46 protein-coding genes and 3 pseudogenes (2 of these 49 only partly in view) are annotated in these 57,671 nt (G+C 72.4%); 17 read left to right on the top strand and 32 right to left on the bottom strand.

All coding sequences use genetic code 11. The annotated features are described in order from the left end of the window. On the bottom strand, nt 1-346 hold the 5' portion of the coding sequence (locus O7629_RS24160; RefSeq protein WP_278172007.1) for a peptide deformylase. Its footprint begins 215 nt before the window's first position; 346 of the gene's 561 nt are visible here — the first part of the coding sequence; its start codon is at nt 344-346; its stop codon lies off the left edge, out of view. Beyond that, a complete protein-coding gene (locus O7629_RS24165) occupies nt 343-855 on the bottom strand; it encodes an ACT domain-containing protein (protein ID WP_278172008.1) in 513 nt (170 codons plus the stop codon). Before O7629_RS24165 ends, O7629_RS24160 begins: the two co-directional genes overlap by 4 nt. Before the next feature lie 115 nt (nt 856-970). Between O7629_RS24165 and O7629_RS24170 the strand changes: the two genes are divergently transcribed. Further along, nucleotides 971-1,867 (top strand): A/G-specific adenine glycosylase, encoded by an 897-nt coding sequence (locus O7629_RS24170; protein ID WP_278172010.1) that lies wholly within the window; start codon nt 971-973, stop codon nt 1,865-1,867. Between the two features lie 128 nt (nt 1,868-1,995). On the opposite strand, the gene O7629_RS24175 is transcribed toward O7629_RS24170, so the two are convergent. From O7629_RS24175 to O7629_RS24220, 10 genes and pseudogenes are all read right to left on the bottom strand, one after another. Further along, nucleotides 1,996-4,527 (bottom strand): ATP-dependent Clp protease ATP-binding subunit, encoded by a 2,532-nt coding sequence (locus O7629_RS24175; RefSeq protein ID WP_278172012.1) that lies wholly within the window; start codon nt 4,525-4,527, stop codon nt 1,996-1,998. A 518-nt stretch (nt 4,528-5,045) separates the two neighbouring features. Beyond that, a complete protein-coding gene (locus O7629_RS24180; protein WP_123603817.1) occupies nt 5,046-5,396 on the bottom strand; it encodes an Lsr2 family protein in 351 nt (116 codons plus the stop codon). Nucleotides 5,397-5,504: 108 nt separating this feature from the next. Then, entirely contained in the window at nt 5,505-6,959 is a 1,455-nt protein-coding gene (gene lysS, locus O7629_RS24185; protein ID WP_278174663.1) for a lysine--tRNA ligase, read from the bottom strand. A 170-nt stretch (nt 6,960-7,129) separates the two neighbouring features. Next, complete coding sequence (locus O7629_RS24190; RefSeq protein ID WP_278172014.1) at nt 7,130-7,888, bottom strand: type III pantothenate kinase; 759 nt, start codon at nt 7,886-7,888, stop codon at nt 7,130-7,132. An 82-nt stretch (nt 7,889-7,970) separates the two neighbouring features. Next, nucleotides 7,971-8,852, bottom strand: a pseudogene (nadC, locus tag O7629_RS24195) (carboxylating nicotinate-nucleotide diphosphorylase); the annotation flags it as partial. Next, nucleotides 8,837-10,531 (bottom strand): L-aspartate oxidase, encoded by a 1,695-nt coding sequence (locus O7629_RS24200; protein WP_278172015.1) that lies wholly within the window; start codon nt 10,529-10,531, stop codon nt 8,837-8,839. The pseudogene nadC and the gene O7629_RS24200, both read right to left, overlap by 16 nt. A 106-nt stretch (nt 10,532-10,637) precedes the next feature. Beyond that, nucleotides 10,638-11,543, bottom strand: coding sequence for a septum formation family protein (locus tag O7629_RS24205; protein WP_278172017.1), 906 nt, complete (start codon nt 11,541-11,543; stop codon nt 10,638-10,640). A 179-nt stretch (nt 11,544-11,722) separates the two neighbouring features. Continuing rightward, nucleotides 11,723-12,169: an aspartate 1-decarboxylase gene (panD, locus tag O7629_RS24210; RefSeq protein WP_278172019.1), complete on the bottom strand. Its 447-nt coding sequence runs from the start codon at nt 12,167-12,169 to the stop codon at nt 11,723-11,725. Further along, a complete protein-coding gene (panC, locus tag O7629_RS24215) occupies nt 12,169-13,074 on the bottom strand; it encodes a pantoate--beta-alanine ligase (RefSeq protein WP_278172021.1) in 906 nt (301 codons plus the stop codon). Before panC ends, panD begins: the two co-directional genes overlap by 1 nt. Nucleotides 13,075-13,097: 23 nt before the next feature. Continuing rightward, complete coding sequence (locus tag O7629_RS24220) at nt 13,098-14,054, bottom strand: Rossmann-like and DUF2520 domain-containing protein (RefSeq protein ID WP_278172022.1); 957 nt, start codon at nt 14,052-14,054, stop codon at nt 13,098-13,100. 116 nt (nt 14,055-14,170) lie between these two features. Between O7629_RS24220 and O7629_RS24225 the strand changes: the two genes are divergently transcribed. Together O7629_RS24225 and O7629_RS24230 are read left to right on the top strand one after the other, a co-directional pair. Beyond that, a complete protein-coding gene (locus tag O7629_RS24225) occupies nt 14,171-15,202 on the top strand; it encodes an SAM-dependent methyltransferase (protein ID WP_278174664.1) in 1,032 nt (343 codons plus the stop codon). A gap of 80 nt (nt 15,203-15,282) precedes the next feature. After that, on the top strand, nt 15,283-16,464 hold the full coding sequence (locus tag O7629_RS24230; protein WP_278172024.1) for an NADH-quinone oxidoreductase subunit D: 1,182 nt from the start codon (nt 15,283-15,285) through the stop codon (nt 16,462-16,464). Between the two features lie 7 nt (nt 16,465-16,471). Here O7629_RS24230 and O7629_RS24235 read toward each other — a convergent pair whose 3' ends face one another. The 4 genes and pseudogenes from O7629_RS24235 to O7629_RS24250 form a co-directional block, all read right to left on the bottom strand. Further along, nucleotides 16,472-18,175 (bottom strand): hypothetical protein, encoded by a 1,704-nt coding sequence (locus O7629_RS24235; protein ID WP_278172026.1) that lies wholly within the window; start codon nt 18,173-18,175, stop codon nt 16,472-16,474. A 113-nt stretch (nt 18,176-18,288) separates the two neighbouring features. Then, nucleotides 18,289-19,354 (bottom strand): annotated as a pseudogene (locus tag O7629_RS24240) (glycine betaine ABC transporter substrate-binding protein); the annotation flags it as partial. 177 nt (nt 19,355-19,531) lie between these two features. Continuing rightward, entirely contained in the window at nt 19,532-20,272 is a 741-nt protein-coding gene (locus O7629_RS24245; RefSeq protein ID WP_278172028.1) for an ABC transporter permease, read from the bottom strand. Next, nucleotides 20,269-20,961, bottom strand: a complete 693-nt coding sequence (locus tag O7629_RS24250) for an ABC transporter permease (RefSeq protein ID WP_278172029.1) — start codon at nt 20,959-20,961, stop codon at nt 20,269-20,271. Before O7629_RS24250 ends, O7629_RS24245 begins: the two co-directional genes overlap by 4 nt. Before the next feature lie 2 nt (nt 20,962-20,963). Here O7629_RS24250 and O7629_RS24255 point away from each other — a divergent pair, with 2 nt between their 5' ends. Further along, a complete protein-coding gene (locus tag O7629_RS24255; RefSeq protein WP_278172030.1) occupies nt 20,964-21,953 on the top strand; it encodes an ATP-binding cassette domain-containing protein in 990 nt (329 codons plus the stop codon). A 6-nt stretch (nt 21,954-21,959) separates the two neighbouring features. Here O7629_RS24255 and O7629_RS24260 read toward each other — a convergent pair whose 3' ends face one another. From O7629_RS24260 to folP, 6 genes are all read right to left on the bottom strand, one after another. Continuing rightward, the gene (locus O7629_RS24260) at nt 21,960-22,280 is read right to left on the bottom strand and encodes a hypothetical protein (protein ID WP_278172031.1); all 321 of its coding nucleotides are present in this window, start codon (nt 22,278-22,280) and stop codon (nt 21,960-21,962) included. A 72-nt stretch (nt 22,281-22,352) separates the two neighbouring features. Further along, entirely contained in the window at nt 22,353-23,900 is a 1,548-nt protein-coding gene (locus O7629_RS24265; RefSeq protein WP_278172033.1) for an ABC transporter permease, read from the bottom strand. Nucleotides 23,901-24,109: 209 nt separating this feature from the next. Beyond that, the gene (locus O7629_RS24270) at nt 24,110-24,577 is read right to left on the bottom strand and encodes a DUF3180 domain-containing protein (protein WP_278172035.1); all 468 of its coding nucleotides are present in this window, start codon (nt 24,575-24,577) and stop codon (nt 24,110-24,112) included. Nucleotides 24,578-24,668: 91 nt separating this feature from the next. Beyond that, nucleotides 24,669-25,196, bottom strand: coding sequence for a 2-amino-4-hydroxy-6-hydroxymethyldihydropteridine diphosphokinase (gene folK, locus O7629_RS24275; RefSeq protein WP_278172037.1), 528 nt, complete (start codon nt 25,194-25,196; stop codon nt 24,669-24,671). 13 nt (nt 25,197-25,209) lie between these two features. Beyond that, entirely contained in the window at nt 25,210-25,632 is a 423-nt protein-coding gene (folB, locus tag O7629_RS24280) for a dihydroneopterin aldolase (protein ID WP_278172038.1), read from the bottom strand. After that, nucleotides 25,629-26,501, bottom strand: coding sequence for a dihydropteroate synthase (gene folP / locus O7629_RS24285; RefSeq protein ID WP_278172039.1), 873 nt, complete (start codon nt 26,499-26,501; stop codon nt 25,629-25,631). The genes folB and folP overlap by 4 nt, the downstream gene beginning before the upstream one ends. A gap of 370 nt (nt 26,502-26,871) precedes the next feature. On the opposite strand from folP, the gene O7629_RS24290 reads away from it, so the two are divergent. The 7 genes from O7629_RS24290 (at nt 26,872) to O7629_RS24320 (ending at nt 35,449) form a co-directional block, all read left to right on the top strand. Beyond that, a complete protein-coding gene (locus O7629_RS24290) occupies nt 26,872-27,159 on the top strand; it encodes a hypothetical protein (RefSeq protein ID WP_233606437.1) in 288 nt (95 codons plus the stop codon). Between the two features lie 15 nt (nt 27,160-27,174). Further along, nucleotides 27,175-27,537: a hypothetical protein gene (locus O7629_RS24295; protein ID WP_278172040.1), complete on the top strand. Its 363-nt coding sequence runs from the start codon at nt 27,175-27,177 to the stop codon at nt 27,535-27,537. 64 nt (nt 27,538-27,601) lie between these two features. Further along, complete coding sequence (locus O7629_RS24300) at nt 27,602-31,219, top strand: ATP-binding protein (RefSeq protein ID WP_278172041.1); 3,618 nt, start codon at nt 27,602-27,604, stop codon at nt 31,217-31,219. Nucleotide 31,220: 1 nt separating this feature from the next. After that, nucleotides 31,221-33,149, top strand: a complete 1,929-nt coding sequence (locus tag O7629_RS24305) for an MFS transporter (RefSeq protein WP_278172042.1) — start codon at nt 31,221-31,223, stop codon at nt 33,147-33,149. A 6-nt stretch (nt 33,150-33,155) separates the two neighbouring features. Next, nucleotides 33,156-33,704 carry a hypothetical protein gene (locus O7629_RS24310; RefSeq protein ID WP_278172043.1) on the top strand — a complete coding sequence of 183 codons (549 nt, stop codon included), beginning with the start codon at nt 33,156-33,158 and terminating at the stop codon, nt 33,702-33,704. Continuing rightward, entirely contained in the window at nt 33,701-34,828 is a 1,128-nt protein-coding gene (locus O7629_RS24315) for a M23 family metallopeptidase (protein WP_278172045.1), read from the top strand. The genes O7629_RS24310 and O7629_RS24315 overlap by 4 nt, the downstream gene beginning before the upstream one ends. Before the next feature lie 33 nt (nt 34,829-34,861). Continuing rightward, entirely contained in the window at nt 34,862-35,449 is a 588-nt protein-coding gene (locus O7629_RS24320) for a hypothetical protein (RefSeq protein ID WP_278174665.1), read from the top strand. A gap of 40 nt (nt 35,450-35,489) precedes the next feature. On the opposite strand, the gene O7629_RS24325 is transcribed toward O7629_RS24320, so the two are convergent. Continuing rightward, the gene (locus tag O7629_RS24325; protein ID WP_278172047.1) at nt 35,490-36,038 is read right to left on the bottom strand and encodes a hypothetical protein; all 549 of its coding nucleotides are present in this window, start codon (nt 36,036-36,038) and stop codon (nt 35,490-35,492) included. A 214-nt stretch (nt 36,039-36,252) separates the two neighbouring features. On the opposite strand from O7629_RS24325, the gene O7629_RS24330 reads away from it, so the two are divergent. Beyond that, nucleotides 36,253-39,060, top strand: coding sequence for an FtsK/SpoIIIE domain-containing protein (locus O7629_RS24330; RefSeq protein WP_278172048.1), 2,808 nt, complete (start codon nt 36,253-36,255; stop codon nt 39,058-39,060). Beyond that, nucleotides 39,057-39,749 (top strand): hypothetical protein, encoded by a 693-nt coding sequence (locus O7629_RS24335; protein WP_278172049.1) that lies wholly within the window; start codon nt 39,057-39,059, stop codon nt 39,747-39,749. The genes O7629_RS24330 and O7629_RS24335 overlap by 4 nt, the downstream gene beginning before the upstream one ends. 68 nt (nt 39,750-39,817) lie before the next feature. Here the strand turns inward: O7629_RS24335 and folE are convergent, their stop codons facing one another. The 4 genes from folE to O7629_RS24355 form a co-directional block, all read right to left on the bottom strand. Continuing rightward, the gene (gene folE, locus O7629_RS24340; protein WP_278174666.1) at nt 39,818-40,501 is read right to left on the bottom strand and encodes a GTP cyclohydrolase I FolE; all 684 of its coding nucleotides are present in this window, start codon (nt 40,499-40,501) and stop codon (nt 39,818-39,820) included. Further along, nucleotides 40,498-42,513, bottom strand: a complete 2,016-nt coding sequence (gene ftsH / locus O7629_RS24345; RefSeq protein WP_278172051.1) for an ATP-dependent zinc metalloprotease FtsH — start codon at nt 42,511-42,513, stop codon at nt 40,498-40,500. The genes folE and ftsH overlap by 4 nt, the downstream gene beginning before the upstream one ends. A gap of 284 nt (nt 42,514-42,797) precedes the next feature. Beyond that, a complete protein-coding gene (hpt, locus tag O7629_RS24350) occupies nt 42,798-43,373 on the bottom strand; it encodes a hypoxanthine phosphoribosyltransferase (RefSeq protein ID WP_278172053.1) in 576 nt (191 codons plus the stop codon). A 93-nt stretch (nt 43,374-43,466) separates the two neighbouring features. After that, complete coding sequence (locus O7629_RS24355) at nt 43,467-43,595, bottom strand: hypothetical protein (RefSeq protein WP_278172054.1); 129 nt, start codon at nt 43,593-43,595, stop codon at nt 43,467-43,469. Nucleotides 43,596-43,794: 199 nt separating this feature from the next. On the opposite strand from O7629_RS24355, the gene O7629_RS24360 reads away from it, so the two are divergent. Beyond that, complete coding sequence (locus O7629_RS24360) at nt 43,795-44,757, top strand: helix-turn-helix domain-containing protein (RefSeq protein ID WP_278172055.1); 963 nt, start codon at nt 43,795-43,797, stop codon at nt 44,755-44,757. Nucleotides 44,758-44,760: 3 nt separating this feature from the next. Here O7629_RS24360 and tilS read toward each other — a convergent pair. From tilS to dacB, 3 genes and pseudogenes are all read right to left on the bottom strand, one after another. Then, nucleotides 44,761-45,732, bottom strand: a pseudogene (tilS, locus tag O7629_RS24365) (tRNA lysidine(34) synthetase TilS); the annotation flags it as partial. A gap of 7 nt (nt 45,733-45,739) precedes the next feature. Next, a complete protein-coding gene (locus tag O7629_RS24370) occupies nt 45,740-46,813 on the bottom strand; it encodes a zinc-dependent metalloprotease (RefSeq protein ID WP_278172057.1) in 1,074 nt (357 codons plus the stop codon). Between the two features lie 51 nt (nt 46,814-46,864). Then, nucleotides 46,865-48,463, bottom strand: a complete 1,599-nt coding sequence (gene dacB, locus O7629_RS24375) for a D-alanyl-D-alanine carboxypeptidase/D-alanyl-D-alanine-endopeptidase (protein ID WP_278172059.1) — start codon at nt 48,461-48,463, stop codon at nt 46,865-46,867. 748 nt (nt 48,464-49,211) lie between these two features. On the opposite strand from dacB, the gene O7629_RS24380 reads away from it, so the two are divergent. Then, nucleotides 49,212-49,718 carry an inorganic diphosphatase gene (locus tag O7629_RS24380; RefSeq protein WP_123603846.1) on the top strand — a complete coding sequence of 169 codons (507 nt, stop codon included), beginning with the start codon at nt 49,212-49,214 and terminating at the stop codon, nt 49,716-49,718. Nucleotides 49,719-49,739: 21 nt separating this feature from the next. On the opposite strand, the gene eccD is transcribed toward O7629_RS24380, so the two are convergent. Then, the gene (gene eccD, locus O7629_RS24385; protein WP_278172061.1) at nt 49,740-51,089 is read right to left on the bottom strand and encodes a type VII secretion integral membrane protein EccD; all 1,350 of its coding nucleotides are present in this window, start codon (nt 51,087-51,089) and stop codon (nt 49,740-49,742) included. A gap of 103 nt (nt 51,090-51,192) precedes the next feature. Between eccD and eccCb the strand changes: the two genes are divergently transcribed. Both eccCb and mycP read left to right on the top strand, forming a co-directional pair. Then, nucleotides 51,193-55,290 carry a type VII secretion protein EccCb gene (eccCb, locus tag O7629_RS24390; RefSeq protein ID WP_278174667.1) on the top strand — a complete coding sequence of 1,366 codons (4,098 nt, stop codon included), beginning with the start codon at nt 51,193-51,195 and terminating at the stop codon, nt 55,288-55,290. A gap of 42 nt (nt 55,291-55,332) precedes the next feature. Continuing rightward, on the top strand, nt 55,333-56,727 hold the full coding sequence (gene mycP / locus O7629_RS24395) for a type VII secretion-associated serine protease mycosin (RefSeq protein ID WP_278172062.1): 1,395 nt from the start codon (nt 55,333-55,335) through the stop codon (nt 56,725-56,727). On the opposite strand, the gene O7629_RS24400 is transcribed toward mycP, so the two are convergent. Beyond that, nucleotides 56,648-57,671: the 3' portion of a MarP family serine protease gene (locus O7629_RS24400; protein ID WP_278172063.1), read on the bottom strand. Its footprint extends 155 nt past the window's final position; the window shows 1,024 of its 1,179 coding nt (coding positions 156-1,179); the start codon falls outside the window, past its right edge; its stop codon occupies nt 56,648-56,650. The genes mycP and O7629_RS24400 overlap by 80 nt on opposite strands.

Consider the following 57,671-nt stretch of genomic DNA (forward strand, 5'->3'; position numbering starts at 1 on the left):
AGCCCTCCCGGCCCGGCCGCCACCGGGTGGCCTCGAGCAGCCGGGCATTGCACAGGACGAACGTGCCGTGCCCGGTGACCGTCTTCGGGTGCCCGGTCACGTCGACGGCGAAAACCTGCGCGCTGATCCCGATCTGCGGTGCGGCCAGGCCGACACAGCCGGGCGAGACCCGCATCGTGGCGACCAGGTCGGCGGCGACCTGGACCGTCCCGGCAGCGCACGGGTCCACCGGCTCACCGGCCCGGCTGAGCACCTGGTCGGGCGCGGCGACCACCGGAACCACCCGCCCCGGTACGCCGAGCACCGTCTCGGTCCAGTCGGCCAGGGTACGGCTGACCGTGCTCACAGCACGTCCGAATCGACCGGCCGGAGGGTCACCTCGACGTCGAGCGCCCGAGCCGTCTCGGACAGCCGCCGGCCGACCTCGGCCGCCGTACCTGTGGGCAGCTCGACCTCGGCGACCAGCACGTAGAGCGGGCCGGTCAGCCGGGTGGTCAGGTCGGTGACGTTGCCGCCCGCCTCGGCGACCACCCGGGTCACCGCCGCGACGATGCCCAGCCGGTCGGCGCCGTGCACGCTGAGCAGGTGCGGTTCGCCGCCCGCCGGCTGCTGACCGTCCGCCGGAACCGGCCGTACGGTGGCCAGCAGTTGGCCGTCGGCGGTGAGCGGCCGCAGTGCCTGTTGCACCGCGGCCTCGGCCGGACCGGCGCAGACCAGGGTCATCGCGAAGTGGCCGCGCAGCCGGGTCATCGTCGAGTCGGTCAGGTTGGCACCGAGACCGGCCAGCACCTCCGCGACGTCCGCGACGATGCCGGGCCGGTCGCGCCCGATCACGGTGATCGCGAGTTCGTTCATGCCAGCAGTCTGCCCGACCGGGTGCCGGCCCGACCGGGCGGCCCGGTACCCGGGTCCCGTCCGGGGACGGCCTGGGGCGGGGCCGGCAACGTGGCATGGCAGGATCGGCGGCGCCATGCGTGACATGAGTTTCGCCGACACGGCGATCGAGTGGTTCGACGACAACGCCCGTGACCTGCCCTGGCGGGAGCCGGGGGTCGGTGCCTGGGCGATCCTGGTAAGCGAGGTGATGCTGCAGCAGACTCCGGTGGTCCGGGTGCTGCCGGCGTGGCGCGCCTGGCTGGACCGGTGGCCGGACCCGCCAGCGCTGGCCGCTGACTCGCCGGCCGAGGCGATCCGGATGTGGAACCGGCTCGGCTACCCGCGTCGCGCGCTGCGGCTGCACGAGTGCGCCACGGTGCTGACCGAGCGGTACGACGGCAAGGTGCCGACCGGTCTGGACGAGTTGCTGGCCCTGCCGGGAGTCGGCAGCTACACCGCTCGGGCGGTCGCCGCGTTCGCCTACGGGCAGCGGCATCCGGTGGTGGACACCAACGTCCGGCGGTTCGTGGCACGGGCGGTCGACGGGGCGGCTGACGCCGGGCCGGCGACCCGCCCGGCCGATCTCGTTGCCACCGCCGCGTTGCTGCCGGCCGAGCCGGCTCGGGCGGCCCGGGCCAGCGCCGCGTTCATGGAGCTGGGTGCGGTGGTCTGCGTGGCTCGGACACCGCGTTGCGGGGTGTGCCCGATGGCCGGCCGCTGCGCGTGGCGGGCGGGCGGCCGGCCGGCACCGAGCGGGCCGAGCCGCCGACCGCAGCGGTACGCCGGCACCGATCGGCAGGTCCGTGGCCTGCTGCTGGCGGTGCTGCGAGAGGCGACCGGGCCGGTGCCGCAGCAGCGGCTGGACGTGGTGTGGGGCGACGATCTGCAGCGCCGTCGGGCCCTGGCCAGCCTGATCGAGGACGGTCTGGTGGAGCCGGTGGCCCGCGACGGCGCGCCGCCGACCGGGTACACGCTGGCCGGTCAGGGCTGACGGCCTCCGGGCTGACGGCGGCCCGGCCGGGGTGACGGCTTTCCGGGGCTGACGACTGACCAGCAAACGCAGTGCGGCACCGGCGGCTCGCGCCGCCGGTGCCGCACTGTTCAGTCGACTGCCGGTCTTTACTCGTCCGCGCCGGCCGCCGTGGCACCGCCGAGGTCGGCGGGAACCGCGTCCGGTACGGCGACCGGCCGGTCGGCGCCCTGGAAGACGAGCTTGGACTTGTCGATGTCGTCCGGGTCACCCTCGCAGTCGATGACCACGATCTGACCCGGCTTGAGCTCGTTGAACAGGATCCGCTCCGACAGGTTGTCCTCGATGTCGCGCTGGATGGTCCGGCGCAGCGGCCGGGCCCCCAGCACCGGGTCGAAGCCCTTGTTCGCCAGGTACTTCTTGGCGTTGTCGGTGAGCTCCATGCTCATGTCCTTGTTCCGCAGCTGGGTCTCGATCCGGGAGATCATGATGTCCACGATCGACAGGATCTCGGTCGGGTTCAGCTGGTGGAACACGATGGTGTCGTCGATCCGGTTGAGGAACTCCGGCCGGAAGTGCTGCTTCAGCTCGTCGTTGACCTTCTGCTTCATCCGGTCGTAGTTGGAGTCGTTGTCCTCCGACGCCTGGAAGCCCAGCGACACCGCCTTGGCCACGTCCCGGGTGCCCAGGTTCGTGGTCAGGATGATCACGGTGTTCTTGAAGTCGACGATCCGACCCTGACCGTCGGTGAGCCGCCCGTCCTCCAGGATCTGCAGCAACGTGTTGAACACGTCCGGGTGGGCCTTCTCGATCTCGTCGAACAGCACCACCGAGAACGGCCGACGCCGGACCTTCTCGGTCAGCTGGCCGCCCTCGTCGTAGCCGACGTACCCGGGCGGGGCACCGACCAGGCGGGACACCGTGTACCGGTCGTGGAACTCGGACATGTCCAGCTGGATCAGCGCGTCCTCGCTGCCGAACAGGAACTCGGCGAGCGCCTTGGACAGCTCGGTCTTACCGACACCCGACGGACCGGCGAAGATGAACGAGCCGGATGGCCGCTTCGGGTCCTTCAGACCGGCCCGGGTCCGCCGGATCGCCTTCGACACCGCCCGGACCGCGTCCTCCTGGCCGACGACCCGCTTGTGCAGCTCGTCCTCCATGCGCAGCAGCCGGGAGGTCTCCTCCTCGGTCAACTTGTAGACCGGGATACCGGTCCAGTTGCCGAGCACCTCGGCGATCTGCTCGTCGTCGACCTCGCTGACCACGTCGAGGTCGCCCGCCTTCCACTCCTTCTCCCGCTGCGCCTTCTGACCGAGCAGCTGCTTCTCCTTGTCCCGCAGCTGCGCGGCCCGCTCGAAGTCCTGCGCGTCGATCGCGGACTCCTTGTCGCGGCGCACCTGGGCGATCCGCTCGTCGAAGTCACGCAGGTCCGGCGGCGCGGTCATCCGGCGGATCCGCATCCGGGCACCGGCCTCGTCGATCAGGTCGATCGCCTTGTCCGGCAGGAACCGGTCGGAGATGTACCGGTCGGCCAGCGTCGCGGCGGCGACCAGGGCGGCGTCGGTGATGCTCACCCGGTGGTGCGCCTCGTAGCGGTCCCGCAGGCCCTTGAGGATCTCGATGGTGTGGGCCAGCGACGGCTCACCCACCTGGATCGGCTGGAACCGGCGCTCCAGCGCGGCGTCCTTCTCCAGGTGCTTGCGGTACTCGTCGAGGGTGGTCGCCCCGATGGTCTGCAGCTCACCGCGGGCCAGCATCGGCTTGAGGATGCTCGCCGCGTCGATCGCGCCCTCGGCCGCGCCAGCGCCGACCAGGGTGTGAATCTCGTCGATGAACAGGATGATGTCGCCCCGGGTGCGGATCTCCTTGAGCACCTTCTTCAGGCGCTCCTCGAAGTCACCGCGGTAGCGGGAGCCAGCGACCAGCGCACCGAGGTCGAGGGTGTAGAGCTGCTTGTCCTTCAGCGTCTCGGGCACCTCGCCCTTGATGATCTTCTGGGACAGGCCCTCCACCACGGCCGTCTTGCCGACACCGGGCTCACCGATCAGCACCGGGTTGTTCTTGGTGCGGCGGGAGAGCACCTGCATCACCCGCTCGATCTCCTTCTCCCGGCCGATCACCGGGTCGAGCTTGCCCTCCCGGGCCGCCTGGGTCAGGTTACGACCGAACTGGTCCAGCACCAGGCTGGTCGACGGGGCGGCCTCGCCCGCCGCCGCGCCCGCCGCCGCCGGCTCCTTGCCCTGGTAGCCCGACAGCAGCTGGATCACCTGCTGGCGGACCCGGTTGAGGTCGGCGCCGAGCTTGACCAGCACCTGGGCCGCGACGCCCTCGCCCTCACGGATCAGCCCGAGCAGGATGTGCTCCGTGCCGATGTAGTTGTGGCCGAGCTGCAGCGCCTCCCGCAGCGACAGCTCCAACACCTTCTTGGCCCGCGGCGTGAACGGGATGTGCCCGCTCGGCGCCTGCTGGCCCTGGCCGATGATCTCCTCGACCTGTTGACGCACACCTTCCAGCGAGATGCCCAGGCTCTCCAGGGCCTTCGCCGCCACGCCCTCACCCTCGTGGATGAGGCCGAGCAGGATGTGCTCCGTGCCGATGTAGTTGTGGTTGAGCATCCGGGCTTCTTCCTGAGCCAGGACGACAACCCGTCGCGCTCGGTCGGTGAACCGCTCGAACATGCCCTCGTGCTCCTCACGTGCCGTGCGCCAGTGGTCTTGGCGGGCCAGCGCACGAGCCTCCAGGCGGAAGCTCGTGCCATCACTCTATCGCCGTGGGCCGACTCCGCTCCTGCCGTGTCGGGCCGGAGCAGGGGCGATCCGCAACGTTTACCCCAACTGTGCCGGGTCGCTGGCTGTTCCCCGAGGCTTCGGCGCTACGCGGTGAGCGAAATCCGCTCGGTCCGGTGACCGGGCGCGGCGTCGGCTCACCGGGTCGCGCCGTCCGTACCGCCACCGCCCGACCGGTTGTCCACAGGCCTGTGGACAACCGGTGCACAGGCTGTGGACAACCTGCCACGCTCTGGCCAGAGCAGTAGAGCCGGCCCGGCACCGCGCAGCCCAGCCGATCCCCGCAGGATCATGCCGCAACCGCCAAACCCCCAAAAAGGGACACGAGGTACGGATGAGACATCCGTACCTCGTGTCACTGGCTCCGACCGGCCGACGAGGGCTGGTCGGTAGCGGTACACCTGGGACGATCAGCGACCGGCTTTGGCGTGGTACTCGTCCACGATCTCCTGCGGGATGCGCCCGCGGTCGGAGATCTCCTTGCCTTCCTTCTTCGCCCAGGCCCGGATCGCCCGGTTCTGCTCACGGTCGGCGGCGGCACCGCCCCGACCCCGCGCGGCCCGACCACCTACGACCACGCCACCGCGGCCGATCTTGGTACCAGCAGCCACGTACGGAGCGAAAACCTGCCGCAATTTGTCCGCGTTCTTCTCCGAGAGGTCGATCTCGTACTGGACGCCGTCGAGGGCGAACTTGACGGTCTCGTCGGCGTCGCCGCCGTCCAGATCGTCGACCAGCTTGTGAATGATCTGCTTGGCCACAGGCCGTTGTCCTTCCGAGCACGTTCTCCCGCAATCAAGAGCACAATAGCCCGAAAGATGCGCCAGCCGTCAATAGGACGCGCAAACTCCCCGAAAAAATTTGGCCGACTACTCCGGACGGACCAGAGGGAAGAGGATGGTTTCGCGAATACCCAGGCCGGTCAGGGCCATGAGCAACCGGTCGATTCCCATTCCCATGCCCCCGGCCGGCGGCATTCCGTACTCCATGGCCCGGAGGAAGTCCTCGTCGAGGCGCATCGCCTCCGGGTCACCGCCGGCGGCCAGCCGCGCCTGAGCCACCAGCCGCTCCCGCTGCACCACCGGGTCGACCAGCTCGCTGTACGCGGTCGCCAGCTCGACCCCGCGCACGTAGAGGTCCCACTTCTCGGCCAGCCCCGGCTCGGCGCGGTGCGCCCGGGTCAGCGGGCTGGTCTCCACCGGGTAGTCCCGCACGAAGGTCGGCTGGAGCAGAGTCGGCACGACCAATTCCTCGAAGAGTTCCTCCGCCAGCTTGCCCGGACCCCACTTCGGGTCCACAGCGACATCGAACTTCTCGGCGTAACGCAGCAACTGCGCTCGGTCGGTCCGTACAGTGACTTCCTCACCGAGAGCTTCTGACAACACTCCGTACAGAGTCACCGTACGCCACTGGCCGCCAAGGTCGAACTCCGACCCGTCGGCGTGGGTCACCACATGTGACCCACTGATCGCGCTAGCGCACTCCTGTACCAGATCCTGGGTCAGCCGCGCCATGGTGTCGTAGTCCCCGTACGCCTCGTAGGTCTCCAACATGGCGAACTCGGGCGAGTGCGAGGAGTCAACCCCCTCATTGCGGAAGTTCCGGTTGATTTCGAACACCCGGTCGATGCCGCCGACCACACAGCGCTTGAGGAATAGCTCGGGAGCGATTCGCAGATACAGATCAACATCAAGAGCGTTGCTGTGCGTGACGAACGGCCGGGCCGCCGCGCCGCCGTGGAGCACCTGCAGCATCGGCGTCTCCACCTCGGTGAAGCCCCGCTGGTGGAACGAGTCGCGCAGGGTACGCAGCACAGTCGCCCGGGTCCGCACGGTCCGGCGCGCCTCCGGGCGGACGATCAGGTCGACGTACCGCTGCCGGACCCGGGCCTCCTCGCTCAACGGCTTGTGCGCCACCGGCAGCGGACGCAGCGCCTTGGCGGTGATCTGCCACGAATCGGCGAGCACCGAGAGCTCACCCCGGCGGCTGGTGATCACCTCGCCGGCCACCCCCACGTGATCGCCGATGTCGACCAGCCGCTTCCAGTCCTCCAGCCGCTCGGCACCGACCCGGTCCCGGGACAGCATCACCTGCAACTCGGTCCCGTCACCCTCACGCAGAGTGGCGAAACAGAGCTTGCCGGTGTTCCGGACGAAGATCACCCGGCCGGTGACCGCCGCCTGCTCGCCGGTGGCGGTGTCGGTCGGCAGGTCGCCGAAGCGCTCCCGCAACTGCGCCAGCGAGGTGGTCCGGGGGAACCCGACCGGATAGGGCTCCGCGCCCTGGGCCAGCAGCCGGTCCCGCTTCTCCCGGCGCACCCGCATCTGCTCGGGCAGATCCGCTGCGGAATCGTCGGGTACGGTCACGTGCTCGGTCACGGTGGGCATCCTCAACACAGGGGGTACGGACAACGGTGCGACCTCGTGGTCACGGTCCGGCCACGAGCGTACTCAACCAGGCTTCTGTGACGCAGCTGACAAGGCCGCGGCGGGGATCAGGTGTTCCGCTCGTACACCATCCGCAGGCCGATAAGGGTGATCATCGGTTCGTGGTGGGTGATGGTGCGACACTCACCGATCACCACCGGGGCCAGTCCGCCCGTCGCGATAACCGCGCTGAGCTGCCCCAACTCCGCCGCCATCCGCTCCACGATGCGGTCCACCTGGCCGGCGAAACCGAAGTACATGCCGGACTGCAGGCACTCGACGGTGTTCTTACCAATCACCGACCGGGGCCGGGTCGGCTCGACCTTACGCAGCTGGGCGGCGCGGGCCGACAACGCGTCGAAGGATATCTCGATGCCAGGAGCGAACGCCCCGCCGAGGAACTCACCCCGGGCGCTGATCACGTCGAAGTTGGTGGTGGTGCCGAAGTCGACGACGATCGACGGGCCACCATACAAGGTGTGCGCGGCGAGCGTGTTGACCACCCGGTCAGAGCCGACCTCCTTGGGGTTGTCGATCGCCAACTGCACCCCGGTCCGCACCCCCGGCTCCACGATCACGCTGGGAATGTCGCCGTAGTAACGGCCGAGCATCGTCCGCAACGAACGCAACGCCGCCGGTACGGTCGAGCAGGCGGCCACCCCGGTGAGCTCCACCGAGTCCCCGGCGAGCAGCCCGCGGAACATCAGGCCGAGCTCGTCTGCGGTCGACCGGGCGTCGGTCTTGATTCGCCACGAGTGCACCAGCTTGTCCCCGTTGAACGTGGCCAGCACCGTGTTGGTGTTACCGATGTCGATGCACAGCAGCATGTCGTCCCCTCGACGGTCAACCGGCAGTCCGGCCGGCATCGGCCGACACGCCCGTACCGGCCGACGCGCCAGCACCGGCCGGTCGCAGATCCAACGCGATGTCCATGATCGGCGAGGAGTGGGTCAACGCCCCGACCGACAGGTAGTCCACCCCGGTTCGCGCGTACCGGACCGCGTTGGCCAGGGTCAACCCGCCGGTGGCCTCCACCTCGACCCGGTCACCCACCTCGGCGACGACCGCGCTCAGCAGCTCCGGCGGCATGTTGTCGCAGAGCAGGAACGACGCCCCGGCCTCGACCGCCTCGACCGCCTCGGCCAATGTGGTCACCTCGACCTCCACCGGTACGCCGGGAAAGGCCTCGCGCACCCGGCGGTACGCGGCGCCCACCCCGCCAGCGGCCAGCTTGTGGTTGTCCTTGACCATCGCCACGTCGTACAGACCCATCCGCTTGTTGCCGCCGCCGCCGACCCGGACCGCGTACTTCTCCAGCAGCCGCAGCCCGGGGGTGGTCTTGCGGGTGTCCAGCACGGTCGCCTTCGATCCGGCGAGGGCGTCCGCCCAGGCCCGGGTGTGGGTGGCCACCCCGGAGAGCCGGCTGATCAGGTTGAGCGCGGTCCGCTCGCCGGTGAGCAGGGTGCGGACCGGGCCGGTCAGCGTGGCCAGCACCGTACCGGCCGGTACCCGGTCACCGTCGCAGCGGTGCAGCCGCACCTCGACCGGCGTACCTGCCGACGGCACCGCGTCGAACACGGCGGCGACCAGCGGCAGGCCGGCCACCACCCCGGCGGAGCGGGCCACCAGTTCGGCCGTGCCGAACTGCCCCGCGTCGATGGTGGCCGCCGACGTCACGTCCAGCCGGTCCGGGCCGAGATCCTCGGCCAACGCGGTGGCCACCACCCGGTGGACCACGTCCGGGTCCAGACCGCAGGCCCGCGACGCGGCGACGGTCACCTCGCTACGCATGACGGCTCCCAGGTGAGAGTGGGCTGCCCGACCGGGCCGAGCGCGCTGACCAGATGCCCCAGCCAGCTCTCGGCCGCCGACGGGAAATCGTCACGCCAGTGACAACCCCGGGTCTCCTGCCGGGCGTACGCCGCCGCCACCAACGCGGTGGCGACGGTGACCAGGTTAGTCGCCTCCCATCCGGCAGTGCCCGGCGTGCCCCGGCCACCGGCGAGCCGGCGCAGCTCGGCGGCGGTGCCGTCGAGCGTCGCGGCGGAACGCAGCACTCCGGCGCCCCGGCTCATCGCCCGCTGCAGCGGCTGCTGGGCCTGCGCCGGCAGCAACCAGCCGTCGGCCCGGTCAGCCGCCCGGCCGGTGCCGGCCGGCTCCAGCTGCGGCGGCAGGTCGCGGGTGATCTCCCGGGCGATCCGCCGGGCGAATACCAGTCCCTCCAGCAGCGAATTGCTGGCCAGCCGGTTGGCGCCGTGCACCCCGGTGCAGGCCACCTCGCCGCAGGCGTACAGGCCGGGGATGGTGGTGCGGCCGTGCAGATCGGTGCGGACGCCGCCGGACGCGTAGTGGGCGGCCGGTGCCACCGGGATCAGCTCCTCGGCGGGGTCGATCCCGATGGCCCGGCAGGACGCCACGATCGTCGGGAAGCGCCGGGCCAGGAACTCGCCGCCCAGATGCCGGGCGTCGAGCTGCACATGGTCGACGTCGACCGCCGACATCACCCGGTGGATGCCCTTGGCGACCACGTCGCGTGGTGCCAGCTCGGCGAGCTCGTGCTGGCCGAGCATGAACCGCTTGCCGTCGGGGTCGAGCAGCAGCGCGCCCTCGCCACGCAGCGCCTCGGACACCAGCGGCTGCTGGCCGCTGCCGCCGACGGCACCCGGCACCACCAGGGCCGTCGGATGGAACTGGACGAACTCCAGGTCGGCCACTGCCGCGCCGGCCCGCAGCGCCAGCGCCACCCCGTCGCCGGTGGAGACCGCCGGATTGGTGGTGGTGGCGAAGATCTGCCCCATCCCGCCGGTGGCCAGCACCACGGCGCGGGCCAGGATCGCGCCCACCCCGTCCGGGGAGCCCTCGCCGAGCACGTGCAAAGTGACCCCGCAGGCCCGGGCCGGCTCCCCGTCGGCGGCCGGCGCGGCGCGCAGCAGGTCGACCACCAGGGCGTGCTCGACCAGCCGGATCCACGGGTCCCGACGGACCGCGGCGTGCAATGCCCGCTGCACCTCGGCGCCGGTGGCGTCGCCGCCGGCATGCACGATCCGGTTGGCCCGGTGACCGCCCTCCCGGGTGAGCAGCAGCACACCGTCGGCGTCCCGGTCGAACTCGGCGCCGACCCGGATCAGCTCCCGGATCCTGGCCGGTCCCTCCTCGACCAGCACCCGGACCGCGTCCGGGTCGCAGAGCCCCACCCCGGCCGTCTCGGTGTCCTGCGCGTGCGCGGCCGGGGTGTCCAGCGGGTCCAGCACAGCGGCGATCCCGCCCTGCGCCCACCGGGTCGACCCGTCGTCGATGTTGACCTTCGTCACGACGGTGACGTGCAGCCCGGCTTCCCGCAGATAGAGCGCGGCGGTCAGACCGGCGATACCGGAGCCGACGACCACCACGTCGGTGGTCTCCGCCCAGCCGGGGTCCGGCGCGGCGAGCCGGCCGGGCAGCTCGGGCAGGTCCGGGATACGCAGTCGCATGGGCAGAGTCAACCGCGTCTGCCCCGGTGCCGGGCCGCCGGGGCGGACGGATGTGTGCCGGTGCACCCGGCCGGGCGCCCGGCGGCGGCCGTCACGAGGCCGGCCACTACTCGTACTGGATGGGCAGGCCCTCGGTGCCGGCGTCCTTGAGTGACCGCTCGACGTTGCGTTCGTCGAGCCACAGGTAGCAGCGGACGCCCCGGTTGCCGGCCGCCCACTCGGCGGCACCGCCCGGCAGCGAGATCACCCCGGTACGGAACTGCAGGTTGCCGTCGAGCGGTACGTCCGCGTACCGGCCGATCACCTTGCGGCACTCGGTGTGGAACTGGGCCCAGTCCCGGTCCCGGGTCGGATACTCGATGTCCGGTGCCTGCCAGACCCCGGCGAACTCCGCGTTGTGCGGTTCGTCGCACTCCGCAGCCGGCATGGTGTCGATCGCGCCGTTGTCGTCGTTGCGGACCGCGTAGCAGGTCAGATGCAGCGGCGACGGCTCGGCCAGCGCGTCCCGCAGGCTCGCGGTGCGCGACGCCGTACCGCCGTTGTCCTCGACGTTGGTCACCTCGGTGACGTCGCAGCGGAACCAGCGGGCGCCGCCTTCCCAGGCTGCCGGGGACGGCACCGCCACCCCCACCCAGAGCCGGCCGAGCCGCCAGTCGGCACCGACGTACTCGCTGGTCGCGGAGTCGCACTCGGCGTACGCGACGCGGATTTCGGGCGAACCCTGCGCCGGCGGTGCGGTCGCCTCCGCCGCCTCGGCGCCGAACGTGCCGACGTGGACCGTCTCCACCCGGTGCGGGGCCGCGCAGTCGACCGGGCTGTACGACGACAGGTAGGCGGTCTCGGCGAAGTCCCCCGCGTGGCAGACCTCGGCCGGCGGCACGAACGGGCTCGGCTCGGGGATCGGCTGCCAGCTGTTGGTCAGCTCACCGTCCACCCCGGCGGGCAGGCCACACCCGGTCAGGCCGAGCGCAAGCGCTCCACCGACCGCGACAGCGGCGGTCCATCGGCGCATCGAGTCCCTCCCACGGGCTGGCTGGCAGGCGGTCCGGACCGCCGAGCATACGACACCTTCGGGTGACCGTACGGTCACCGCCCGGCTTCCGGTCGACGGCTGCCCACCCGGCCGGGGCGTCGGTCCGCCCCGCCGTGGCGGCAGTACCACGCTAAGGCCTACCGGCAACCATCACCACGCTAAGGCCTGCCGGCGACCACCGGCCAGCCGACGGCGGTGTCGCCGCGGACCGGGTCGCCGACCACCCCGGCGGGTGCCCCGGCGGGGTCGGCGTCGAGCTGGATCACCCGGTTGGCGGCGTCGACGTGCACCACCCGGGGCTGGTATGCGCGGGCCTCGGCGTCGGTGAACTGCCCGTACGCGATCAGGATCACCAGATCGCCGGGGTGCACCAGGTGGGCTGCGGCCCCGTTGATGCCGATCACCCCGCTGCCCCGGGCCCCCTCGATGACGTACGTCTCCAGCCGGGCACCGTTTGTCACGTCGACGATCGCCACCTGCTCGCCGGGCAACAGGTCGGCGGCGTCCAGCAGGTCGGCGTCGACGGTGACCGAACCGACGTAGTGCAGATCGGCCTGGGTCACCGTGGCCCGGTGGATCTTGGACTTGAGCATGGTGCGCAGCATCAGGATCCTTCCGATCGGGAGCCGGTCAGCTCCACCGGGGCGTTGTCGATCAACCGGGTGTCACCGACCCGGGCGGCGATCAGCAGCCGGGCCGGGCCGGGCACCGCCGGCCCCAACTCGGGGTCGGTCAGCGCCAGGTAGTCGAGCTCGGCGGCACCGCCGGTGTGCCGGTCGAAGACGGCCCGGCCGGCGGCCAGCACCTCGTCGGAGGAGCCGCCCGCCGCGGCCGCTGCCGCGCCGGCCCGTAGCGCGCCGGCCAGCCCCAGCGCCACCTGCCGCTGCCGGGGCGACAGGTAACGGTTGCGGCTGGACCTGGCCAGCCCGTCCGGCTCACGGACGGTCGGCACGCCGACGATGGTCACCGGCAGATCGAGGTCGCGCACCATCCGCCGGACCAGGGTCAGCTGCTGGTAGTCCTTCTCCCCGAAGAAGGCCAGGTCGGGTCGGGTGATCTGGAGCAGCTTCAGCACCACGGTGAGCACCCCGTGGAAGAAGCCCGGGCGGCTCGCCCCCTCCAGGATCTCCCCCACCGGCCCGGGGTTGACCCGAACCTGCGGCGCACCGTCCGGGTAGACCTCGGCCCGGCCCGGCGCGAAGACCGCCCGGACCCCGGCCCGCCGGCACACCTCCAGGTCGTCGTCGATGGTGCGCGGGTACCGGTCGAAGTCCTCGGTCGGCCCGAACTGCAGCGGGTTGACGAAGATCGTGGCGATCACGTGGTCGGCGCGGGCGGCCGCCGCACGCAGCAGGGCGGCGTGCCCGTCGTGCAGGGCGCCCATCGTCATCACCACCGCCACCGAGCCGGACCAGCCGGCGCGCAGCGCGGCGAGTTCGGCGCGGGTCCAGACGACCTGCAGCCCGGCCGGCGCGGTCGGAGTGGTCGGCGCGGTCGAGGCCTGGCTCATCGCACTCATCGGACCCGCCGCACTCATCGGACCCACACCCGACGTCGGCCCGACGTGGCGGCCGGCTCCCGGCCGGCCAGCACGTCGAGCAGCGGCACCGCGGCGGCGGCCGGCAGCCGGCCGGCGGCGATCGCCCGGTCCGCGGTACGCCGGGCCAACGCCAGATAGCTGGGCAGGCTCTCTGCGGCGGTGTCGGCCAGCCGGTCCAGGTGCCGGGCCACGGTGCCGGCGTCGCCGCGCGACACCGGCCCGGTCAGCGCGGCGTCGCCGTGCGCCAGGGCGTTGTCCAGGGCGGCGCGCAGCAGCGGCGCGAGCACCCGGGCAGGGTCGGTGACCCCAGCGTCGCGCAGCCGGTCGCTGGCCTCGTTGACCAGGGTGACCAGATGGTTCGCGCCGTGTGCCAGGGCGGCGTGGTAGAGCGCCCGGTCCGTCTCGGCGACCCACTCGACGGTGCCGCCCAGCGCCGCCACCAGGCGGGTGGCCAACGGCCGCAGCGGCCGGTCGGCGGTCACCCCGTAGCTGATCCCGGGCAGCCGGTCCAGGTCACCGCGCTCGCCGGTGAAGGTCATCGCCGGGTGCAGCGCCAGCGGGGCGGCGCCGACCGCCGCGGCCGGGGCCAGCACGGCGAGACCGTGCGACCCCGAGGTGTGTGCCACGACCTGGCCGGGCCGCAGCGCGCCGGCCGTCACCAGGTCGGTCACCACGGTCGGCAGCACGTCGTCGGGCACCGCGAGGATCAGCAGCTCGGCGGCGTCGGCGACGTCGGCCACCGGCCAAGGCTCGACGCCGGGCAGCAGCCGACGGATCCGGTCCCGGCTGGCCGGGCTGGCGCCGGAGACCGCGGTGATTCGATGGCCGGCGGCGGTCAGGGCGGCGGCGAGCACCGCGCCTACCCGGCCGGCGCCCACGACCCCGACAGCGGGGTCGGTAACCCGGGCGGCGGGAACGTCCGCCGCCGTCGGGCGCGCCGATGCGCTCATGATGTGATCCAGTCCTCGAAACGGGGGTACCGGTCGATGCCAGTATGCGCCGGGGCAACGGGCCGGAAACAACGTTGTGTGAAAACCTTCACCCGCTGATCTAGGGTGGCCCGGTGCTGACCTGGCGGGACGCCATCTCCACCGCGCTGTACGGGCCGGAGGGCTTCTATGTGACCGGCGGCACCCCGGTGCCCGCCGCGCACTTTTCGACCAGCGCGCAGACCGGTACGCCGTTCGCCCGGGCGGTGCTGCGGCTGCTGGGCCAGGTCGACCGTCTGCTCGGCCACCCGGACCCGGTCGACCTGGTCGACGTCGGAGCCGGCGGCGGTGAGCTGCTCGGCGCCGTACACCGGCTGCTCACCGACCCGCCGGGCGCCTTCGCCGACCCGCCCGGAACGCTCGCCGACCGGATCCGGTTGACCGGCGTCGACCCGGCACCCCGGCCGGCCGGCCTGCCCGAACCGGTCCAATGGCGGGCCGCACCGCCGACGCGAACCACCGGGCTGCTCGTCGCCACCGAGTGGCTGGACAACGTACCGCTCGATCTGGCCGTCCGCGACGGTGACCGGCTCCGCTGTCTGCTGGTCGACCCGGCAACCGGCCGGCAGCATCCCGGCGGGGAACTCAGCGCCGCCGACTCCGCCTGGCTGGACCGCTGGTGGCCGCCGCTGCCGGACGGGGCGCAGGCCGAGATCGGTCGCCCCCGCGACGAGGCCTGGGCCGCGGCGGTACGGACCCTGCACCGGGGCGTCGCCGTGGCGGTCGACTACGGCCACCGGTACGCCGACCGCCCGGTCGCCGGCACCCTGACCGGTTTCCGGGCCGGCCGTACGGTGGCCCCGGTCCCCGACGGCTCCTGCGACCTCACCGCCCACGTGGCGATCGACGCGGTCGCCGCCGCCGGATCGGCCGCCGCTGGCGGGGCCGGCCACCTGCTGTGCCGGCAACGGGACGCGCTGCACCGACTCGGGGTGCACGGCCGCCGACCGCCACTGGCCCTGGCCGGCACCGACCCGCGTGGCTATTTGGCCGCGCTGGCTGCCGCCGGCACCGCCGCCGAACTCACCGACCCGGACGGGCTGGGCGGGCACTGGTGGCTGGTCCAACCGGTCGGGCTGGCCGTCGATGTCGAATCCCTGCTGGTGTGAAACCCGAATCCCCTGCTGGGTCTGAAACCCGGATCCCCGCCGACCATCTGGCGGGGAGTCGGCGTGCGACGATGGCCGGCATGGACACCGACACCGGTTCGCCGCCCCCGGCCGGGTCGGCCGACGGACTCCGCCAGCTGACCGTCGGCACCGGCGCCGGGCTGGACACCGCCGACATGGTGCTCAACATCGGCCCGCAGCACCCGTCCACGCACGGCGTACTCCGGCTCAAGCTGGTCCTCGACGGCGAGCGGGTGGTCTCCTGCGAGCCGGTGATCGGCTACATGCACCGTGGCGCCGAGAAACTGTTCGAGGTCCGCGACTACCGGCAGATCATCATGCTGGCCAACCGGCACGACTGGCTGTCCGCGTTCGCCAACGAACTGGGTGTGGCGCTCGCCGTCGAACGGATGATGGGCATCGAGGTGCCGGAGCGGGCCACCTGGCTGCGGACCGCGCTGGCCGAACTGAACCGGGTGCTCAACCACCTGATGTTCCTCGGCTCGTATCCACTGGAGATCGGCGCGCTCACCCCGGTGTTCTACTCGTTCCGGGAGCGGGAGACGCTGCAGGCCGTGCTGGAGGAGGTCTCCGGCGGCCGGATGCACTACATGTTCAACCGGGTGGGCGGTCTCAAGGAGGAGGTGCCGGCCGGCTGGACCCGCCGGGCCCGGGAGGCGATCGGCCAGGTCGAGGCCCGGATGCCCGACCTGGACCGGCTGATCCGGCGCAATGAGATCTTCCTCGCCCGTACGGTCGGGGTCGGGGTGCTCGACGCGGCGACGGCCGCGGCGTTCGGCGCCTCCGGACCGGTCGCCCGGGCCAGTGGGCTGGACCTGGACCTGCGTCGCGACGAGCCGTACCTCGCCTACGGCGAGCTGGACGTGCCGGTGGTCACCCGCCGTGCCGGCGACTGCCACGCCCGGTTCGAGGTGCTGCTCGACCAGGTGTACGCCTCACTCGACCTGGCCCGCCGCTGTCTGGACCGGGTCGACCAGCTGACCGGGCCGGTCAACGTACGGCTGCCGAAGGTGGTCAAGGCACCCGAGGGCCACACCTACGCGTGGACCGAGAACCCGCTCGGGGTCAACGGCTACTACCTCGTCTCCCGGGGGGAAAAGACCCCGTGGCGGCTCAAGCTGCGGACTGCCTCCTACGCCAACGTGCAGGCGTTGGCGACGCTGATCCCCGGCAGCCTGGTGCCGGATCTGGTGGCGATCCTCGGTTCGATGTTCTTCGTGGTCGGCGACATCGACAAGTGACGCTGGCCTACCGCCAGCGGCGGTCGTCGGGGAAGTCGACGTCGTCACGGTAGCGGCCGCGGCCGTCGTCGTCACGGTACCGCCGCCCACCGTCGTCCGGATCCCGGTAGCGCCGGCCCGGGGCACCGTCGTCGTAGTCGCGGTACCGGCGGCCCGGCTCGTCGTCGTAGTCGCGGTACCGGCGCCCGGCGGTGCCCTCCTCCGCGTACCGGCGGGGCGGTTCGTCGTCGCGGTAGCGCCGGCCGGACGCGTCGTCGCGGTAGCGCCGGCCCGGGTCCGCCGGTTCCTCGTCCCGGTACCGGCGGGGCGGGTCGTCGTCCCGGTACCGGCGGGGCGGGTCGTCGTCGCGGAACCGCCGACCGACGTCGTCCTCCTCGTCCCGGTACCGGCGACTGCGCCGGACCGGCTCGTCGTCGAGTGGATCGCGGGCCGGCGACGACCAGGCCGGGGGCGACTCGGCGCCGCTGCCGGCCGGCAACGCCGGCAGCGCCGCACGCCGGCCGGTCCCGCTGATCCCCGGGCCGTCCGGCGGCGGGTCGGCCATCCGCTGGTCCCACCGGGCGTCCCGCCACGGCGGCTCGTCCGCGACCCGGTCACCGCCCGGCCCCGGCAGGTCGCCCCGGTCCTGCGGGTACCGGCCGTTACGGGCACCGGCTCCGGACCGGGCCGGCGGGTAGTCGTCGCGGGCCGGCGGGTAGTCGTCGTCACGGGCCGGCGGCCACCGCTCGGCCGGCGACCCGGTGCTGAAGCCGTCGGCCCGCCCGACGTCCCACCGGTCGACGGGTCGGTCGCCGTACCGTTGCTCGGCGCTGTCGTCCCGGTCGCCGCTCCACGACCAGCGCTCCTCCGGCTGGTCGCGCAGCCGACGTTCGGTCCACGACTCCTCGTCCGGCTCGGCGGAACGCCGCCCACGGGCCGCCGGTGCGGACCACTCACCGTCGATGGACTCGCCGCCCCGGCCGCCGTACCGGGTCCCGCCGTACACCGTGCCGGCGGGTTCGTCGTCGGCCCGTGGGTCGACAACCTGCCGGGTGCTCACCTGGACGGTCTCCGGCTGCCGAACGACGCCGTTCGGCCCCTGCTGGCGGGGCAGTACGGTGCCGCTGACCGCCGGGACCGAGGCCCGACCGGCCTGGCCGCCGGAGCCGTACTGGCCGCTGGAGCCGTACTGGCCGCCGTTGTACTGGCCGCCGTAGCCGGCAGCCCCGGTCGGGCCGGAGGCCGGCACCGCCGCCGGTACGGCGGACGCCGGAGCAGCCTGATCGAACCGGTCGTAGCCGGCGCGGTCACCGCCCAGCTGTTCCCGGGCCGGTTCACTGCGGGCGATCTCGGCACGGACCACGTCCAGTTGGCCGCGAAGAGCCTCGACGTCGTCCTGAACCACCTGCATTTTCTCGCCGAAGGCGCGGTGCGTCGCCCGGACGGCGGTGGAAATGTCGTTGCGCACGTCCTCGCGGAGCACGTCCATTTCCTCGACGAGCGCATCCTCCATGTCGGCGCGCATAGTTTCGACGCCGCCACGCAATGTGATTGACAATCCGATCAACACCACGGACGCGATAGCGATCACCATCGCCAGTCGCAACGAGCCGTCGCCGTCGCCGAGCAGCAGCAAAAGCGCAGCCAGCGGCGCCAGGCCCAGGCCACCCCAGGTAAGCCACTTGAGCGGAACCGTGCGGCGCGGCTCCTCTTCGGCCTCGGGAGCGGACATGGCTGTGGAGCCTACCGACATCTACAGATCAACGGAACGGGTACCGCCTGCTGTCCGAGAAGGTAGGCTCCACAGCCCGGGTGGCCGGCGACAGTCCGCGCCAGCCACGGAAATCAGCCGGTCGCCAACGCTCCGTCCGACGAGAACACCAAGCCGACACTGATCTCGCCGGTGGTCAACGCGGTCTTGGTCTGCGGCCCACCGGCGTCGAGGGAGCTGAACTCCCCGGCCCGGAAGTCGTACACCTCGACCAGCCCTTCCTGGCACTTGGGACGCTGCGGGCACTCCGGCGGACCGCCCAGGACGGTCGCCGTACCGGAGCATTTCTCCGCCAGGTCGGAAAGCGTACGAACGCCGTACTCGTCGGCGAAGGCACTGGTCACCGCGAACGCGTTCTGGTCCTGCGCCGCGGACGGTTCGCCGAAGACGATGCCGACCTGCTCGCCGACCTCGCGGAGCCCGGTCATCGTCTCGTCCAGGTCCGGCGACGAGATCGCCGGCGCGTTCTCCCCCGCGACCTTGTTGTTGATGAAGTCCGCCATGGTTGCCGCGTACTCCGGCACCACCTGGATCTCCCCGGTCTCCAGCGCCGGCTCGTACAGCTCACGGTTGCCGATCTGCTGCACGGTGACGTCGTAGCCCGCCGCCGTCAGCACGATCCGGTACAACTCGCCCAGGGTCTCGCTCTCACTGAAGTTGGCCGCGCCGACGATCAGCTCACCGCCCGGCCCGGTCTCGATACCGTCGGTCAGGCCCTCGGCGGCGGCGAACTCCTCGGCCGCGGCCTGCGGCGTCTGCCGGTCGACGTCGACCGCCCGGTTGAGCCCGATCAGCTTCTCGGTGTCCAACGCGGCCGACACCCTGTTCAGGGCGGCGATGACCTGCGGCGATGCCGCGTCGGCGTTGACCGCCGGCACGATGTTGTCGGTGTTCTGCAGGTTCTTGTCGTCGGTCAGCACCACCAGCTGGTCTCCGGCTACCGGTGCGCAGCCGGCACCGGACGCGCCGGCATCCGGCGCCTCGGTGCCGGATGACCCCGCCTCGCCACATGCGGCGAGGAAACCCGCCGCGGTGAGCGCGCCGACCGCGCTCAGGGCGATACGTGTCCGTGCATGCATGTTTGCCCGCCTCCTGTGTCCCGGCGCGACCCCATCGGGCCGGCCGCGTGTCCGACGGGCGCGGCACATGCCCGCGCGAGCGTGCTGCGGGCAGCACGGCAGCCGCGACGGGGCCCCGGCCCGTGCCGGCATGCCGTCACCCGTTCCCTCTACCGAACATCCTCACCGTAGGGTCCGACAACAGATGAAGATCGGTTGTCACCGGATCGTCATCCGGCCCAAACGGAAAGCGACGCGCTCAACCCGAGCCGACCGCGCTGGCCTGCTCGTTCGCCCGCCGGCCGGTCCGGCGCAGCGGACGCGGAGTGAACGCCCGTTCGAGCACCGCCAGCAGCCCTTCGGTGATCAGCGCCAGGGTCGCCACCAACAGACCGCCAGCGAGGATCTGGCCACCGCCGATCGAGATGCCCAACCCGAAGCCCGCGCTGATGATCTGCCCGAGACCTCCGCCGTTGACGAACGCCGCCAACGCCGCCGTCGCCACCACCTGCACCGCCGCGGTCCGGAACCCGGCCGCCAGGTACGGCACCGCGAGCGGCAACTCGACCCGGCGCAGCACCTGCCAGCCGGACAGCCCCATCCCCCGAGCCGCCTCCCGCACCTGCGGATCGACCTGCCGGATCCCGGTGAACGCGTTGGCCAGCAGCGGCGGTACGGCGAACACCGCCAACGCCAGGATCACCGGCGGCTTGCCGAAGCCCAGGAAGGTCAACGGCAGAATGGACAGCAGGGCGATGGTCGGCACCGCCAGGGTCAGGTTCGACACCAGCACCACCAGGCCGCCGCCCCGGCCGGTGTGCCCGAGCCACAGTCCGACCGGCCAGGCCACCAGGCAGCCGACCGCGACCGCGGCGGCCGAGATGGTCAGGTGCTCACCGAGGCGGTCCAGCACCCCACCCGGGTTGGTCCAGTTGAGCGGGTCGTTGAGCCAGGTCACCGCCTGCTCGACCGGGTTCGCCGCCACCGTCCGCCGGCTCACGGTGCGACCCGCCGGGCCCAGGGCGTCAGCAGCCGACCGGCACCCGCCAGGAGCAGGTCGAGCAGCAGGGCCAGCGCCACGCTCAGCAGCGTACCGGTGAGGATCTGGGCCTTGTAGAAGTTGTTCCGGAAGCCGCTGAAGATCAGGTCACCGAGGCCGCCGTAGCCGATCAGCGAGCCGATGGTGACCAGCGCGACCGTGGAGACCGTGGCCAGCCGCAAGCCGGTCATGATGCCGGGCAGTGCCAACGGCAGTTCGATGCGCAGCAGCCGACCGAACCGGCCGTACCCCATCCCGTCGGCCGCCTCGATGGTCGCCGCCGGCACCTGACTCAGCCCGGCCAGCGAGTTGCGCACGACCAGCAGCAACGCGTACAGCACCAGGGCGATCAGCACCGACGCGGGATTTGTCGCGCCCACGTAGGGTGCGACGAAGGCGAGCAACGCCAGCGACGGGATGGTGTAGAGCACACCGGTGAGGGCGAGGATCGGACCGGTCAGCGACCGGAACCAGTACGCGACCACCGCCAGCGGCACCGCCAGCAGCGCGGCGATCAGCACCGCCTGTACCGTCAGGGTGACGTGTTCGGTCAACGCGGCGACGATCGTCGACCAGTTGTCCCGGACGTACTGACCGGAGAACCACGGGTTACCCGGGTCAGCCCGGTCGGCGAGCAGGTGGAAGGACACAGGTGGACGGTACCGTGCGGGACACCGACGCCGACGGCGCGGCAGCGATCACCCTGACCGGCATCGGCAAGCAGTTCCCGGACGGGACGCGCGCCGTACAGAGCCTCTCCCTGGAGATCCCCGCCGGCCAGTTGGTGGTGCTGATCGGCCCGTCCGGCTGCGGCAAGTCCACCGTGCTCCGGATGATCAACAGGCTGATCGAGCCGACCACCGGGCGGATCATGCTCGGCGACGAGGACGTCACCCAGGTCGACCCGGTACTGCTGCGCCGCCGGATCGGGTACGTGATCCAACACGTGGGGCTCTTCCCGCACCAGACGATCCGGGCCAACGTCGGCACGGTCCCCCGGCTGCTCGGCTGGCAGCGGGACCGGATCCGGCGCCGCGCCGACGAACTGCTCGACCTGGTCGGGCTGGAACCGGGCCGGTACGGCAAGCGCTACCCGCACGAGCTGTCCGGCGGGCAACGCCAGCGGGTCGGCGTCGCCCGGGCGTTGGCCGCCGACCCGGTCGTCCTGCTGATGGACGAGCCGTTCTCCGCGGTCGACCCGATCGCCCGCGGCCGGCTGCAGGAAGAGTTCCTCCGGCTGCAGGCCGAGGTACGCAAGACGATCGTGCTGGTCACCCACGACCTGGACGAGGCGGTACGGCTGGGCGACCGGATCGCCGTACTGTCCGAAGGCGGCCGGCTGGAGCAGTACGCCGCACCGGCCGAACTGCTCGGCGGGCCGGCGACCCCGTTCGTGACCGAGTTCGTCGGCGCCGACCGGGCGATCCGCCGGCTCGCGGTCACCCCGGTGAGCCGCGAACTGCTCGACGACGACCCGGCGGCCCCGGACCCGGCCGGGCTGCCCACCCTCACTTTGGGTACCTCGCTCTACGACGCGCTGGCCCGGTTGCTGGTCACCGGCGCGGAGCACGCCCGGGTGGTCGACGACGCCGACCACCCGGTCGGCGTGGTGAGCCGACGCCGGATCCTCGACGCCAGCTGACCTGCGTCAGCGCCGCTGCCCCGGCCGCAGCAGGTAGTCGATGAACGCCGCCCGTAGCAACGGCTCCGACTCGCCGTACTCGTGGCCGGTGAACTCCCGCCACAGCGCCACCGCGTCCTCGACGGTCGGGCCGATCGAGTTCGGCGCGCCGTCCAGCTCACTGGCGTCGTCGGCCCGGGACAGCCGCTGGGTTATCGACCAGAAGAAGCCCAGGTCCTTACGCTGCCGGGCCAGCTCGAACGCCTGCTCCCGCAACTGCTCGGTGGAGAGCCGATCGAGCTCCTCGAAGGTCGGCGTGGCGCGGTTCGCGGCCGGCGATTCGGTCATGTCCGCGAGCCTAACCCGCCGGCCCGTCGCTGGCTCGGCAGCTAGCCTGCTCGGCGGCTAGCTGCCGGCGGGTCAGCGACTGTCGGTGCCCCAATGGTCGTCGGCGCCCCAGCTGTCGCTGGTGTCCCAGCGGTCCCGGGCCGGCGCCGGCTGGGCGGGCAAGGAGGCAGACCAGGACTGCTGGCCGCCGGTGGGCGGGTCGGACGGCCAGCCGGAGCCGGCCCGGGCCGGCTCCGACCAGTCCGCCGGCTGACCGTCGTAGTAGACCGGCTCGGGTTCACCAGTCGACTCGCCCGCGGTCTGCTCGGCTTCGTCGGCGTCGTCGACCGACGTCGACCGTGGCCGACCGAACGTCTCCACCAGACGGGTCACCGCCAGCCCGACCACCACCGCGACGGCACCGGTGGCGTACAGCGCGATGTCGAGGTCGCGCAGCTCGGCGTACCTGATGAAGAGGGTCAGGCCGATCACCGCCAACACGGACCCGAAGACACCGCCCCGGCGGCCGAAGACGCTGGTCCCGCCGAGCAGCGCCGCGCCGATCGCCACCGCCGTCCACTCCAGCCCCACCGACGGGCTGACCGGGCCGTTGCCGACGGCGGCCAGCAGCACCCCGCCGACCACCGCGAAGACCATCGACAGGATCAGCGCACCGCTGGTGACCAGTGCGGCGACGCCGCCCCGCCGATCAGCCGGATCGGCGACCGGGCGGAACCGCCCGACCCCCCGCCGAATCGACTTGATCGTGCCGAGGGATCCACCGAGCAACGCCAGCACGACGAAGCCGCCGAAGAGCATGAACGCCTGGCCGGTCGGGTCGAAGGCACCCTGCAGGTCGACCGGGCCGGACCGCTGCTGGATGAAGACGACCGCCACGCAGGCGGCGACCAGACTGCCCGCCCAGCCGGGCACCTGCAGGCCGGTGACCAGCAGCGCCGTCCCCGCGCCGAGCACCACCGCCCAGATGATGCCGGTGACCAGCACCGGCACCACGCCGTTGTCGCCGTTCTCGGCGAAGTGCAGCGCGGCGGCCACCGCCACCGGTCCGATGGCCAGGTTCGGCGCCCCGGCGCGCAGCGTGATCCCGGCGGCGAGCGCGAACAGGCCGAGCCCGGTCGCGTAGACCAGCAGCGGATCGCGGGTGCCGGCGCTGGTGAGGCCCGGGTCGACCTGGTAGAGGAGATAGCCGATCCCACCGACCGCCAGCAGCAGGATCAGTTCCCAGACGAGGTGCACGCCGAGTCGGTCCCGGCCGCGTTCGCCGTGGTAGGGGTCGTCGAAGACGTCGTCGAGCGCGGTGGACGTCCGGCGACGGCGGCTGTGCCGGGTAGCCGCCCGGGTGGTAGAGGAGCCACGGGTGGGCCGGTCCGCGGCAGCGGGCGAGTTCCCGGTCGCGGCGGAGTCCGCGGTGGTGGAGCCTCCGGTGATGGAGAAGTCCGCAACGGTGGAGAAGGAGCTCGTCGAGTAGCTGGCCGGGCCGCGACGACCGGGCTCGGCCGCCGGATACCGCGCGTCGCCGTAGCGGGTGTCGCCGTGGCGGGTGTCGCCGGGCTGACGGTGGCCGGTCGGATCCGAGGTGCTCGCGTTCCGCCGGCGATAAGGCGAATCGTCGTACGCCATACCGCGTCTCCTCTGGTCGCTCAGTCGACCAGCGTGTGGCGTCCGCGCGGTGGCCCGGGCAGCCGTACCGGTCGCAGGCACCGTACCCGCGACCGGGTCCGGCCGTCACCCCCCGTATCCGGCCGAGCTGCCCGGAACCGGGTCGATGCCGGGTCGGCACCGGCCCGGCGGACCGGCCTGACAGACCGGTCAGTCAGGCGGCGGAAGGGTCAGTCGGCCGGCTGGTCCGGGATGTCGGAGTCCTCCGGGCGGTCCGGGACCCGGCAGGCCCGCTCCAACCAGAGCGCCGCCGCCACCAGCGCGACCGCGGCGACCAAACCGCTGCCGGCGGCCGGCAGGTCGTTGCTCGCCGCCCGGGTCGGCTGAATGAACAGCCACAGCACCAGACCGGCGTAAAAGCCGGCGAAGATCGCCCCGGCGAGGGACGACGCCTTGGCCAGCACCACGAAGCGGGCGGCGAGCAGCGGGTTGACCGGATCGTGCCCGGGCTGGCGGTCGACCCGGGCCCGGGTGTTCAGCGCCGCGTACCCTTCGAACACGGCCAATGCCGCCAGCGTCACGGAGGGTAGCCAGGGTAGGACCGGCATCCGTACGTACCAGCTGCTGATCACCAGCCAGCCGACCGCCGCGGCGGCCAGCGCCGCCACCACCAGGGTGGACAGCCTGGTAGGCCCCATCCGCGGCTCGTCAGGCTCCCGTCCACGCGGGCTGACTCCCGGTCCGGTCACGGCAGCATCAGCCCCGGCAAGGTGATCGACAGACGCACGTTCACTGGGTCGACTCTAGCGGCAGATCCGGTCGCGGGCGCAGTTCGAGCAGGTCCCCGGCGACCGGATCGTGGTTGAGCAGGTCGGTCAGCCAGCCGTGGCCGGGCAGTTGGCCGTACGGCTGGATGTCGATCCACGGTCGCAGCACGAACGCCCGCAGCCGCGCCCGGGGGTGGGGCAGCACCAGCTCAGGGTCGTCGCTGAACACCGGGGTGTCGTCGTCGGTCCACACGGCGACGACGTCCACGTCCAGGCTGCGGGGCCCGTACGGCCGGTCCGGGTCACGCACCCGCCCGGCGGCCCGTTCGAGGCTGCGGCACCGGTCGAGCCAATCGGCCGGCGCGGCACCCGGGTCGGCCACCAGCGCGACCGCGTTGAGGTAGTCGGGCTGCGCCGGGTCGCCCCACGGCGGGGTCTCGTAGACCCCGGAGACGACCAGCAGTACGTCGTCCAGCGACCGTACCGCCGCGCGCAACCGCCCGTACCGGTCACCGAGATTGCTGCCCAGCGCCAGCACCGCCCGGGTCACGGTCGGCCCCGGGTCACGGTCGGCCCCGGGTCAGCACGACCGCGACGTCGGTGAACTGGTGCGGAATCGGCGCCTGCGGCTTGTGCACGGTCACCGTGACCGAGCGGACCCGGTGGTCCGCCAGGCACTGGGCGGCCAGCCGGTCGGCCAGCGTCTCGATCAGGTTCACCGGCTCGCCGCCGACGATCGCGACCAGCCGGTCGGCCAGCTCGCCGTAGTGCACAGTGTCGGTGACGTCGTCCGAGGCGGCCGCCGGCGCGAGGTCGACGGTGAGCTCGACGTCGACGACGAAGTCCTGCCCGGCGGCCCGTTCCTGCGGGTAGACGCCGTGCCGACCGTGGGCACGCAGCCCGGTCAGCACGATCCGGTCGGTCGTCGACGGCCGCGCGTCACCCGGGTCGGGCGACGGCCCTGCGGCGGGCTGATGGTCGGTCATCGACGGCTCCCCGGCGGCTCGGCGGCGTCCGGGACGATCCGGGGGCGTCCGCTGGCCTGCCACACCGCCAGCGCGTCGACGGTGTCCCGGACGTCGTGTACCCGGACTCCCCAGGCGCCGGCGGCGACCGCCAGCAGACTGGTGGCGGTGGTCGCCGCGGCCCGTTGGTCGACCGGCCGTGGCTGGCCTGCCGGGTCGGCGAGCAGTTGGCCCAGGTAGGACTTGCGGCTGGCCGCGAAGAGCAACGGGCAACCGAGGTCGAGCAGTTCGGGCAGACGGACGGTGAGCTGCCAGTTGTGCTCCGCCCGCTTGGCGAAGCCGAGACCGGGGTCGACGACGAGCCGGTCGGCGGCCACCCCGGCGGTCAGCGCGGCGTCGATCCGGGCGGCGAGCTCGGCGCGGACCTCGCCGACCACGTCGCGGTAGTGCGCCAGGTCCTGCATCCGGTCGGAGTGCCCGCGCCAGTGCATCAGAATCCACGGGCAGCCGGCCTCGGCGACCACCTCGGCCATCCGTGGATCCGCCAGACCGCCGGAGACGTCGTTCACCACCGCCGCCCCGGCGGCCAGCGCGGCGGCGGCGACCGTCGCCCGGGTGGTGTCGATGCTCATCGGTACGCCGGCGGCGGCGAGCGCCCGGACGACCGGAAGCACCCGGGCCGCCTCGGTCTCGGCGTCGATCCGCACCGCGCCCGGCCGGGTCGACTCACCGCCGACGTCGATCAAGTCGGCGCCGTCGCGGTGCAGCCGGACGCCATGGGCGACGGCGGCGTCGAGGTCGGCGTACCGCCCGCCGTCGGAAAAGGAGTCAGGCGTGACGTTGAGAACGCCCATCACGACCGGCCGGGCCGGCCGCAGCAGATCGGTCACGGATAGGACGGTACCGGCGCGGCTCGGTGTCGGCCGGCAGAGGGCATGCTGGGTACTCTCGAACCAGACAACGGCGGCACGGCGGCGCTGTCGGTCGAGTTGCACGCAGCTTGTACCAGACAGGGGTGGCCCGTACGCTTTGCAGTTGCTGGTGGTCAGCGAGGGCAACGCCGAGGAGAAGGGCTGAAGTTGGACAAAAAGCCCACAAATCTTCACCGTACGCGGTGATCGCCGGACGCAGGGTCGAAACTCGCGGCACGACCCGACACGTCCGTGAGGCTGGACAACTGCAGTGCCCCGGCTTCGCCGGCCGCACACCGGGGAGGTTCCCATGATCGAAACAACGCTCGTCGACACGGTCAACGCCGCCATGGCCTCCGTTGTCGACACGCTGCCGCTACTGGCCGCGCCGGCCGGTGAGCCGGACCCGGCACCGACCGGCTTCAACACCGAGGGCGTTGTCTCCTTCCTCGCCAGCAAGGTCGCGCCGATCCTGCTGGCGGTGCTGGGCGTGATCTTCATCGGCCGGGCCAGCAAAGGTGAGATCTCCAAGGTCCTGACCAGCTCCGCGATCGCGATCGTGGGTCTGGCGTTCATCGCCGGAGCGGCGACGCTCTTCTTCGTCGGCGACTACCTCATCAACCTGATGTTCGAATAGAGCGCGGGGCACAGGATGCGGCTGCGTACCGACGACGACATCTACCGCGCCCGGCTGGTCTACCTCGGCCCGCCCGGCTACACGTTGCCGATCCACCTGCCATATGCCCAGTACGGGGTCTTCATCCTGCTCGTACCGCTCTACATGTTCATCCACTGGGCGTTCACCTTCACCGTGGAGCTCTTCCCCGCCTGGGAGATCGCACTGGCGATCGTCACCACCTCCTTCATCTTCCGGTACGTCGACCCGGATCGGCCCGCCCGGATGGTGGTCCGGACCGCCCTCACCGACTGGCGCCGCACCAGGGAACCCGCCACCGAACAGCGAGACCCGCGGCTGGTCGCCAGTCACATCCGGATTCGGGAGGAGTTGGCATGACCCGCACCGACCACCGAACCGCAGCCGCCGCCCACCCGGCTGGCGGGCGGCGTGAGGCGATGGCATGAGCCGATCAACCCCGCCGGGCTCCTCCCACCCGGCCGGCCAGCCGGCCGGCACCAGCGGTAACGGTAAGCGATCGACCGACTACGACGCCGCGCTGGACGAGTCGACCGACACCGAACTGGTCACCAGCCCCAGCCACGGCGCGGTCGCCTACTTCCAGGCACCCGCGGCGTCCCGCAGCAGCCGGCCGACGCGGACCCCGCCGCCGGCACCACCAGTGCCCACCCCCAGAGCCGGTATGAGCGACAACACCGACATCGACTCACCCTTCCTGGACCTTTTCCCAGGTGCCGGTCCGGCCGGTGGCCACCAGCCGGGCCGCACGCCACGGACGGCGATCCGGCGCTCCGCCCAACACGACGCGATCGCACCACCAACGCGGCACGACGCCATCGAACCGCCCGTCCGACACGACGCGATCGCACCGCCGGCCCAGCAGGCCGCCATCGGACCGCCCACCCGCCACGATCCGCAAGAGACTCCCGGCGACGCGTCAGCCGGGAACACCCCATCCGCCGGTCCGATCGGCTCGGCGCTGTCCGGTCCCCCCGACCCGCCGGTTCAGCGCCGGACTGCCACACCCACCCCGCGTACCGCCGGCGAACCGGCCCCGGCAGCCGAACCGGCCGCACCGCGCGACGGCCAGCCGGTCACGTCGGCGTCCACAGTGCCGCCGTCACCACCGCCGGCACCGGTCCTGCCGCCTCCGCCCGCCGCCACCCACCGGCCCGGTCCGACCACGCAACACGTTCGGAACCGGCCCGACTCGGCACACCCGGCCGAGGCAGCGCAGCGAGATGGCGCACCAGCGCAACGCCGGCCACCGGCGATGCCGCACCACACCGCACCCGCACCCCAGCAGCACGCCGCACCCGCACCTCAGCAGCACGCCGCACCCGCACCTCACCAGCGCGCCGCACCCGCACCGGTGCACCAGCCGCCGCCGGCCAATGCACCGGTAAGCGGCAAGGGCAAGGGCAAGCGGGCCCGCCGGCGAGCTGCCGAGGCCGACCGGCCGGACAAGCTGATCAAGCCGGTGCCGATCCGCCCCCCGAAGGTCAAGTTCACCGACCGGGACCCGGCCGCCGAACTTGCCATCACCGAGATCGCCGGCCATCTCACCTTCACCCCGAACACCGTCACCGCCTGGTACTGGCTGCCCGAGGTCCGCTGGGCGTTCCGGCCCGACGCCGAGCGGGAGGTGCTGCTGTCAGCCATCTCCGAGCAGTACGCCGGCCTGGCCGGATTCCGGCTGCACCTGCGCCGCACGACGCGGCCGTTCCCGGCCGACGAGTGGGCCCGCACCATCGACTCGCTGACCAGCAACCCCCTGCCCAACGTCTCCGACGCGGTCTCCTGGTCGGACCACCTGGTCGCCGCCCAACGGCACCTGATGGCGGTCAACCACGCCGAAGGGCAGACCTATCTGGGCATCACCTTCGCCCGCCGGTCCCTCGGCGACTCACTGTCCGAACGGGTGCTGCGGCTGTTCGGCCGCGGCGTCGCCGAGAGCGAACGCCGCCGGCTCGGCCGGATGGTCGAGCAGTTCGACGAGGTGCTGGGTGCCTTCGGCATGCGGGGTCGACGGGTCACCGCCGGCGAACTCGAATGGCTGCTCTACCGGTCGGTCGCGCTCTGCATGAACCCGCCAACCATGCTCTCGCCGGTCCGGGACGGCAACTGGGACCGCGGTGACCTGCTCGCCCTCACCGAGCAGGTCGAGCGCTACCGCACCCCCTACGGCTCGACACTCAAGCTGGTCAACCGGATGACCGGCGAGGAGCGACACGTCGCGGTGCTGGCGGTCGGCCGGATGGAGCCGCTGGAGATCCCGGAGCGGCACGAGCCGTGGATGCACTTCCACGAACGGCTGCCGTGGCCGATGGAGATCTCCTCCCGGATCGACCTGCTCGGGCCAGCCGACTCGTTCCGCAACCTGGAGCACCGGCTCCGGATGATCCGTTCCCAGCAACTGGACTACGCCGAGCACGGCATCGACGCGCCGCCGGAGCTGGAACGGCTCGCCAAGCGGGCCCTGCACATCGGTGACGAGATGACCACCGGCCTGCCGGTCGAGTCCGCCCGGGCGCACGGCTGGCACCGGATCGCCGTCGGTGGCCGGACCCGCGAAGAGTGTCTGGAACGGGCCCGCCGGCTGATCCAGCTGTACTCCCGGGAAATGCGCATCTCGCTGCAGCATCCGAAGAACCAGGACTGGCTGGCCCGGGAGTTCATCCCTGGGGAGCCGGTGGCGAACACCGGATACATCCGGCGGATGCCGGTCAACCTGCTGGCCGCCGCGCTGCCGCAGGCCGCGTCGACGGTCGGCGACCGGCGCGGCGACCTGATCGGGCGTACCGCCGGCACCTGCCGCCGGCCGGTCTTCCTCGACCTGCACTTCCCGATGGAGGTCCGGGAACGTTCCGGGCTCGCCGTCTTCGTCGCCGAGCCGGGCGGCGGCAAGTCGACCCTGCTCGGCGCCCTCGGCTACCTGGCCGCCCGGCGCGGCGTGCAGGTCACCCTGCTCGACCCGTCCGGGCCGCTGGCCCGGCTCTGCGCCATGCCGGAGCTACGGCCGTACTCGCGGGTGCTCAACCTGACCGGTTCCGAACAGGGCACCCTGGCACCGTACTCGCTCATCCCGACACCGGTGCGCGGCGAGTTCGCCGCCGGAGCCGCCGGCGACCGCGAGTACGAGATCTCCGTGTCGAACGCCCGGGCCGAACGCCGGATGCTGGTCCAGGACATCTGCATGATGCTGGTGCCGCCGCAGGTGGCCCGGGAGTCGTCGACGGCCACCCTGCTGCGGCACGCGGTCCGCCAGGTGCCCGCCGAGGAGACCTCCACGCTGGACGACGTGGTCGCCTGCCTCAGCGGGCTCGACGACGACGGCCGCGAGCTGGCCAACCTGCTGTTGGACACCGCCGAGATGCCGCTGGCCCTGCTGTTCTTCGGCTCACCGGAGCCGGGCCTGCTCGGTGCCGACGCCGCGCTGACCGTGATCACCATGGCCGGGCTGCGGCTGCCCGATCTGAAGATCGAACGCGAGTACTGGTCGGCCGAGGAGGCGTTGGCGCTGCCGATGCTGCACACCGCCCACCGGCTGGCGGTGCGGCGCTGCTACGGCGGCTCGATGGGGTCGCGCAAACTGGTCGGCCTGGACGAGGCGCACTTCATGGAGGGCTGGCGGTCCGGCCGGTCCTTCCTGGTCCGGCTGGCCCGTGACTCCCGCAAGTGGAACCTTGCCGCACTGGTCTCGTCGCAGAATCCACGGGACATCCTCGGGCTGGACGTGCAGAACCTGGTCTCCACCGTCTTCGTCGGCCGGATCGCCGAGGACGAGGAGATCGCCGCCGAGGCGCTGCGCCTGCTGCGCGTCCCGGTCGACGACGGTTACGAGGCGACGCTCGCCTCGTTGTCTAGCGTAGACAGTTCTTCCGCGAGCCGGCTGGGCTTCCGGGAGTTCATCATGCGCGACGTGGACGGTCGGGTGCAGAAGGTCCGGGTGGACGTCTCGTACGTGGACGGACTGCTCGACCATCTGGACACCACACCCGGTACGCCGCAGGCGGCACCCGCCGGTCTGCCGACCGCGCTCAGTGACCTGGAGGTATGACGTGGCGAGGACCGCGACCCGGTGCACCGCGCTCCTGCTCGCCGTCCTGACAGCCGCCGTGGCGAGCATCTCCTGGCCGGTACTCGGCGCGGCCACGCCGGCCCAGGCCGCCCCGGTCGCGCCGGTCGCCCAGCTGCCCGCCCAGGCACCGGTCGACCTGTGTCCGGTCGAGGCCTGGCAGGCCGACTTCCGGGCCTGTCTGGACCGGCTGCAGGACGTCAGCTCGGCTCGTGCGCAGTGCCTCGACCCACCGGCACCGAGCGCCCCCGACTCCGGCTTCGGCGGTTGGTTCGCCACCCAGCCGGAGACCTCCGAGGGTGCCATCGGCCACTACACCAACTACGGGTACGCCGGCTACCGGTTCCCGACGTACGACCTCAACGGCGGGTGCGCCTCCTCGGTGGTGAACGCCGACGTCGGCGTGTTCAACGGGGTCGCCAACCTGGAGATGATGGTCGCCACCGCGATCGTCGGCGCGTCCAACGCGATCCGGGAACGGGCCTGGGACCCGGGGACCATGTACGCCTGGGCCGACCCGCTGGTGGCGCAGGCGACCACCGCGATCTACGACGAGGTCTTCACCGTCTTCGGGCTGATCACCCTCTGCGTGGTCGGCCTCTACCTGATCTGGCGGTCACGTCAGTCGGACATGAGCAACATGATCACGACGGCCGGCTGGGCAGTCCTGATCATGGTGGTGGTCACCGCGATCGCCGCTTGGCCGGTCCGCTCGGCGAACCTGGCGGACGAGGCGCTGACCAGCACGTTGGGCGTGGTCCACGAGGCCGTCGGCCCGCGTGCCGTCGAGGTGACACCGGAGGAGTGCCCGTACCCCGACCCGCAACAGTGTGAGGATCTGCGTCCACCAGCCGTCCGGGCCAGCGACACGACCACGTCGTCGATGCTCTACCGGAACTGGCTGCGCGGCGTGCTCGGCTCGGCGGACAGCGACACCGCCAAGAAGTACGGCCCGGTGCTCTACGACGCCCAGGCGTTCACCTGGTCGGAGATCGAGGAGATCCGGGCCGATCCGGCGCTGCGGGAACCGATCATCGAGGCCAAGAACCAGCAGTGGATGAAGGTCGCCGAGCAGATCCGCACCGAGGATCCGGAGGCGTACGAGCATCTGCAGGGCATCCGGGAGATGGACCGGGTCGGCACCGGACTGATCGCGATCTTCGCGGCGGCCATGTTCGCCATGTTCGATCTCGCCGCGTCGCTGCTCGTCCTGCTCGGATTCCTGCTGTTCCGCTGGGCGGTCGTCGCCGCGCCGATCCTCGGGACCATCGGTTTGCTCCGGCCGGCCGGCGCGGGGATGCGTCGACTCGGCAACGCGGTCGTCGCCGCCGTCTTCAACATCGCGATCTTCGGCACCGGGGCGGCCGTCTACCTGTTCGCCGTCGACCTGATCATGAGCACGCCCACCCTGCCGGGATGGCTGCAGGTGGTACTGATCTGGCTCTGCGGCATGGTCGGCTGGCTGCTGCTGCGTCCGTACCGACGGATCACCGACCTGGGCGGCCGGGACGGCGGCGGCAGTTCGTGGCACCTGCGGTACTTCCGGGAGACCCGGGAGACCCGCGAGCCCGAGCAGGTCGTGGTCAAGTCCAAGGACGGACGGGACCAGACCGTCGTCAAGCAGACCGTGGTGCGGCCGGAGGCCCGGTTGGAGGACCCGAGCAGCGACAAATCCGCCGGTGGTGCCGGCGGCACCGGACCGGCCAGGGAGCGGCCGGACGGCCGGGAGGACAGCTCCGAACCCACCACCCAGCCCGGGTCGACCCGACCATCGAGTCGCCCCCGTCGCGCGTCGACGTGGACCGCGCCCGACGTCCCGGCCGAAGAGCACCAGTACGCCGTCTACCGGCCCGACAGCACCCGCAAGCCCGACGAGGCGCCTAAGCCGCGCATCCGCACCGAGGCCCGGTGACCTGGAATGCGTACCGTCATCGCCTTTCTGACCCGGTTCCTCTTCCGGTCCCGGGTCGGGCTGGCGGTCGTGCTGCTCGTCGTCGTGGTCAGCGTGGTCGGCGTCGGTCAGGTCATCGGCCGTGATGACGGGGCCAGCGGACCGCTGCTGGGTGCACCGGGTCCGCAGCCCGCGTTGACCATCGACCCGACCGCCGGTGACGACGGAATCCGGTCGGTGGCACCCGCACCCGACCCGGTGACCAGCCCCGGTGCCGCGGATCCGCCGACGGTCGCCGTCGCGTTCGCGACCGCCTGGCTCGACCGCGGCCTCGACGCCGAGCAGTGGCACGCCGGGCTGCGTCCGTACGCCACCGAGGAACTGGCCGAGAAGCTGGTCGGCGTCGATCCGGTGGCGGTGCCGGCCGAGCGGCTGACCGGTGAACCGGCGGTCATCCCGTACGGGACGAATCTGGTCGAGGTGGTGATCGAGGTGGATTCCGGTACGTTGCGGCTACGGTTGACCGGCCCCGACGGACAGTGGCTGGTCGACGGCGTCGACTGGGTGCGGGCATGAGCGACAGCCCCGGCATGCGGACCCGCGCCGCCCGGCACGTCGCCCTGACCGTGGCGCTGACCGCGGCGCTGGTGCTGCTCTGCTGCACCGGCGGGATCGGTGCGGTGCTGTTCAGCGACGACGAGCCGGACTCGGCGTTGTTCGCCACCTTCGGCTGCGGGCGGGACGGCCCGGTCGACCCCGACCAGGCACCCCGGGTCGGGCCGTACGGGCCGGATCAGGTCGCCAACGCGGCGGTGATCATCAACGTCGGTGCGGAGTTGTCGGTGTCACCGCGCGGCTGGGTGATCGCGGTGGCCACCGCCATGCAGGAGTCGGCACTGCGAAACCTGGGGCATCTCGGCGACCGCAACGACCACGACTCGGTCGGACTGTTCCAGCAGCGACCCAGCCAGGGCTGGGGCACCCCGGAACAGCTACAGGATCCGGCGTACTCCTCGCAGAAGTTCTACAAGAAGCTGCTGACCATTGACGGCTGGGAGACGATGGCGCTGACCGACGCCGCCCAGCGGGTGCAGGTCAGTGCCTTCCCGGACGCGTACGCCAAGCACGAACCGCTGGCGACCCGGATCGTCAACATCCTCACCGGCGGCGCGGCCCGCGCGGTCGCCGGCCCGGACGGGCTGCTGCGCTGCGCCGCCGACGGCGAGGTCGCCGCCTCGGGATGGACCCGGCCAGTGCCGGGCAACGTCGGGTCCGGCTTCCGGACCAGCTCCCGGCCCGGGCACAACGGCGTGGACATCGCCCAGCCGAAGGGCACCCTGATCCGGGCTGCCTCGGCCGGCCGCGTCATCGTCTCCCGGTGCGACCCGGACCAGTACGGCCGCCTCGACTGCGACGTGGACGGCTCGCCCAGCAAAGGTGGCTGCGGCTGGTTCGTCGACATCCTGCACGCCGATCAGGTGATCACGAGATACTGTCACATGGTGAAGCGGCCGGAAGTCGGCGAAGGCGACGTGGTCGACGCCGGACAGGTGATCGGCGAGGTCGGCTCCAGCGGCAACTCGTCCGGCCCCCACCTGCACTATGAGATCCATCTCAACGGCGACCGCAGCAGCCGCGGAGCGGTCGACCCGGTGCCGTTCATGCGGGAGCGGGGCGCGCCGCTCGGCGAGAGTGGCTGACCGACCGGAGGAGCTGCGTTGACCCGGGACCCGATGCCGGATCCGTTCGCGGACCAGCCGGACTGGGCACCTCGACCGCCGCGACCGACGGCGCTGGTGCCGGCCGCCGTCGCAGCCACGTTACGCGGCCGGCGGGTATGGGTCGGCCTGCCGGGCACCGGATGGCGCGGCGACCTGCGCGGCGACGAGAAGGTCGTGCAGCGCAGCCGCACCTACGTGCCGGTGCTGCCGGAGCAGGAGTGGTACCGGGCCGAATCGGAGGGGGTCGAGGTGTTCGCCCCCCTGGTGCCGGCCGACCGGGTCTGGGTCGAGCAGCCGGACGACACGCTGACCGACCCGGGTCGGGGCGACGTGCTGTCCCGGCTCGTGTCGCTCGATGCCCCGGCACCCCGTTTTCCGGTGCCGGTGGTCGACGCGGGGCCGCTGGTCGGCCGACGGCTGGTGCACGTGGACGACGGTCAGGAGCGCCGCGACCTGCGCGCGGTGACCGAGTTGCACTCCGGCGCCGATGGGGACATCTGTGTCCGGGCGGCCACCGAGCTGGCCTGGTACCGGTGGGTGTGGACGGGTCAGCCGCCGGAGACGATCGAACTGCCGGTCCATCTGGTCTGGGTGGAGTGACGTCGGCAGCCTTGCCGGCGAGCCCGAGACGGTCGAGCGCTCAGCTCGTCTGTTCGGCCCCGCACACCCGCCAACCACCCTGGTCGATCACGCGGAACCGCCAGTCGGCAGTTGTGGCGAACATCCGGCCGTTGAGCGTGGCCGTCTGTCGTACGGTGGCCGACACCACCGCCGAGCTCTCCGACTCGGACACCAGCGCGACCGACTGGACCCGCACGATAACCGCGCTGCCTCGTTCCTCGCTGGCAACGATCTGCTCCCGCAGCCGTTGGACGGCCGACAGATCCGGGTCGGCGCAGATGAAACCGTCGGCCTGGAGGTCGTCACGGGCCGACAGGTAGGCCACGAGATAGCCACGGACCGCCGATTCGGGAGTGCCCCGGTCGGGGGTGGTGACGCTCGTGTAGAGGACGAACGCGACGCTGACGCCACCGAGGCAGAGCAGCGCGGTGATCCCGGCGGCCAGCACCAGCGCCAGCCGTAGCCGGCGGCCGGGTGGCACCACGGGCGGTGCTCCGACGCCGGGAGCGGTCCGCTGCCGGGGCACCCGTCCGCGGCGTACGGGGGCCGCCGGCCGGGTCTGCTCCACCCCTCGACAGTATCCGCCGCGAACGTGAGACTGAATAGCCGGTCCGAGTCCTAATTGGTCGCATATCCGGCGAAGCACCCTGACGAGTACTGATCAGGCGAGAAACGTCGGTCACCCCGCATCCGGTTGCGGACCGGCTGGGATACCGTCTCAGGTCTGAACTCAACCGGCGCCCGCAGACGGGCTGCCGTACAGCGGTAGGCAGGTGGTCGACATGGGCAGGGACCTGGGCCGCGCCGCCGCGTTGCACCGCTCGGCGGCAGCCGTCGTCGCCGCGCTGAGTCAGGTGGAAGCGGCCGCCGGCCGACGTTCCACCGGCTCCGATCAACACGAGGTCGCCGAGCAGCTCCGCAGCCTCGCGGCGCGGCTGGCCCCCGGCTGGTGGGGCGCCCCGCTCGACGCCCAGACCCCGACGATGCCGATGGGCGGCCTCGACCACGTCGGCCACCTGCGGATCGGCATCGCCCAGCCACTGGACGACGCCCGGTTCCCGGTGGTCGTCCCGTTCCTCGGCAGCGGTCATCTGACGCTCGACGGCGACATCCGCGACCGGCGGGTCGCCGGGCTGCTGCGTGCGGTGCTGCTCCGCCTGCTGGCCGCCGTACCGCCGCAACGGCTGTCGGTGCGTACGGTGGACGGCGTCGGCACTGCGGGCGAAGATGTGCTCGGCCCCTTCCGGCCGCTGATCGGGGCCGGCGTCTTGCGTCCGGCCGCCACCGACGTCACCGGGCTGCGGGCCGCGCTGGCCGAAGCGGAGCAGTGGATCCGGCCGGCCCGACCGGCGGTCGCCCGACACCACCGGCAGGGCCGGTTCATGCTGCTGATGATCGCCTCGCTGCCCGAACTCACCGACGGTGCCGTGCTCGACCGGATCGCCCGGCTTGCCCAGGTGGGCCCCGAGCATGGCCTGCATCTGGTCGTCGCCGGCTGGCCGCCACCTCCGCTGGACACCGAACAGGCCCGGGCCGACCTGCCGCGTAGCACCATGGTGCGGCTACGGAATCCGTACGTCCTGGTCGGTGACCCGCCCGGAGACACCTTCCGCGACCGGCCCGCTGGAGCGGGCGGTGACCACCTCGGCGGGCTCGACGCGCCGGTGTATCTGGACCGGCAACCTCCTCAGCAACTGATCGACCAGGTGTGCGCGGAACTCGTCACCCGGGCCGAGGCTGGTTCCCGCCCACCGCTGGCCGACCTGCTGCCCGATCCGGTGGGCGGCCCGGTCACCGAATCCGCCGCCGACGGGCTGGTGGCCGCGGCGGGGTTCGACGGGCACCGCCCGGTCCTGCTCCGGTTCAACGACATCACCCCGCACTGGTTGGTGGCCGGCCAGGCCGGCTCCGAGGTGGACGGGTTCCTGACCACCATCCTGTACGGGTTGGCGGTTCGGCACGAACCTGCCGAGGTGACCGTACATCTGGTGGATCTGTCGCCCGGCGAGTCGTTCGCCAGCGTGCTGCCCGGCGCCACCGACCCGTCCGGGCTGCCGCACATCGCGTCGGCCGGGGTGGACGCCGACCCGGAGTACGGGCTGTCGGTGCTGCGTCAGTTGGCGGCGGAGGTCGACCGGCGCTCCTTCCTGGCCGCCCGCAATGGGACGACCCGGTTCGCCGAGCTCGCCGCCGCCACGGGCACGACCCGCGTGCTCTGCGTGCTCAAGGATCCGGCCCCGATGCTGGACCTGACCGGACCGGTCGCCGACGAGTCACTCGACCTGCTCGAACGGATCGCCAGGGGCGGGCGCGGCAGCGGGGTCCACCTGCTGATCGCCGACTCCGGGACCGGCCCGGCTCCCGGGTCGGAGCAGAGCATCGGACCCGACGAGTCTGACGGGTCGGGCGGCTGGGTGGGGTCGGGCGGCTGGGCCGGCCCCGATCCGGCCGACAGGTCGACCGGCGGTGGCTGGTGGCGGCGGGAGTCGCTGCTGAGCCAGTTCCCGGTCCGGGTGGTGCTGGCCGGCGGCGACTGGCTCCTGGAGCCGAACAACGACGCCGCGGTCGGGCTGCCGGCAGGTCGGGCGGTGGTGAACACCGCAGGCGGGCTGGGCGGCCCGCGCGGGGCGACCCGCGGCCACGAACGTACCGTCGACTTCCCGGACCCGTACACCGACCGGCCGGGGTTGGCCGGGCTCCGCCGCCAGTTGTGGTCCCGCCGCGCGGCTGACGCCCGGCCGCCGCAGGTCTTCGCCGGCTACCGCCAGCCGGAACTCGAATCGGACGAGACATACCAGCGGGTGCTGGCCGACCCGCCGGACACCCCGGCCGGGCTCTTCGGCCGGGCCGTCGAGCTGCCGGGGCGGACAGCGGAGTTCCGGTTCGAACGCGCCCCCGGTCGCCACCTCGCCATTTTCGGCTCCCGGGACAGCACCGCGGATCTGCTGGCCACGGTGGTGCGCAGCGTCGCGGCGCACCACCGGCCCGGCACCGCCCGCGTCCTGTTGCTGTCGATGGGCGAGCACGACCGGGAGCAGTTGGCCGGGCTCGCCCGAGCAATCGACGGCCGTCAGCCAACCGAGGTCGTGGATCTGGAGGTACTTCGGACGCTGGGCGACGCGGCTGGCCCCGCGTACCTGGTCATCGCCACGGCCGACGTTCTCGAACTCGGCGGGCCCGCCGCCGCCCGCCTGCGCAACCTGTTGGATTCCGGGCCGGCCCGCGGCATCCACCTGGTCTCCGGCTGGGAGCAGCCGGAGCCGTTCCTGGCATTCCTAGGTCCCAGTCCGGATCTGATCGCCGGGATCGTCCTGCTCGATCGGCCGGTGACCGACCAGGTCGAGCGGGTCGGATCGGCTGGGTCGGCCGGTCCGGCCAGGCCAGCTGGGTCGGTCGGGCTCGCCGGCCGGCTGCCGGCCTGGCGTCCCCGCCCGCAGCGTGGACTGTTGTACGACGCGCAGACCGACCGGCGCACCGTCTTCGTACCGTTCCAACCGGCCCGGTCCGGGACCGACACCGGGGAGGGACCCGCCGTGGCCGACACCGGGGAGGGACCCGCCGTGGCCGACACCGGGGAGGGCGCGGCGTGACGGGGAAAGGCACCGGAGGCGAGTGGGCGGAGTACGTGGCGGCCGCCCGGCGGCTGGCCCGGCTGCGCCACGGCCAAGGGCTACCGACGGACGATCCAGCCGGCGACCGGCGCCAGGTGGACCTGACGGTGCTGCGCGACCGCCTCGCTGTCCAGCGGCGTCAGCTGGTCGGGTTCGGCGTACCGCCTGACGTGCTCGATCCGGTGCCGCCGGAGGTAGCCGCGGTCCACGCTGCGGTCAGTGCATCAGCCGGGGCTTCGGCCGGTGCCGCAGTGGGGATGCCTGCCTCCCCGACCGGCGGGCCGCCGGCCCGGCAGGCGGCGATCGCGCGGGCGCACGCGCAGATCGACGCCGCAAACGGCGACCTGGCCGTCGCAGCGGGTCCGTCCGGCGGTCCCCAGCCGTGGCTACGCAACCTGCTGGTGTACGGGCCGTTCGCGGTGATCGTACTGATGATCCAGTTGGCCATGTTCGTGGTCGCCGGAGATCAGGCGCCGGTGGGCTACGCCCTCGGCTGCGGACTGGTCCTGCCGCTGGTCGCGTTCGGCCTTGGTTGGTTGGCGGTCGGTTTCGTGTTCGCCGGGCCGGGCCAACGGCCGGACCGCACACCGTTGGTGGGGGCGCTGGTCTGCGCAGTCCCGCTGGTGCTGGCGTTGGTGCTGGCGGCACTGATCTCGCTGCTCGGGTGAAACCGGACAACTGGCGTCAGCCATGCGTGAAGCTGAGCAGCCGGGCGAGAAACCGGAAACAGCCGGCGTCAGCTGTGGATGATCAGACTCATCGCTTCGGCGCGGGACTTCGCGTCGCGTTGGAACACACCGCGGACGGCCGAGGTGATGGTGCGGGCACCGGCCTTCTGGATCCCGCGCATCGCCATGCACATGTGTTCGCACTCCAGCACGGTCACCACACCACGCGGCTCCAGCCGGCTCATCAGCATGTCGGCGATCTGTGCGGTGAGCCGCTCCTGGACCTGTAGTCGTCGGGCGTAGACCTCGACCAGGCGGGCCAGCTTCGACAGGCCCGTTATCCGGCCGGTGGTGCCGGGGATGTAGCCGATGTGTGCCACGCCCCGGAACGGCAGCATGTGGTGCTCACACAGCGACATCACCTCGATGTCGCGGACCAGCACCAGCTCGTCGTGGTCAGCCTCGAAGGTGGTGGTGAGCACCTGGGCCGCGTCGGCCCGCAGACCCGCGAGCAGCTCGGCGTACGCCCGGGCGACCCGGGCCGGCGTCTGGCGCAGCCCGTCGCGGTCCGGGTCCTCGCCGACGGCGATGAGGATCTCCCGTACGGCGTGCTCGATCCGGGTCAGGTCGACGGAGCGCTCGACCGGCGTGCCGTTGAGCTTGCCGTTGATCAGCCGGGCGGCGAGATAGTCCAGCGCGTCGTCGTCCGGTTCGGTCGACGACGCGCTGGACGGTAGGTTCGGGCTGCTCAGGATGTGCCGTCCGAGTTCGCGGACATACCGCCGCCGAAGACGGCCTGTGCCCCGTCGGCGACCGCCTGCCGGCCGAGGTCCTCCTTCTCGGCCGGGGTCAGCACCGGCGGCTCGGTGGACGGCTGCCGCTTGCCGAAGCCGTTGAAGGGTGCCATCGGTGGCCGCTTGACCACCCGCTCGCAGATCCGGGCCATGTCGGACTGGGAGATGGTCTCCTTCTCCATCAGCTCCAGCACCATGGTGTCGAGCACGTCGCGGTACTCGACCAGGATCTCCCAGGCCTCGTCGTGGGCCAGCTCGATGAGGGCGCGGACCTCGCTGTCGATCTCGGCGGCGATCGAGTCCGAGTAGTCCCGCTCGTGGCCCATGGTCCGGCCGAGGAAGGGCTCGTCGCCGTTGGTCCCGTACTTGACGGCGCCGAGTTTGGCGCTCATACCGTACTGGGTGACCATGGCCCGGGCCAGCGCGCTGGCCTTCTCGATGTCGTTGCCGGCACCGGTGGTGGGCTCGTGGAAGACCAGCTCCTCGGCGGCCCGGCCACCGAGGGCGTACGCCAGGGTGTCGATCATCTCGGCGCGGGTCTGGGTGTACTTGTCCTCGGTCGGCAACACCAGGGTGTGGCCCAGCGACCGCCCCCGCGACAGGATGGTCACCTTGTGCACCGGGGCGGCGTGCGGCAGGGCCCAGGCCACCAGGGCGTGACCGCCCTCGTGGTAGGCGGTGATCTTCTTCTCCTTGTCGCCCATCACCCGGGTCCGCCGCTGCGGGCCGGCGACCACCCGGTCGATCGACTCCTCCAGGGCCTCGTTGGTGATCGCCCGGGCGTCCTGCCGGGCGGTCAGCAGCGCCGCCTCGTTGATCACGTTGGCCAGGTCGGCACCGCTGAAACCGGGGGTACGCCGGGCCACCGCGTCCAGGTCGACGTCCGGGGCGAACGGCTTGCCCCGGGCGTGCACCCGCAGGATCGCCTTGCGGCCCTCCATGTCCGGGGCGTCGACCGGGATCTGCCGGTCGAACCGGCCGGGGCGCAGCAGCGCCGGGTCGAGGATGTCGGGCCGGTTGGTGGCGGCGATCAGGATCACGCCGCCCTTGGTGTCGAAGCCGTCCATCTCGACCAGCAACTGGTTGAGGGTCTGCTCCCGCTCGTCGTGGCCGCCGCCCATGCCGGCACCACGGTGCCGGCCGACCGCGTCGATCTCGTCGACGAAGACGATCGCCGGGGCGTTCGCCTTGGCCTGCTCGAACAGGTCACGGACCCGGCTGGCACCGACACCGACGAACATCTCGACGAAGTCGGACCCGGAGATCGAGTAGAACGGCACACCGGCCTCGCCGGCCACCGCCCGGGCAAGCAGGGTCTTACCGGTGCCGGGCGGGCCGAAGAGCAGTACGCCCTTGGGGATCTTGGCGCCGAGGGCCTGGTACTTCGCCGGGTTCTGCAGGAAGTCCTTGATCTCCTGCAGCTCCTCGACGGCCTCCTCGGAGCCGGCCACGTCGGCGAAGGTGGTCTTCGGGGTGTCCTTGGTGATCACCTTCGCCTTGGACTTGCCGAAGTTGAGCACCCGGGACCCGCCGCCCTGCATCTGCGACATGAACAGCAGCAGCAGGATCACCAGGATGGCGATCGGCAGCAGGTTGACCAGCAGGGTGATGAAGATGCTGTCCGAGGAGACCTCGGCCTCGGCCGGGCCGGTGACCCGGCCGGCCTCCTTGGCGGCCAGCACGTCGGTCCAGATCTCGTCACCGACCTCGTACGGGAACTGGGCCTCGATCCGGTCGGTCTCGGTGTCGCCGAACTCTTCCGGCTCGGCGAGGTCGAGCCGGAGCGTCTGCTCCCGGTCCTGGAATATCGCCTTGTCGATGCCGCCCCGCTCCAGCCGCTCCAGCGCCACCGAGGTGTCCACCTTGTGGTAGCTGGGGCCGTTGGTGAAGAACGAGCTGAGCGCTATCGCACCGATGATCACCAGGATGATCCAGACCACCGGCCGGCGGAAGAAACGCGTACGTTCCATACGTATGTCGAGCGCCGCAGCGCCCGGACCCTCCTGATCGACGTTCTGACCGTCTGGTTAGCCACTCCGGGGCGCCAACCGAGCGCCACGGTCATTCGAAGGTACACCGTGGTGACGAGGTGCGCGTCCGCGAGCCCGGTCGACCCGCGCTCCGTCCGCTGGTCCCACGTCGGCGCGGTCAGCTGACCCGCGCCACCGCATACCGTAGCGCTGTTTCCTGGGAGTGGCCTGGACGTCCCGGGGAGTTTCCCGACGGCTGACACACCGGCGGCGGTCAGCCGCGGTCAGCCGCGGGCGTACACCTCGGGCTTGAGCACCCCGACGTAGGGCAGCTCGCGGTACCGCTCGGCGAAGTCCAGGCCGTAGCCGACCACGAACTCGGTGGGGATGTCGAAGCCGACGTACCGCACCGGGACCTGCACCTTGACCGCCTCCGGCTTGCGGAACAGCGCGACCACCTCCACGCTCGCCGCCGACCTGGACGCCAGGTACTTCAGCAGCCAGGACAGGGTGAGGCCGGAGTCGATGATGTCCTCGACCACCACCACGTGCCGACCGGCGATGTCCCGCTCCAGGTCCTTGAGGATCCGGACCACACCGGAGGAGGTGGTGCCCTGCCCGTAGGAGGAGACGGCCATGAACTCCAACTCGACGGGAGGGCCCTGCCGGCCGAGCTCACGGGCGAAGTCGGCCATGAACATGACCGCGCCCTTGAGCACGCAGACCAGCAGCAGCCCACCCGTCACGTCGGCGTAGTCGGTGGCGATCTGCTTGGCGAGTTCCGCGGTCTTGTCGCGGATCTGTTCCTCGGAAATGATCACGCGGTCGATGTCGGCGTCGTACCAGGAGCCGTCAGCCATGCGCTAAGCCTGCCGCATCCGGCCGGCCAGCCGACACCGGGGCCGGCGGATGACCACGTGGCGCCGGTGGGTGACGGTGGGTCCAGCCGACGGTCACCGGGGCCGGCGGACACCGTCGTGACTCGGCCGCCAGTCGGCCGAATCACGGCTGTCCCGGGTGAGGCCGGCCGCCGAGGCGGCGGCGAGTAGCAGAATGATCGATACGACGATGAGTAGTTCCATGGCGGCAGCCACCTTCACGCTGGTCCTGACGAAGGGTTCACCCTGGTCCCGATGGGTGTGTTCACCCTGGTCCTGAATGGGTGTGCCGCCGGTGCGCACCGGACGTCGATACCAGTCTGCGCGCCGGCCCGCCGAGCGAACAGCGGCAGAGATGCCACTGTTCATCGAAATCCTGCCACCGGTGGGCTAGACTCGTCGCATGCTCCGTACCGTCGCGGTGATCGCGCTCGACGGCGTCGCCCCGTTCGAGCTCGGGGTGGTCTGCGAGGTCTTCGGGCTGGACCGCACCGCGGACGGCTTCCCTGGGTACCGCTTCGACGTCTGCACGGTCGATGGCGGCCCGGTCCGCACCAGCTCCGGCTTCTCGCTGCTACCCACCGCCGATCTGCGGCCGGTCGCCGACGCCGACCTGGTCGCCGTGCCCGCGGCCAGCTTCCACGACGCCGTCGCCGCACCGGTGGTCGACGCCTTGCGCGCCGCCGACCGCCGCGGCGCCACCCTGCTCAGCGTCTGCTCCGGCGCGTTCGTGCTCGGCGCCGCCGGCCTGCTCGACGGCCGCGAATGCACCACCCACTGGCGGTACGCCGACGAGCTGGCCCGCCGCCACCCGACCGCCCGGGTCCAGTGCAACTCGCTGTACGTGGCCGACGGCAACGTGCTGACCAGCGCCGGCACCGCCGCCGGGATCGACGCCTGCCTGCACCTGGTCCGCCAGGAGCACGGCTCTGCCCTGGCGACCAGACTGGCCCGCCGGATGGTGGTGCCGCCGCACCGCGACGGCGGGCAGGCCCAGTTCATCGAGACGCCGATCGCGGACAGCCCGACAGCGGCCACGCTGGAGCCGGTACTGGTCTGGATGCAGCAGCACCTGGACGCCACGATCAGCGTGGAGGAACTGGCTGCCCGGGCACACATGGCGCCGCGTACCTTCGCCCGCCGCTTCCGCGCCGAGACCGGCACCACACCGCACGACTGGCTCACCGGCCAGCGGGTGCTGCTGGCCCGCCAGCTACTGGAGGAGACCAGCCTGGGGGTGGAGACGGTGGCCCGGCGGTGCGGCTTCGGTGACGCCGCGACCCTCCGGCACCACTTCAGCCGGCGGGTCGGTGCCACGCCCCAGGCGTACCGTGGCACGTTCCGTGACCGGGCCGCCGTCGGCTGAGCCAGCCGACAGTTCACCGCCGGCCCGGCGTACCTCGATACCACCCGGCAGGTGCACCGCCCGCTGCCCACGCCACCGCATGACCAGCGAGTCGAGGGCGGTGACATGCCGGTACGCCAGGGCCCCGGCCGGCGCGCCGAGCCGCAGCGCCCAGCGGTGCAGCACCCGGGTCCGCACCGCGTCCGGCAGCTCGGCCAGGACCGGAACCGTCAGCCCACCACCGGGTGTGGCGGCTTGGGCCGACGCGGCGTCGGCCAGCCCGTCGAGCGCCGCGTTGTCGGCGGCTACCAGCGTCGCGGTGCGCGCCAGGTTCGTCACCACCGCGGCACCGAGCGCGTCGACCAGGGCCGGCAGCACGTCGGCCCGGACCCGGGCCCGGGTGTACGCCGGGTCGGTGTTGTGCGGGTCGGTCCACGGGGTGAGGCCGAGCGCCACGCACGCCGCCCGGGTCTGCTCCCGCCCCACGTCCAGCAGCGGACGCAGCACCGGCACGCCGTCGACCTGGCGGGCCGGCGGCATCCCGGACAGGCCGGCCGGACCGGCGCCCCGGGCCAGCGCCAGCAGCACCGTCTCCGCCTGATCGTCGCGGGTGTGGCCGAGCAGCACCGCGGCCGCCCGGTGCCGGCGGGCCGCCCGGGTCAGCGCGGCGTAGCGGGCGGTACGCGCCGCCGCCTCCGGGCCACCTTCGGCACCGACCTCGACGGCGACGGTCTCGACCGGGTCGAACCCGGCCCGGGCCGCCCAGCCGGCCACGTCCCGGGCCCGCTCGGCGGACCCCGCCTGCAATCCGTGGTCGACGGTCACCAGCCCGGCGGAGACCCCGCAGCGGGGGGCGACGAACGCGACCGTGGCCGCCAGGGCCAACGAGTCCGGGCCGCCGGAGCAGGCCACCAACACCAGCCGGCCGGCGTGGTCGCGCAGCACCTGCCGGACCGCGACACGCAGCTCGGCGACTGCTGGAGCGAGCCTGGGCACCTGCGACTCAGGCGACGGTCGGCGGTGAACCGGAGATCGGGCCGTGCACCCGGGCCACCCAGGCGTCCGGATCGCCCAGCTCCTCCAGCCGGGGCAGGGTCAACGGGGAGTCGAAGACCTTGTTGAAGCCGGCCATGCCGACCCGGTCCACCACACCGTGCACGAACTTGCGGCCCTCGGCGTACTGGCGCATCTTGACGTCCACGCCGAGCAGCCGGCGGATCGCCTTCTCCAACGGGTTGCCGGCCTCGCGGCGGCGGTTGAAGCCGGCCCGGATCTGCTCCACGGTTGGAATGATCTCCGGCCCGACCCCGTCCATGACGAACTCGGCATGCCCTTCCAGCAGGGTCATCAGCGCGGTCAGCCGGTCGAGTACGGCGCGCTGCGCGGGGGTCTGCACGATGTCCAGCACGCTGGCCCGGCTCTGCGGGTCGCGGATCGACTCGGCGAGGGTGCCGACCCCGCGCCGGACCCGGTCGACGAAGTTGTCGCCGCCGGCCTGTGAGGCGTCGACGAACGCCTGAACCTGGCCCAGGAAGTGGCCGCGCATCCACGGCACGGCGGTGAACTGGGTGCGGTGGGTGACCTCGTGCAGGCAGACCCAGAGTCGGAAGTCACGCGGATCGGCGTGCAGCTTCCGCTCCACTTCGACGATGTTCGGGGCGACCAGCAGCAACTGGCCGGGATCGCCGGAGAACACCTCGTACTGACCGAGCACCCGGCCGGAGAGGTAGCCGAGCACCGTGCCGGCCTGCACTCCGGTGACCCGGGAACCGATCGCGTCGGTGAGCGCGCCCGGCTGTCGGTCCCCGGCCGCCCGGGAGACCAGCGGTGTGATCACGTCACGCAGCCCGGCGATGTTGGCGACGGCCCAGTCCCGCCGGTCGACCACCCGCACCGGCGGGTGCGCGACCTGGGCCTGCAGACCGGTGTACGCCACGACGTGTCCGGCCGCTTCGTCGGTGAGCCGGCGAAGGTCGTTTACCACCTCGGTCGCTTCGTCGAGCGAGGCCTTCGGCCCCGACTTACTCAGCGCGCCGGCGGTTGCGGCGGCCAGATCCCAGTCCACGAACTGCGCCATGCACCCACCGTACCCGGGTGACGCCCGCCGACCCCGGTGATCATGCCCCGGTCAACGGCAACCGCACCCGGCCAGGCTCGCGGCGATCCGGTCCAAGCCGGCCTGGGCGGCGTCGATGAGCAACGGCACCTCGTCGGCCAGCACCGCGAACGCCAGCAACCGGCCGTCGGCGGTGGTCACCGTGCCGGCCAACGCGTTGATTCCGGACAACGACCCGGTCTTGGCCCGCACCACGCCGGCGCCGATCCGTTGCGGGGCGTCCGCCGTCTGGTACCGCCCCTGCAGGGTGCCGGACCAGGCGGCGACCGGCAGACCGGAGAACAGCCCGGTCAGCGCGGGACGGTCGCCGCTGCCGGCGAGCACGGTCAACTCGGTCAGCAGCCCCGGGGTCACCCGGTTGCTACGGGACAGGCCGCTGCCGTCGTACAGGTCGCTCTGTTCGGCCGGCAACCCGAGTTCAGCCAGTACGGCGTCCATCGCGGCCGCCGCCCCGGCGAACGACGCGGGTTCGCCCCGGGCGATGGCGACCTGCCGGGCGAGCGCCTCGGCGAGGACGTTGTCGCTGTCGGAGAGCATCATCTCGACCAGCCGGGCCATCGGCGGCGATTCGATCCGGGCCAGCTCGGCACCGGGGCCGACCTCCGTCGGCTGGTCGGGGTTCGCCCCCGAGGACCGGTCGGGGGTCGCCGGCTGACCGGTCGCCGGCTGACCGGTCGCTGACGAGGTCGGTGCGCTGGCGACCGCGTCGGCGTCGCCGACGGGCTGCGCCGCCGAGCCGGAGAGCTGGCGGGTGTAGCCGGCCGGTGTGGTGTCGACCGCGTCCACCGGCAGCCCGAGAGCCCGGGCGAAGGCCCGGCCGGCAGCCAGGTCCGGTGCGGCCGAGCGCGGCGCCCAGCCTTTGGCGGCGGCGGGATCGGTCCGGGCGCCGTCCACCATCAGCGCGGTGATCGCGGCCGCGTACCCGCCGGTCGGGATGTCGTCGTCCCACCCGGGCCCGAACGCCGGCCCGGAGAAGAGCGAACTGTCGATCAGCACCTTGGTCGGCGCAGTGTCGCCGAGGGCGGTACGGGTGGCGGCGGCCAGCACGTCGAGCCGGGCGGCCCCCGGATAGAACCCGGTGTCGTCGATCGACAAGGTCGGATCACCGCCGCCGATGAGCACCACCTCGCCGGGCGCGGCTCCCGCGACCACCCGGGTCGGGATCCGGTGTGTCGGCCCGACCGCGGCCAGCACCGTCGCCGCGGTGACCAGCTTGGTGGTCGACGCGGGCACGGTCAGCACCGCCGGTTCGCGACCGTACAGGACCGCGCCGGTCGTCATGTCCCGGACCGAGACGTGTACCCGGTCACCGAGGCCGGATCGGCTGATCGCCTTGTCCAGCGTCTCGGTCAGCCCGGCCGCGGTGGGAATCGGGGCGTCGGCGGCCAACCCGGCCAGCACCGGGCCGGGCGTCGGCTCGGTGGACGTGCTCGGGCTAGGACTCACCTCGGCGGCGCCGAGCCAGCCGGCCACCGGCCCTGGTTGGAGCACCGCGATCGAGGTCCCGCCGGCCAGCAGGACGGCACCGGCGACGGCGGCGATCAGCAACCGGGCCCGGCGGTGCCGGTCAGGTGACGACTGGCCGGCCGATGGCGCCGGCTCGGCCGGCACAGGCTCAGCCGACACAGACTTGGCCGACACAGGCTCAGCCGACACAGGGTCGGCCGGCACAGGCTCAGCTGATGCAGGCTCGGCCGACACAGGCTCAGCCGGCACAGACTCGCCCCGCGCAGGCTCGGCCGGCACAGAGCCAGCCGGCACAGACTCGCCCCGCGCAGGCTCGGCCGGCACAGAGCCAGCCGGCGCAGGCTCGCCCGGCGGTACCGGTCTGGCGGTGCCACGAGCCGGCACTGACGCGCGCCCCCGGTGGCCGCCGGTCGAGACGTCAGCCGGAGCCGCGTCGGTGCCGCCGGTCGCGGTCGGCACGGTGGCTCGGCCGGTCACGGGCGCCGACCCGGTGACCGGCGGGGTCGCTGTAACAGATGCCGTACCGGTGGGCGGCGGCGGGGCGGCCGGCGGCGAAGCGGCCCGGCCCGATGCCGTTGGATCCGGATTGCGCACACCGGCCGGGGCGGGGGCAGAGTCCTCCGACGGGACCACTTGGTCACTTTTCGCAGATGGTCCGCTACCCTGCGACGCGGGGTCGGGCGCTCCGCCAGCCCGATCGGGTTCACCGACGGCTCCAGCGGACTGTGAGTCTTCCCTCCCCACCGGCCCCACCTCCCAACTGACGAACGGACTAGGCGACACTACTTGTGTTCACAAAGCGAGCGGGAGCCGAAACGGTCGGGCGGGGCAACGCCCGGACGGCGTACCGCTCTATTTCCGTAGCCAGCGCGGGCGACGAGGGAGCGTGAGTATGGATTTCGACGTTACGGTTGAGATCCCCAAGGGTCACCGGAACAAGTATGAGGTCGATCATGCGACCGGCCGGATCCGGCTGGACCGCACCCTGTTCACTTCGACGCAGTATCCAGCCGACTACGGTTTCATCGAGGGCACCCTCGGGCAGGACGACGACCCGCTGGACGCCCTGGTGCTCGTACCGGAACCCACCTTCCCAGGATGCCTCATCCGGTGCCGGGCCATCGGCATGTTCCGGATGAAGGACGAGAAGGGCGCCGACGACAAGGTGCTCTGCGTGCCGTACGAGGACCCCCGTCAGGAGCACCTGCGCGACATCCACCACCTCGGCGAGTTCGACCGGCTGGAGATCCAGCACTTCTTCGTCGTCTACAAGGACCTGGAGCCGGGCAAGTCGGTCGAAGGCGCGACCTGGGTCGGCCGGGTCGAGGCGGAGGCGGAGATTCAGGCGTCGTTCCGCCGCCGGGAGGCCGCCTTGGAGCGCGGCGAGTCGGCCCACTGACCTGATCAGGCGTCGGGCTGCTCAGCCGGGCAGCCCGACCGCCCACCGGTAGAGCCCGAAGACGGCACCGGCCAGCGGAACGACGCAGATCAGCACGGTGATCTCCAGCAGGTCGGCCGTCCGGCTCAGATACGGCGACGGTGACCGGCCGGCGTACCGGGCACCGGCTGCGGCGGTCGACACCGCGACCACGCCCCCAGCTACGACCAACGTCGGCGTCGACACCGGTAGGTACGCGGGCAGCACGCCGAACACGCACAGCGTCGTGGCCGCTGTCCCCGCGACGAGCAGCGGCAGCCGCTGCCGGGTGCTGACGAACGTCCGCGAGCGCAGCGACATCGCCAGCCCGACGACGCCGACCAGCACCACCCCGACCACCCCGCCGACCTGCACCAGCACCACGCTGGCCGCGACGCCGACGGCGGCGTACCCGATCAGCATCCCGGTGAGCAGCCGCTCGGCCCGGACCACGGTACGAGACACCAGGTCACCCGTCCCGACGACCGTCGGTACCTGGCCGAGCCGGACGGCGAGTCGGGGCAGCAACCCGACCCCGCAACCGACTACCACCAGCAGTCCGGCCGCCGCGCCGGACGCCCCGGTGACCGTCGACGCGGCGACGGCCGCCATCGAGCCGAGCCCGGCCACGGTCGCCACGGCGACGAAGACCGGCCCGCCGGCGGCCACTGCGGCCCCAACGGTCACCGCCGCGCCCAGCAGCACCAGCAACCCGGTCGCCATGGCCGCGGCGGTCGGCCAGTCGTCGGGGCGGAGCCCGACCGGACCGCCGTCGCCGGCGGCGAGCAGACCCGCGGCGAACGCGTACGGCAACGAGCCGGCCCCGAGCACGACGCCGGCCGCCGCGTCCCGCCAGGCCCGCCCGGCCAGTACCCCGACGACCAGCACCGCAGCCCCGACGAGGGCCGCCGCCCATGCCCGCCCGGCCGTTGCGGTGCCGGCCCCGACCAGCACCAGCCATCCCACGCCGAGCCACAGGCCGGCCGAGCCGAGCGCGTACCCTCTGGTCGTCGCGGCCGACCAGGTCCGGCCCTGCTGTCGGGCGGCGGCCGCGATCGCCTCGGCGACGTCGTCGTACTCCGGCTCCGGCCAGTAGGTCCGCCCGGGCACCAGATGCAGCACGTCGCCGTCGCGGATCCCCTGCTGGTGCAGCGCCTGCCCGGCGGACACCGGTACCCCGTCCGCCCGACGCAGCACCCAGCCGCCGTGCCGTTCACCATCGTCGGCCAGCCCGTCCCCGTTGTGTCGCAGCAGTTCCGGCAGCAGTTCGGCGACCGGCACGTGTCCGGGCAGGGCGAGATCCAGTCGGCGGCGCGGTCCGCAGACGGTGATCCTGGCCAGGCTCACGTTCATCGTCCCTCCTCAACGCCGCAACGGCCGGGCCGGTGCCGGCCCGGCGACCACCATCCACCGCCGATCCATTGCGGAACACTCTACGTAGGTGTTAGCTGACGCGATGGCGGGCATCGTCCTCAAGAGATCCGAGCGTCGTCCGGCACCCGAGATCCCGGCCGGGGAGGTCCGCATCCCGCCGCCACCGCAGGTCGCCGATCCGGACTCCGGCCGCTGGCAACGCCTGCTGGCCCTGCTGCCGATGGCTGGCGGATCGGTGGCGATGGCGGTGCTGCCGGGCCGCGACGGCGGGGTCTACCCGTACCTGATGGCCGCGGTGTTCGGGGTGTCGACGCTGGCCATGTTGGCGACCAGTTGGAACTCCACACCTGGCACCGGCGCGCGGTCCGCGACCGACCTGGCCCGGCGTCGCTACCTACGGCAGTTGGCCGGCCTGCGCAGCCAGGTCCGGGGGACCGTGGACCGGCAACGAACGGCGCTGAACTACCGGTACCCGGAGCCCGGTCGGTTGTGGTCGACGGCGGCGAGCAGCCGGGTCTGGGAGCGTCGACCGCATGACCAGGATTTCGCGACCGTACGGGTCGGGGTCGGATCCCGCCCACTCGCCACCCCGCTCGTGCCGCCGGCCGACGACCGGCCGGTGGACGAGATCGAGCCGCTCACCGCCGCGGCGTTACGCCGGTTCATCGACTCGTACTCGCTGGTACCTGGGTTGCCGATCGTGGTCGGACTGCGCGACGTCGCCCGTATCTTCGTCGTCGGACGGCCGGACGACACAGACAGGTCCGGCGCCGAGCAGCTGCCGGCAGCCGACCCGGCGCTCGACGCCAGCGGGTCCGGCGACGATGCCCCGGACGGGGCGCCGGCCGCGCTGGTCCGCGCGGTGCTGGCCCAGCTGGCCGTCCTGCACGCCCCGGACGACCTGCGCATCGCGGTCTACGCGCCGGCCGACCGTCGCGACCGGTGGGAGTGGGTCAAGTGGCTGCCGCACGCTGGTCATCCGCAGCGCACCGACGCCACCGGCCCGCTGCGGTTGGTCGCTGGCAGCGCGGTGGAGCTGGCCCGGCTGCTGGACTCGTTGTCCCCCGCGCACGTCGTGGTGGTGTGCGACGGCGCCGATCCAACCGGCGGGACCGGGGCGGACGGCGGGAGCGATCCGATCGGCGTGACCGGGGCGGACGGCGGGACCGATCCGATCGACGGGGGCGGGAACGGCGTCACCGTGGTCCAGGTGGGCGTACCGGCACCACGGATACTCGACCGGGTCACCGTGGAGCTGTCGGTCGACCCGTCCGGTCGGCTGGCCGTCCGTGAGCCGACCGGGCCCACCCACACCGGAACGGCCGACAGGCTGGGTGTCGTCGAAGCGGAGGCCCTCGCCCGGCAGCTCGCCCCGTTGCGGCTCGCGACGAACAGCGGACCGGCCCGGTCCGCCGCAGTGGCCCAGGCGGACCTGGTCCAGCTGCTCGGCTTCGGCAGCGGTGGGGCCGGTGCCCGCTGGTGGACGACGGCCGGACCGGACCGCAGCCCGTCAGTCGACCGCCACCTGCGGGTCCCGTTCGCGGTCACCGCCGAGGGGCACCCGGTCGAGCTCGATCTCAAGGAGTCGGCGCTGCAGGGCATGGGGCCGCACGGGCTGGTGGTCGGCGCCACCGGCTCCGGCAAGTCGGAGCTGCTCCGTACGCTGGTCCTCGGGTTGGCGCTCACCCACCCGCCGGAGTCGTTGAACCTCGTCCTGATCGACTTCAAGGGTGGTGCCACGTTCGCCGCGCTGGATCGATTGCCGCACACCGCTGCGGTGATCACCAACCTGGCGCAGGAGCTACCGCTGGTGGACCGGATGGCCGACGCGCTGCACGGTGAGGTGGTCCGCCGCCAGCAGCTGCTACGCCGGGCGGGCAACCTGGCCAGCCGACACGACTACCTGCGGGTGCAGCCGGCCGACGAGACCCTGCCGCCGCTGCCGTCACTGGTGATCGTCTGCGACGAGTTCACCGAACTGCTCACCGCCAAGCCTGACTTCATCGACATCTTCCTGCAGATCGGCCGGGTCGGACGGTCTCTGGGGATGCACCTGGTGCTCGCCTCACAACGAGTGGACGAGGGCCGGTTACGGGGACTGGACACCCATCTGGCGTACCAGATCGGGCTGCGGACCTTCTCGGCGCTGGAATCGCGGGCGGTCCTCGGCGTACCGGACGCGTACCACCTGCCCCGCGAGCCGGGCCACGGTTTCCTGCGGTACGGCACCGGGTCACCGGTCCGGTTCCGGGCCGCCTACGTCTCCGGGCCGTACCGCCGACCGGCCCCGCGCCGGGTCGGTGGTCCCCGCTCGACGCCCAGGCTGTACGGCTTCCGGACACACCCGGTGCCAACGGCCGCCACCCAGCCGGAACCGGCCGGAGCGCCGTCGGGCGTCGACGCCAGCCTGCTCGAGGTGAGCATCGACCGGCTGGCCCGGTACGGTCCACCGGCGCACCGGATCTGGCTGCCGCCGCTGGGCGAGCCGCCCCGGCTGGCCGACCTGCTCGGTCCGGTCCGGCTGGTGCCCGGTCGGGGTCCGGCCGTGGCCGACCCGGACCGGTCGGGGCGGCTGCGGGTGGCCGTCGCCGCCATCGACAAGCCGTACGAGCAGCGCAGGGATCCCTTGTGGTTGGATCTGGACGGGGCGGCCGGGCACGTCGCGGTGGTCGGCGCGCCGCAGAGCGGAAAGTCCCAGCTGATCCGGACATTGATCTGCGCCCTGGCGTTGAGCCGTTCCCCGGCCGAGGTGCAGGTGTACTGCCTGGACTTCGGCGGCGGCGCGTTGGCCGGGCTGCGGGACCTGCCACACGTCGGCGGGGTGACGGTCCGCACCGATCCGGCGACGGTAAGGCGTACCGTCGCCGAGGTCACCGACCTGCTCGCGAGCCGGGAGCGGCGTTTCGCCCGGGATGGGGTGGAGTCGATGGCCGCATACCGCGCCCGCCGCGCGACCGGGTCCGGCAGTACGCCGGACGACCCGTACGGTGACGTCTTCCTGGTCGTCGATGGCTGGACCACGCTGCGCGGCGAGTACGACGACCTGGAGCCGTCGATCACCGACCTGGCCACCCGGGGCCTGTCGTACGGGGTGCATCTGGTCGCCTCGGCGCCCCGCTGGGCTGACTTCCGGCCGGCGCTGCGGGATCTGTTCGGCTCCCGGCTGGAGCTGCGGCTCGGCGACCCGATCGATTCGCTGGTGTCGCACCGGTCGGCGGCCAACGTGCCACCGGGGTCGCCGGGCCGCGGGATCACCAGCGACGGCCTGCACTTCCTCGCCGCCGTAGCCTCGGTGTCCACCCTGGCCGACGCGTTCGCGGACGGCTGGGCGGGGCCGGCGGCACCGCCGATCCGGCTGCTACCGGACCTGCTGCCGTACGCCGCACTGGACCGGACCAGCACGGCCGGGCTCCGGCTGCCGATCGGGCTGGCCGAGTCGGACCTGCGACCGGTGTCGATCGACTTCGCCGCGGATCCGCACCTGCTGCTGTTCGGCGACGCGGAGACCGGCAAGTCGAGTTTCCTGCGCGCCCTCGCCACCACCGTCGCCGGTCGGTTCGCCCCTGAGCAGGCCCGGTTGATCATTGTCGACTACCGCCGCGGCCTGCTCGGCGCGGTGGACACCGACCACCTGATCGGTTACGGCGGCAACGCGTCGCATACCACCGACCTGATCGACTCGGCCGCGGATCATCTGCGTCGGCGGCTGCCCGGACCGGACGTCACCGCCGCGCAGTTGGCCGGCCGATCCTGGTGGACCGGGCCCGAGCTGTTCGTCCTGGTCGACGACTACGACCTGGTCGCGGCCGGGTCGGTGAACCCGATCCAGCCGCTGTTGGAGTATCTGGTGCACGCCAGGGACGTCGGCCTGCACCTGGTGCTCGCCCGCCGCGTCGGGGGTGCCGGGCGGGCCCTGTACGAGCCCGTCGTCCAGCAGTTGCGCGAGTCGTCCGCCGCCGGCCTGGTGCTCTCCGGCGACCCTGACGAGGGGCAACTTGTCGGCGGGGTCCGCGCGGCGCCGCTACCGCCCGGCCGAGGTCGGCTGGTCACCCGTCGGGACGGCATCCGCCTGGTGCAACTGGCGTACCTGCCGGCGGCCGATCCGACCGGGCCCACGGGCGGCGCGAACCGGCTATCGGCTTCCCCCAAGACTGCTTCTGACAGTGCAGAATCGCGGTAACCTCCGTGCAGCAAGTGTCTGCTGGGGTGAGAAGGCCAGATTGTGACGTCGTTGCCGCGCCATCCACGCAGCGCCGCCCGTTGGCTCGTCGGGGCGGTGCTGGTGCTGGTGACCGCCGTCAGCGGCCCGGCCGCGCCACCCGGGCCCGAGCCGGAACGCACCGGCCCGGGTTCCGCAGCGGCGGCGAGCGCCGCGCTTCCCGTCCGGTACGACCCGATCCGGGACGAACAGTGGCAGTTGCGGGAGTTGTCGGCGACCACCGCCTGGCAGTACGCCACCGGCGCCGGGATCACCGTCGCGGTGATCGATTCCGGGGTGGACGCCAGCCACATCGACCTCGCCGGCCAGGTACTACCCGGGATCGACTTCGTCGACGACGGTGACGGCTGGTCCGACCCGGTCGGGCACGGCACCACCGTCGCCGCGCTGATCGCCGGCCGTGACGACGACGAGGACGGGGTGCTCGGGCTCGCCCCGGACGCCCGGATTCTGCCGGTCCGGGTGCTCGACGAGGAGAACCGCTACGACGACGCGCTGGTCGTCGCCAAGGCGGTCCGCTGGGCGGTCGACAACGGGGCCCGGGTGATCAACCTGTCGCTGGGCGGCAGCGGCGACAGCCCGGCGCTGGCCGCCGCGCTGGACTACGCGTTCGCCAGCGACGTCGTCGTGGTCGCCTGCACCGGCAACGTTTCGGCCAACGGCACGTCGCGGGTCTGGTATCCGGCCCGGGAGCCAGGCGTCGTCGCCGTCGCCGGGATGGACCGGGGTGGCGAGCAACTGTGGGCCGGTTCGATCACCGGACCGGAGACGGTCCTCGCGGCACCCGCCACCGGGCTGATCGGTGCCCGACCGGACGGCTACTGGCAGGTGCAGGGCACCAGCTTCGCCGCGCCGCTGGTGGCCGCGACCGCGGCACTGATCCGGTCCCGGTTCCCGGAGATGTCGGCGGGCACGGTGGTCACCCGGCTCATCGAGACCGCCCGTGACCTGGGCGCGCCGGGCCGGGACGACCGCTACGGCTTCGGCCTGGTCGATCCGGTAGCCGCGCTGACCGACGGGGTCGACGCGGTGCCGCGCAATCCGCTCGACGACAACCGGACCCCGGGTGTGGTCGGCTTCGGCCCGGCTCCCGGTCTGGAGTCCGCAGCGCCGACGTTGGCCGGCGGCTCGGCCCGGATGGGCGGTCAGGACACCGGCGACCAAGGCGCCGGATGGGCGATCGGGCCGATCAGCGGACAGCGCAGCGAAAGCGGCCAAGGGCTGCTCAGCAGTGGCCTGCTGCTGCTGGTCACGGCCGTAATCGGCACCTGGCTGGCCCGGCGGATGCGGATGACTACGGCGGCTGCCCGCAGCGACGTCAGGCACACTCGCCGGTGGCGGTCCGGCGGGTACTCCGTACTCCCAAAACCGCCGCCGCCGACGCCTCCTCGGCGGTGACCGCGAATCCGGTGTTCGGGTCGTCCGCCGCCGCCGCGAAGATCACCCCGAGGACGAGTCCGTTGGCCGCGACCAGCGGCCCCCCGGAATTGCCGGAACGGACCAGCGCGCGGATCGTGTAGACCTCGCGGAGGACCTCACCGTCGTCATAGATGTTCGGGCCGGTGATCGGTCCGACGTCGCGGACCCGGGCGGACTGCGCATCGTACGGCCCGTCCAGCGGGAAGCCGAGCACGATCGCGTCGGCACCGGACGGGGCCGGACGATCGGCGAACGGCATCACCGGAGCCGGCAGGTTCGGCACGTAGATGACCGCCAGGTCCCGCTCCGGGTCGTAGACCACCACTCGGCCGTTGTGCCGCTCGCCCAGAACCTCCACCGCCACGGTCTGCGTACCGGCGACCACGTGCGCGTTGGTCATCACCCGGTCCTCGGCGTAGACGAACCCGGAGCCTTCGATCCGGCGGGAGCAGCGGGGCGCGGAGCCGAGCACCTTGACCACCGACCGCTGGGCGTTCGCCACCACCTCGGAACCGGCCAGCGCCGGGTCCGGGGCCGGCACCTCGCGGACCCGGGTCGGGGTGAGCCCGCCGAAGACGTTCGGGAAGCCGCGGGTGTCGACGGTGTCCCGCAGCGCGTTGGACAACGCCTGCGCCTGCGGTGGCATCACCCGGTCGATGCCGTTGAGCAGGGCGCTGTTGCGTACCGCCCCGGCCAGGCCGGGCATCGCGGAGGAGCCCAGTGGCACCGCGACCAGCCAGGCCACGAGCAGCACCGCCACCAGCGAGATCGCCGCCCCGCCCAGGTCGTCGGCCCGGCGCCCCACCGGGCTGGTGATGGCGTGCCGCAGCCGGGAGCCGGCCCAGCCAGCCAGTGCCTGGCCGAGGACGGCGAGGCCGAACACCGCGACCAGTGACACCACGACCCGGGCCACAGTGTCGACG

The sequence above is a fragment of the Solwaraspora sp. WMMD792 genome (genome assembly GCF_029626105.1).
Classification (GTDB): domain Bacteria; phylum Actinomycetota; class Actinomycetes; order Mycobacteriales; family Micromonosporaceae; genus Micromonospora_E.

Excerpts from the sequence above, each read along its gene's own strand:
- O7629_RS24165 (WP_278172008.1), bottom strand. The coding sequence starts at position 855 with ATGAACGAACTCGCGATCACCGTGATCGGGCGCGACCGGCCCGGCATC.
- O7629_RS24170 (WP_278172010.1), top strand. The coding sequence starts at position 971 with ATGCGTGACATGAGTTTCGCCGACACGGCGATCGAGTGGTTCGACGAC.
- O7629_RS24175 (WP_278172012.1), bottom strand. The coding sequence starts at position 4,527 with ATGTTCGAGCGGTTCACCGACCGAGCGCGACGGGTTGTCGTCCTGGCT.
- lysS (WP_278174663.1), bottom strand. The coding sequence starts at position 6,959 with ATGCGGGTGCGCCGGGAGAAGCGGGACCGGCTGCTGGCCCAGGGCGCG.
- O7629_RS24190 (WP_278172014.1), bottom strand. The coding sequence starts at position 7,888 with ATGCTGCTGTGCATCGACATCGGTAACACCAACACGGTGCTGGCCACG.
- O7629_RS24200 (WP_278172015.1), bottom strand. The coding sequence starts at position 10,531 with ATGCGACTGCGTATCCCGGACCTGCCCGAGCTGCCCGGCCGGCTCGCC.
- O7629_RS24205 (WP_278172017.1), bottom strand. The coding sequence starts at position 11,543 with ATGCGCCGATGGACCGCCGCTGTCGCGGTCGGTGGAGCGCTTGCGCTC.
- panD (WP_278172019.1), bottom strand. The coding sequence starts at position 12,169 with ATGCTGCGCACCATGCTCAAGTCCAAGATCCACCGGGCCACGGTGACC.
- panC (WP_278172021.1), bottom strand. The coding sequence starts at position 13,074 with ATGAGCCAGGCCTCGACCGCGCCGACCACTCCGACCGCGCCGGCCGGG.
- O7629_RS24220 (WP_278172022.1), bottom strand. The coding sequence starts at position 14,054 with ATGAGCGCATCGGCGCGCCCGACGGCGGCGGACGTTCCCGCCGCCCGG.
- O7629_RS24230 (WP_278172024.1), top strand. The coding sequence starts at position 15,283 with ATGGACACCGACACCGGTTCGCCGCCCCCGGCCGGGTCGGCCGACGGA.
- O7629_RS24235 (WP_278172026.1), bottom strand. The coding sequence starts at position 18,175 with ATGTCCGCTCCCGAGGCCGAAGAGGAGCCGCGCCGCACGGTTCCGCTC.
- O7629_RS24260 (WP_278172031.1), bottom strand. The coding sequence starts at position 22,280 with ATGACCGAATCGCCGGCCGCGAACCGCGCCACGCCGACCTTCGAGGAG.
- O7629_RS24265 (WP_278172033.1), bottom strand. The coding sequence starts at position 23,900 with ATGGCGTACGACGATTCGCCTTATCGCCGGCGGAACGCGAGCACCTCG.
- O7629_RS24270 (WP_278172035.1), bottom strand. The coding sequence starts at position 24,577 with ATGGGGCCTACCAGGCTGTCCACCCTGGTGGTGGCGGCGCTGGCCGCC.
- folB (WP_278172038.1), bottom strand. The coding sequence starts at position 25,632 with ATGACCGACCATCAGCCCGCCGCAGGGCCGTCGCCCGACCCGGGTGAC.
- O7629_RS24290 (WP_233606437.1), top strand. The coding sequence starts at position 26,872 with ATGGCCTCCGTTGTCGACACGCTGCCGCTACTGGCCGCGCCGGCCGGT.
- O7629_RS24295 (WP_278172040.1), top strand. The coding sequence starts at position 27,175 with ATGCGGCTGCGTACCGACGACGACATCTACCGCGCCCGGCTGGTCTAC.
- O7629_RS24300 (WP_278172041.1), top strand. The coding sequence starts at position 27,602 with ATGAGCCGATCAACCCCGCCGGGCTCCTCCCACCCGGCCGGCCAGCCG.
- O7629_RS24310 (WP_278172043.1), top strand. The coding sequence starts at position 33,156 with ATGCGTACCGTCATCGCCTTTCTGACCCGGTTCCTCTTCCGGTCCCGG.
- O7629_RS24315 (WP_278172045.1), top strand. The coding sequence starts at position 33,701 with ATGAGCGACAGCCCCGGCATGCGGACCCGCGCCGCCCGGCACGTCGCC.
- O7629_RS24320 (WP_278174665.1), top strand. The coding sequence starts at position 34,862 with ATGCCGGATCCGTTCGCGGACCAGCCGGACTGGGCACCTCGACCGCCG.
- O7629_RS24330 (WP_278172048.1), top strand. The coding sequence starts at position 36,253 with ATGGGCAGGGACCTGGGCCGCGCCGCCGCGTTGCACCGCTCGGCGGCA.
- ftsH (WP_278172051.1), bottom strand. The coding sequence starts at position 42,513 with ATGGAACGTACGCGTTTCTTCCGCCGGCCGGTGGTCTGGATCATCCTG.
- hpt (WP_278172053.1), bottom strand. The coding sequence starts at position 43,373 with ATGGCTGACGGCTCCTGGTACGACGCCGACATCGACCGCGTGATCATT.
- O7629_RS24355 (WP_278172054.1), bottom strand. The coding sequence starts at position 43,595 with ATGGAACTACTCATCGTCGTATCGATCATTCTGCTACTCGCCGCCGCC.
- O7629_RS24360 (WP_278172055.1), top strand. The coding sequence starts at position 43,795 with ATGCTCCGTACCGTCGCGGTGATCGCGCTCGACGGCGTCGCCCCGTTC.
- O7629_RS24370 (WP_278172057.1), bottom strand. The coding sequence starts at position 46,813 with ATGGCGCAGTTCGTGGACTGGGATCTGGCCGCCGCAACCGCCGGCGCG.
- O7629_RS24380 (WP_123603846.1), top strand. The coding sequence starts at position 49,212 with ATGGATTTCGACGTTACGGTTGAGATCCCCAAGGGTCACCGGAACAAG.
- eccD (WP_278172061.1), bottom strand. The coding sequence starts at position 51,089 with ATGAACGTGAGCCTGGCCAGGATCACCGTCTGCGGACCGCGCCGCCGA.
- eccCb (WP_278174667.1), top strand. The coding sequence starts at position 51,193 with ATGGCGGGCATCGTCCTCAAGAGATCCGAGCGTCGTCCGGCACCCGAG.